The 51147-nt window shown below is 59.6% G+C and carries 41 protein-coding genes; 18 read left to right on the forward strand and 23 right to left on the reverse strand.

The window, feature by feature from the left end; translation table 11 throughout:
* Positions 1–98: 98 nt before the first annotated feature.
* The 3 genes from OC71_RS11870 to OC71_RS11880 form a co-directional block, all read right to left on the reverse strand.
* A complete protein-coding gene (locus tag OC71_RS11870; protein ID WP_041068958.1) occupies positions 99–1343 on the reverse strand; it encodes a lipoprotein-releasing ABC transporter permease subunit in 1245 nt (414 codons plus the stop codon).
* Positions 1344–1512: 169 nt separating this feature from the next.
* Complete coding sequence (lolD, locus tag OC71_RS11875) at positions 1513–2199, reverse strand: lipoprotein-releasing ABC transporter ATP-binding protein LolD (RefSeq protein ID WP_174376664.1); 687 nt, start codon at positions 2197–2199, stop codon at positions 1513–1515.
* A gap of 7 nt (positions 2200–2206) precedes the next feature.
* The gene (locus OC71_RS11880) at positions 2207–3457 is read right to left on the reverse strand and encodes a lipoprotein-releasing ABC transporter permease subunit (protein ID WP_041068963.1); all 1251 of its coding nucleotides are present in this window, start codon (positions 3455–3457) and stop codon (positions 2207–2209) included.
* 94 nt (positions 3458–3551) lie between these two features.
* Between OC71_RS11880 and OC71_RS11885 the strand changes: the two genes are divergently transcribed.
* Both OC71_RS11885 and OC71_RS11890 read left to right on the forward strand, forming a co-directional pair.
* The gene (locus OC71_RS11885) at positions 3552–4133 is read left to right on the forward strand and encodes a PilZ domain-containing protein (RefSeq protein ID WP_041068966.1); all 582 of its coding nucleotides are present in this window, start codon (positions 3552–3554) and stop codon (positions 4131–4133) included.
* A gap of 13 nt (positions 4134–4146) precedes the next feature.
* Complete coding sequence (locus OC71_RS11890) at positions 4147–4869, forward strand: glycerophosphodiester phosphodiesterase family protein (protein WP_041068969.1); 723 nt, start codon at positions 4147–4149, stop codon at positions 4867–4869.
* 42 nt (positions 4870–4911) lie between these two features.
* Here the strand turns inward: OC71_RS11890 and sthA are convergent, their stop codons facing one another.
* A complete protein-coding gene (gene sthA / locus OC71_RS11895) occupies positions 4912–6306 on the reverse strand; it encodes a Si-specific NAD(P)(+) transhydrogenase (RefSeq protein WP_041068973.1) in 1395 nt (464 codons plus the stop codon).
* Between the two features lie 197 nt (positions 6307–6503).
* Positions 6504–7553 (reverse strand): FAD:protein FMN transferase, encoded by a 1050-nt coding sequence (locus tag OC71_RS11900; protein WP_174376663.1) that lies wholly within the window; start codon positions 7551–7553, stop codon positions 6504–6506.
* 72 nt (positions 7554–7625) lie between these two features.
* Here OC71_RS11900 and OC71_RS11905 point away from each other — a divergent pair, with 72 nt between their 5' ends.
* Positions 7626–8927 carry an MFS transporter gene (locus tag OC71_RS11905; RefSeq protein WP_041068976.1) on the forward strand — a complete coding sequence of 434 codons (1302 nt, stop codon included), beginning with the start codon at positions 7626–7628 and terminating at the stop codon, positions 8925–8927.
* Positions 8928–9109: 182 nt separating this feature from the next.
* Here the strand turns inward: OC71_RS11905 and OC71_RS11910 are convergent, their stop codons facing one another.
* A complete protein-coding gene (locus OC71_RS11910; protein WP_003226583.1) occupies positions 9110–10573 on the reverse strand; it encodes a glyceraldehyde-3-phosphate dehydrogenase in 1464 nt (487 codons plus the stop codon).
* A 354-nt stretch (positions 10574–10927) separates the two neighbouring features.
* Here OC71_RS11910 and mfd point away from each other — a divergent pair, with 354 nt between their 5' ends.
* The 3 genes from mfd to OC71_RS11925 are packed head-to-tail and all read left to right on the forward strand — an operon-like array spanning position 10928 to position 17656.
* Positions 10928–14377, forward strand: coding sequence for a transcription-repair coupling factor (gene mfd, locus OC71_RS11915; RefSeq protein WP_041068978.1), 3450 nt, complete (start codon positions 10928–10930; stop codon positions 14375–14377).
* 10 nt (positions 14378–14387) lie between these two features.
* Positions 14388–14954 (forward strand): CsiV family protein, encoded by a 567-nt coding sequence (locus tag OC71_RS11920; protein WP_041068980.1) that lies wholly within the window; start codon positions 14388–14390, stop codon positions 14952–14954.
* Between the two features lie 11 nt (positions 14955–14965).
* A complete protein-coding gene (locus OC71_RS11925) occupies positions 14966–17656 on the forward strand; it encodes a DEAD/DEAH box helicase (protein WP_041068983.1) in 2691 nt (896 codons plus the stop codon).
* 140 nt (positions 17657–17796) lie between these two features.
* Here the strand turns inward: OC71_RS11925 and OC71_RS11930 are convergent, their stop codons facing one another.
* The 3 genes from OC71_RS11930 to OC71_RS11940 all read right to left on the reverse strand — a co-directional run bounded on the left by OC71_RS11930 (position 17797) and on the right by OC71_RS11940 (position 20422).
* Positions 17797–18534 carry an S-methyl-5'-thioinosine phosphorylase gene (locus tag OC71_RS11930; protein ID WP_041068986.1) on the reverse strand — a complete coding sequence of 246 codons (738 nt, stop codon included), beginning with the start codon at positions 18532–18534 and terminating at the stop codon, positions 17797–17799.
* 11 nt (positions 18535–18545) lie between these two features.
* A complete protein-coding gene (gene nagZ, locus OC71_RS11935) occupies positions 18546–19556 on the reverse strand; it encodes a beta-N-acetylhexosaminidase (protein WP_041068989.1) in 1011 nt (336 codons plus the stop codon).
* 158 nt (positions 19557–19714) lie between these two features.
* Positions 19715–20422: a TetR/AcrR family transcriptional regulator gene (locus OC71_RS11940; protein ID WP_007961819.1), complete on the reverse strand. Its 708-nt coding sequence runs from the start codon at positions 20420–20422 to the stop codon at positions 19715–19717.
* Between the two features lie 229 nt (positions 20423–20651).
* Between OC71_RS11940 and lexA the strand changes: the two genes are divergently transcribed.
* Both lexA and sulA read left to right on the forward strand, forming a co-directional pair.
* Positions 20652–21260 carry a transcriptional repressor LexA gene (gene lexA, locus OC71_RS11945; protein WP_003226590.1) on the forward strand — a complete coding sequence of 203 codons (609 nt, stop codon included), beginning with the start codon at positions 20652–20654 and terminating at the stop codon, positions 21258–21260.
* 10 nt (positions 21261–21270) lie between these two features.
* Positions 21271–21744: an SOS-induced cell division inhibitor SulA gene (gene sulA / locus OC71_RS11950; protein ID WP_041068994.1), complete on the forward strand. Its 474-nt coding sequence runs from the start codon at positions 21271–21273 to the stop codon at positions 21742–21744.
* A gap of 94 nt (positions 21745–21838) precedes the next feature.
* Here the strand turns inward: sulA and OC71_RS11955 are convergent, their stop codons facing one another.
* The 7 genes from OC71_RS11955 to OC71_RS11985 all read right to left on the reverse strand — a co-directional run bounded on the left by OC71_RS11955 (position 21839) and on the right by OC71_RS11985 (position 30257).
* Positions 21839–22072, reverse strand: coding sequence for a hypothetical protein (locus OC71_RS11955; RefSeq protein WP_003226592.1), 234 nt, complete (start codon positions 22070–22072; stop codon positions 21839–21841).
* Between the two features lie 106 nt (positions 22073–22178).
* The gene (locus tag OC71_RS11960; protein ID WP_041068998.1) at positions 22179–22703 is read right to left on the reverse strand and encodes a DUF6586 family protein; all 525 of its coding nucleotides are present in this window, start codon (positions 22701–22703) and stop codon (positions 22179–22181) included.
* 144 nt (positions 22704–22847) lie between these two features.
* Positions 22848–25478, reverse strand: coding sequence for a type I DNA topoisomerase (gene topA / locus OC71_RS11965; RefSeq protein WP_041069001.1), 2631 nt, complete (start codon positions 25476–25478; stop codon positions 22848–22850).
* Positions 25479–25592: 114 nt separating this feature from the next.
* Positions 25593–25829, reverse strand: coding sequence for a DUF1653 domain-containing protein (locus OC71_RS11970; protein ID WP_041069004.1), 237 nt, complete (start codon positions 25827–25829; stop codon positions 25593–25595).
* 99 nt (positions 25830–25928) lie between these two features.
* Positions 25929–27104 carry an acetyl-CoA C-acyltransferase FadA gene (gene fadA, locus OC71_RS11975; RefSeq protein ID WP_007910465.1) on the reverse strand — a complete coding sequence of 392 codons (1176 nt, stop codon included), beginning with the start codon at positions 27102–27104 and terminating at the stop codon, positions 25929–25931.
* A gap of 29 nt (positions 27105–27133) precedes the next feature.
* Positions 27134–29281, reverse strand: a complete 2148-nt coding sequence (fadB, locus tag OC71_RS11980) for a fatty acid oxidation complex subunit alpha FadB (protein ID WP_041069011.1) — start codon at positions 29279–29281, stop codon at positions 27134–27136.
* Between the two features lie 538 nt (positions 29282–29819).
* The gene (locus tag OC71_RS11985; RefSeq protein WP_041069014.1) at positions 29820–30257 is read right to left on the reverse strand and encodes a hypothetical protein; all 438 of its coding nucleotides are present in this window, start codon (positions 30255–30257) and stop codon (positions 29820–29822) included.
* A gap of 103 nt (positions 30258–30360) precedes the next feature.
* Between OC71_RS11985 and OC71_RS11990 the strand changes: the two genes are divergently transcribed.
* Entirely contained in the window at positions 30361–30798 is a 438-nt protein-coding gene (locus tag OC71_RS11990; protein WP_041069017.1) for a universal stress protein, read from the forward strand.
* A gap of 181 nt (positions 30799–30979) precedes the next feature.
* Here the strand turns inward: OC71_RS11990 and OC71_RS11995 are convergent, their stop codons facing one another.
* On the reverse strand, positions 30980–32902 hold the full coding sequence (locus OC71_RS11995; protein WP_041069020.1) for an ATP-binding cassette domain-containing protein: 1923 nt from the start codon (positions 32900–32902) through the stop codon (positions 30980–30982).
* A 214-nt stretch (positions 32903–33116) separates the two neighbouring features.
* Here OC71_RS11995 and OC71_RS12000 point away from each other — a divergent pair, with 214 nt between their 5' ends.
* The gene (locus OC71_RS12000) at positions 33117–35045 is read left to right on the forward strand and encodes a transglycosylase SLT domain-containing protein (RefSeq protein WP_041069022.1); all 1929 of its coding nucleotides are present in this window, start codon (positions 33117–33119) and stop codon (positions 35043–35045) included.
* Positions 35046–35128: 83 nt separating this feature from the next.
* On the opposite strand, the gene OC71_RS12005 is transcribed toward OC71_RS12000, so the two are convergent.
* A complete protein-coding gene (locus OC71_RS12005) occupies positions 35129–36907 on the reverse strand; it encodes an ABC transporter transmembrane domain-containing protein (RefSeq protein ID WP_041069025.1) in 1779 nt (592 codons plus the stop codon).
* 256 nt (positions 36908–37163) lie between these two features.
* Between OC71_RS12005 and OC71_RS12010 the strand changes: the two genes are divergently transcribed.
* On the forward strand, positions 37164–37343 hold the full coding sequence (locus OC71_RS12010; RefSeq protein WP_027611439.1) for a PA1571 family protein: 180 nt from the start codon (positions 37164–37166) through the stop codon (positions 37341–37343).
* A 124-nt stretch (positions 37344–37467) separates the two neighbouring features.
* Here OC71_RS12010 and pdxB read toward each other — a convergent pair whose 3' ends face one another.
* Complete coding sequence (gene pdxB / locus OC71_RS12015) at positions 37468–38613, reverse strand: 4-phosphoerythronate dehydrogenase PdxB (RefSeq protein WP_041069029.1); 1146 nt, start codon at positions 38611–38613, stop codon at positions 37468–37470.
* Positions 38614–38831: 218 nt separating this feature from the next.
* Here pdxB and OC71_RS12020 point away from each other — a divergent pair, with 218 nt between their 5' ends.
* On the forward strand, positions 38832–40241 hold the full coding sequence (locus tag OC71_RS12020; RefSeq protein ID WP_041069032.1) for an MATE family efflux transporter: 1410 nt from the start codon (positions 38832–38834) through the stop codon (positions 40239–40241).
* 50 nt (positions 40242–40291) lie between these two features.
* Here the strand turns inward: OC71_RS12020 and tusA are convergent, their stop codons facing one another.
* Entirely contained in the window at positions 40292–40543 is a 252-nt protein-coding gene (tusA, locus tag OC71_RS12025; protein WP_007961802.1) for a sulfurtransferase TusA, read from the reverse strand.
* A gap of 178 nt (positions 40544–40721) precedes the next feature.
* Positions 40722–41795: a 23S rRNA (cytidine(2498)-2'-O)-methyltransferase RlmM gene (gene rlmM / locus OC71_RS12030; RefSeq protein WP_041069036.1), complete on the reverse strand. Its 1074-nt coding sequence runs from the start codon at positions 41793–41795 to the stop codon at positions 40722–40724.
* Between the two features lie 222 nt (positions 41796–42017).
* On the opposite strand from rlmM, the gene acnA reads away from it, so the two are divergent.
* The gene (gene acnA / locus OC71_RS12035) at positions 42018–44759 is read left to right on the forward strand and encodes an aconitate hydratase AcnA (RefSeq protein ID WP_041069040.1); all 2742 of its coding nucleotides are present in this window, start codon (positions 42018–42020) and stop codon (positions 44757–44759) included.
* Positions 44760–45142: 383 nt separating this feature from the next.
* Here the strand turns inward: acnA and OC71_RS12040 are convergent, their stop codons facing one another.
* Complete coding sequence (locus OC71_RS12040; RefSeq protein WP_041069044.1) at positions 45143–45631, reverse strand: SRPBCC family protein; 489 nt, start codon at positions 45629–45631, stop codon at positions 45143–45145.
* A 186-nt stretch (positions 45632–45817) separates the two neighbouring features.
* On the opposite strand from OC71_RS12040, the gene OC71_RS12045 reads away from it, so the two are divergent.
* From OC71_RS12045 to OC71_RS12065, 5 genes are all read left to right on the forward strand, one after another.
* Positions 45818–46738 (forward strand): ADP-ribosylglycohydrolase family protein, encoded by a 921-nt coding sequence (locus OC71_RS12045; RefSeq protein ID WP_041069046.1) that lies wholly within the window; start codon positions 45818–45820, stop codon positions 46736–46738.
* 57 nt (positions 46739–46795) lie between these two features.
* Positions 46796–47200: a lysozyme inhibitor LprI family protein gene (locus tag OC71_RS12050; RefSeq protein ID WP_041069049.1), complete on the forward strand. Its 405-nt coding sequence runs from the start codon at positions 46796–46798 to the stop codon at positions 47198–47200.
* 218 nt (positions 47201–47418) lie between these two features.
* Positions 47419–48024, forward strand: a complete 606-nt coding sequence (locus tag OC71_RS12055) for a DUF2975 domain-containing protein (protein WP_041069052.1) — start codon at positions 47419–47421, stop codon at positions 48022–48024.
* 9 nt (positions 48025–48033) lie between these two features.
* Positions 48034–48240, forward strand: coding sequence for a helix-turn-helix transcriptional regulator (locus OC71_RS12060; RefSeq protein ID WP_003226632.1), 207 nt, complete (start codon positions 48034–48036; stop codon positions 48238–48240).
* Positions 48241–48324: 84 nt separating this feature from the next.
* The gene (locus OC71_RS12065; protein ID WP_041069055.1) at positions 48325–48996 is read left to right on the forward strand and encodes a hypothetical protein; all 672 of its coding nucleotides are present in this window, start codon (positions 48325–48327) and stop codon (positions 48994–48996) included.
* A gap of 75 nt (positions 48997–49071) precedes the next feature.
* On the opposite strand, the gene mrdA is transcribed toward OC71_RS12065, so the two are convergent.
* Positions 49072–50964: a penicillin-binding protein 2 gene (mrdA, locus tag OC71_RS12070; protein ID WP_041069057.1), complete on the reverse strand. Its 1893-nt coding sequence runs from the start codon at positions 50962–50964 to the stop codon at positions 49072–49074.
* Positions 50965–51147 lie beyond the last annotated feature (183 nt).

A 51147-nucleotide genomic window follows, 5' to 3' on the forward strand; every position in this document is an offset into this window, starting at 1 on the left:
AAGACAGTTGCTCCCACAGTGTTTTGTGTCGTTCACATAATGGTGACTCAACTCAATACCTGTGGGAGCGGGCTTGCCCGCGATGGCGATTTCAGCGCTTACGAATATCTCAGCGCGTGAGCCGGCTCAATCTTCGCTGCCCGCAACGCCGGGTACACCGTCGCCAGGAAGCTCAGAATAAAGCCCGCCGAGCAGATCAACAGCACATCCCCGCCCTGCAATTCCGAAGGCAGGTTGCTGACGAAGTACACGTCGGAACTGAAGATGTGCTGCCCGGTAACGCGCTCGACCCAGCCGACCATCTCGCTGACGTTCAGCGCGGCAATTACGCCAAGCACGCCGCCGATGAGGGTACCGACAATGCCAATCACCGTGCCCTGCACCATAAAAATCGCCATGATCTGCCGTGGCGTGGCGCCGATGGTGCGCAGAATCGCGATGTCCGCGCCCTTGTCGTTCACCACCATGATCAGCGTGGCGATGATGTTGAACGCCGCCACCGCAACGATCATCAGCAACAGCAGGCCGATCATGGTTTTTTCCATTTTCATCGCGCTGAACAGACTGCCCTGGGTGTGGGTCCAGTCGTCAGCCTTGAACTCGGCACCGAGCCCGGCGGCGATGTCCGATGAGACTTTCGGCGCAGCGTACAGATCCTTCACCGCCAGGCGCACGCTCTGCACCTGATTCGGCTGCCAGTGCTGCATGGTCGCGGCATCGGCCACGTGGATCAGGCCCATCGAGCCGTCCAGTTCAGCGCCGACCTTGAACACACCGACCACGTTCAGGCGCTGCATGCGCGGGGTAATGCCACCCGGTGCGGTGCTGACTTCCGGCACGATCAGAGTGATCTTGTCGCCGACGTTGAGGCGGAAGCGGCGCGCGGTGATTTCACCGATCACCACGCCGAACTCACCCGGTTTCAGGTCATCGAGACGTCCCTGCACAATGTGCTGGGCAACGATCGACACCTTGCCTTCCTGGGCCGGATCGACGCCGCTGATCTGGATCGGCTGCATCAAACCCTTGTAGGACAGCATGCCTTCCATCTCGGTGAACGGCACGGCGGCGGTCACTTCGGGATTTTTCAGCGCGGCGGCGGCCACCGGCTGCCAGTCATCGATCGGCTTGACGCCAACGATGGTCGCGTGCGGCACCATGCCGAGGATGCGCGAGCTCATCTCGCGCTGGAAGCCGTTCATTACCGACAGCACCACGATCATCGCCAGCACGCCGAGGGCGAGCCCGATCATCGAAGTCATCGAGATGAACGAAACAAAGCGATTGCGGCGCTTGGCGCGGGTATAGCGCGTGCCGATAAAGATCGATAACGGTCTGAACATTCGCTGGGGCACCGTATAAAAAATCAAGCTTAAAAAAGCGGCCAATCGTTTGAGAGCGTAGCGAGCGAAGGAAAGACAAGGCAAAAACAGGCGAGGAAGCGGAGTCTACTGGCTGTAAATGAGCATTCCGAGCCTGTTTTTAACGCAGTATTTCCGAGCGCAGTAGCTCTCAAGCGATTGGATTCAGGCAGCCTTCCTGCAGTTGTAGGACGCGGTCCATCTGGCGGGCCAGGTTCATGTCGTGAGTCACCACCAGGAACGCCGTGCGCATCGAAGTGCTGAGTTCCAGCATCAGATCCTGGATGCCTTCGGCGGTGTGCGAATCAAGGTTGCCGGTTGGCTCGTCGAGCATCACCAGGCCTGGATTGTTCACCAGCGCACGGGCGATGGCCACACGCTGGCGCTCGCCACCGGACAGCTCGGCCGGTTTGTGCTCCAGACGATGGCCCAGTCCCACGCGCTCCAACAACGCCGTAGCGCGTTGACGTGCTTGCGGGATCGCGGTCTTGCCGATCAGCAGCGGCATGCAGACGTTTTCCAGCGCGGTGAATTCCGGCAGCAAGTGGTGGAACTGGTACACGAACCCGAGGGCACGGTTACGCAGCAGGCCACGCTTCTTTTCGCTCAGCGCTGACAGTTCTTCGCCGTCAAGCCAGACGCTGCCCTCGGTTGGGGTGTCGAGACCGCCCAGCAGGTTGAGCAAGGTACTTTTGCCCGAACCGGATTTGCCGACGATCGCCACACGCTCGCCCGGGTGCAACTCCAGTTGCAGACCGGCCAGCACTTGCACCGACTCCGGGCCTTCCTCGTAGGATTTGCCCAGGTTGCGGCAACTCAAGATTGCTTTATCACTCATGCCCGACTCACTCATAACGTAGCGCCTCCGCCGGCTGGGTGCGCGCGGCACGCCAGGCGGGATACAGGGTGGCGAGGAAACTCAGGACCAACGCAGCGGCGCAGACCATGACCACGTCCTGGCTCTGCACCTGCGAGGGCAGGTAATCGATGAAATACACGTCGGCGTTGAGAAACTTGTGGCCGATCAGCCCTTCGAGGGCGGAAATTGCAGCGCTGACGTTGAGCGCGGCGAGAATACCGAGCACCGCGCCAATCGCCGTACCGACCACGCCGATCACGGTGCCCTGCACCATGAACGTACGCATGATCGTCCCCGGCGTAGCGCCGAGGGTACGCAGAATGGCGATGTCGCTCTTCTTGTCATTCACCACCATCACCAGCGTGGAAATGATATTGAACGCAGCCACCGCGACGATCAGCAGCAACAGCAGACCGATCATGGCTTTTTCCATGCGGATCGCCTGATACAGGTTGCCGTGGGTACGGGTCCAGTCGCGGGCGTAGTAATGGTCTTCGCCCAACTGCTGGGCGATGGTCCAGGCCACGCGCGGCGCCTGGAACAGATCATCGAACTTCAACCGGATGCCCTGCACCTGATCAGGCTTCCAGCGGTGCATCTTCGCCAGATCCTGCAGGTTGGTGACGCCCAGATAGCCGTCCAGCTCACCGGCGCCAACATGAAAGATGCCGACCACGGTAAAGCGCTTCATGCGCGGGAACATCCCGGCCGGGGTCACGCTGACCTCCGGCGCGACGAAGGTGACCTTGTCACCCAGGCCTACGCCGAGCTTGGTCGCGGCCTTGTCGCCGATGACGATGCCGAAGCTGCCCGGCGTCAAATCGTCGAGTTTGCCCTGCTTCATGAAGTTGTCGATGATCGACACATTGCGCTCGAGCGCGGGGTCGATGGCGTTGAGCAACACCTTGGACACCTGGCCGTTGTTGGTCAGCAAACCCTGCATCTGGGTGAACGGCGCAACCGCCGTCACCTCAGGGTTGCGTTTGACCTTGGCGGCCAGGCTCTGCCAATCGTTGATCGGCTCGCCGGTTTCAAGAGTCGCGTGGGGCACCATGCCCAGCACGCGGGTGCGCATCTCATGATCGAAGCCGTTCATCACCGATAGCACCACGATCATCACGATCACGCCGAGGGCGAGCCCGATCATCGAAGTCAGGGAAATGAATGACACAAAATGATTGCGACGCTTTGCACGGGTATAACGCGTGCCGATAAATACGAAGAGAGGTCTGAACATGTCGGGGCTTGTTCGGAGGGAAAAGGAACGTCCTTGTGGCGGGGGTCGATAACCAGCTTTACACTCAGACCACCGCCGCTACCATGGGTTCGCCATGTCGACATTAGATGAAGAAGATCGCCGCGAATACTACCGTATCGAGGACATGATCGCACTGGAAATTCGGCCCCTGTCCGCTCCCGAAGCCGCAGGCCAGGAAGTGTTGCAGGATGCTTCCCCGCTGTTCAACCTGCTCAGCGAACTGCACCTGAGCGAATTCGAGTCGCAGCACCTGTTGCGCCAGATCAGCGAGCGCGACCGGGCGATTGCCGCGTTCCTCAAATCCCAGAACAAACGCATCGACCTGCTCAGCCAGGTGGTCGCCCTGACCGTGCTCGGCCACATTGGCGAGCCGCAACCGGTGATCCTCTCCGAAGGCGGAATCGACTTTCAGCACCCGACGCCAATCGCCACGGGCGCGCACCTGTCGGTGAAACTGGTGCTGATGCCGCAGGCGCTGGGCCTGCTGCTGCGTGCCCGCGTGACCCATTGCGACCGCAAGGGCGATGGCTACGACGTCGGCACCGAGTTCGAACACTTGACCGACGCCCAGCGCCAGTTGCTCGCCCGTTATATCTTGCAGAAACAGGCCCAGGAACGACGCCTGGCCCGTGAACAGAACGAATTAGGCATTTAATTAAGGAAGCACCGTGACCCTCATCTACGGCCACCGCGGCGCCAAGGGCGAAGCACCGGAAAACACCCTGACCAGCTTTCAGGAATGTCTCAAGCACGGCGTACGCCGTTGCGAACTGGATCTGCACCTGTCCAAGGACGGCGAGCTGATGGTGATCCACGACCCGACCCTCAAGCGCACCACCGACCGGCGCGGCAAGGTGGTCGAGCACACCGCCGCCGAACTGGTGACCTACGACGCGCGCAAGGGCGGCCCGGGCTGGATCAAGCCGTGCCCGATTCCGACTCTGGAAGAACTGTTCGAACAGTGCGATTTCGAGCACTGGCAACTGGAAGTCAAAAGCGCTTCACGCACCCGCGCCGCCACCACCGTGTTGGCGATTCGCGAAATGGCCCAGCGTCATGGCTTGCTGGACAAGGTCACCATTACTTCGAGTTCGCGGGAAGTGCTGAAGGCGGCGCTGGAGCTGGTGCCGGACGTATCGCGTGGATTGGTCGCCGAATACGCCTGGCTCGACCCGTTGAAGGTCGCCGCCAGCTATGGCTGTGAGATCTTGGCGCTGAACTGGACACTGTGTACGCCGGAACGCCTGCAGAAGGCGCAGCGTCAGGGGCTGCATGTCTCGGTGTGGACCGTCAACGAGCCTGCGCTGATGCGCAGACTCGCCGACTTCGGCGTTGACAGCCTGATTACAGACTTTCCCGGTTTGGCCACTGCCACCCTCGAGAATTGCTGAAATCGGTCTCCCCGGCCGGCTCAGGCCACCGGCCGGAGCCCGTCAAAAAAGCCGGTTGAGGCCGTCGTACGCCGCTACCCGATAGGCTTCGGCCATGGTCGGGTAGTTGAACGTGGTGTTGACGAAGTACTTCAGCGTATTCAACTCACCCGGCTGGTTCATGATCGCCTGACCGATGTGCACGATCTCCGACGCCTGATAACCGAAGCAGTGAACACCCAGCACTTCCAGGGTTTCACGGTGGAACAGGATTTTCAGCATGCCTTGCGGCTCGCCGGCGATCTGCGCACGCGCCATGCTCTTGAAGAACGCCTTGCCGACTTCGTACGGCACTTTGGCCTGGGTCAGTTCCTGCTCGTTCTTGCCGATCGAGCTGATCTCCGGAATGGTATAGATACCGGTCGGCACGTCATTCACAAAGCGCCAGCTACCGTTATCGACGATGCTGCCGGCCGCCGAGCGACCCTGGTCGTGGGCGGCACTGGCCAGGCTTGGCCAGCCGATCACGTCGCCGGCGCCGTAGATGTTCGGCACGCAGGTGCGGTAAGCCTCGTCGACTTCGATCTGGCCGCGGCTGTTGACCTTGACCCCGATGTTTTCCAGACCGAGCTGGTCGGTGTTACCGGTACGGCCGTTGCACCAGAGCAAGGCATCGGCCTTGATCTTCTTGCCGGACTTCAGGTGCAGGATAACCCCGTTATCGACGCCCTCAACGCGATCGTAATCTTCGTTGTGGCGCACGGTGATGTTGTTGTTGCTGAAGTGGTAGCTCAACGCCTGGGAGATTTCCGAGTCGAGGAAGCTCAGCAACTGACCACGGTTGTCCACCAGTTCAACCAATACGCCCAGACCGCTGAAGATCGAAGCGTATTCGCAACCGATCACGCCGGCGCCGTACACGATCAGTTTGCGCGGGGTGTGGCCGAGGCTGAGGATGGTGTCGCTATCGTAGATACGCGGGTGATTGAAATCGATGTCCGCCGGGCGATACGGACGCGAACCGGTAGCGATGATGATGTGCTTGGCCACCAGTTTCTCGACCACGCCGTTGGCGCAGACCACTTCGATGGTTTGCTCGTCGGCAAAGCTGCCGGTACCGATGAACACGTCGACGCGGTTACGGGCGTAGTAGCCGGTGCGCGAAGCGACTTGTTTGGAGATAACCTTTTCAGCGCTTTTCAACACGTCCGGGAAGGAGAACCAGCGTGGCTCGCCGATCGCCCGGAACATCGGGTTGGTGTTGAACTGCATGATCTGCCGCACCGAGTGACGCAGGGCCTTGGACGGGATGGTTCCCAGGTGGGTGCAGTTGCCGCCGACCTGGCGACGACTGTCGACCATCGCCACCTTGCGCCCTGCTTTGGCGGCGTTCATTGCCGCGCCTTCTCCCGCCGGGCCGGAACCCAACACCACCACGTCGTAGTTGTAGACAGCCATGCGTACTCCTCAGAACAGGCCGCGGTGCCAGCAGCACCGGCGGCTAAATCACGCCGAATCGTGGCGCGAAGGAACAATTGGGGGTCAGTAAAGAACCCGGACACAGTCTATAGAAGCGTCAACGCCGCGCACATTAACCCTTGGTCGCGTCGTAGGCTACTTTTGCCTGCACTACAACGCCAGCTTTCGTACTGTTTTCAGTCAACTTTTGCGCGACTCAGGCGCTCGAAAGCCGCACTGGTGCGAATAACAAAGCCTGTATCGGCACGAATCACGAAGAATGCACCAATGTCGTGTTTTTCGGCATAGTCCCAAGCCCGATCAGGCCCGAGAATCAGCAACAGCGTCGATAGTCCATCGGCCATCAACGCTGAAGGATGAATCACCGTAACTGACGCCAGGCTGTGTAGGACCGGCGCCCCGCTCCGCGCATCGAAGGTGTGGGAATAGCGCCGGCCACCTTGCAGGAAATAGTTACGGTAATCCCCGGAGGTGGAAACCCCGTAGCCGTCGACCTGAATGATCCGTTCGGCCACCTGTTGATCATCACGCGGCGCCTCCAGCGCAATACGCCAGGATGAGCCATCAAGCTTCTTGCCCTTGGCCTTTAGCTCACCGGTGGCTTCGGCGAGATAGTCATGGATGCCCATCGACTCGAGCCTGGCGGCGATGGTGTCGACGGCGTATCCGGCGGCGATGCTGTTGAAGTCGACTTCGACAGCGGCGTCCTTGCACAAGCGGTCGCCGTCGATACGCAAATGGCGGTAGCCGACTCGCTGCAGGGTTTCGGCCAGCACGGCGGGGTCGGGGACTTTCTCTTCACGCCCTTGCGGGCCGAACCCCCACAGATTCATCAGCGGCTCGACGGTCAAGTCGTAGGCACCTTCGCTTTGCTCTGACAGTTGTTCGCCAACGCGGACCAATTCAAGCACAGCGGCAGGCAGGGTCTGACAGCTGTTCGCCGGCAAAGCATTGAAGCGCTCGATGTCGGAATCACTGCGGTAGGTCGACATCTGTCGATCCACGTCAGCGAGGATACCTTCCACTTCCCGGCGAACTTGCGCCGGCTCGGCAATACCCGCGTGTCGCACGTACTTGATCGAATACGTGCTGCCCATGGTCGGGCCACCAAAACTTTCCAGGGAATCACCGTTGCCACAGGCCACGAGGACAACCACCACACTCACAAGCCCAACCCATCGTCCAGTGAACAATTCTTCATCTCCCCATAAAAGCGCGCCGGCCATTATGGATCAAAGGCCCGCACGCTCCCCATCGGATGCAACGCGTTACAAGAAACCAATAATGAGTAACTGAAAATGTCCTCGACCACGGGCAAAGGCAAAGCGATTTTTCGCGTTGTCAGCGGCAACTTTCTCGAGATGTTCGACTTTATGGTCTATGGCTTCTACGCCACGGCCATTGCCAAAACCTTCTTCCCGGCCGACAGCGCCTTCGCTTCCCTGATGCTTTCCCTGGCGACTTTCGGTGCAGGCTTCCTGATGCGTCCGCTGGGGGCGATCTTCCTTGGCGCTTACATTGACCGTCACGGTCGTCGCCAGGGCCTGATCATTACCCTTGCGCTGATGGCCGCCGGTACGATCCTGATCGCCTGCGTGCCGGGTTACGCCACTCTGGGTGTCGCAGCGCCGTTGATCGTGCTGTTCGGTCGCTTGCTGCAAGGCTTCTCGGCTGGCGTCGAACTGGGCGGTGTTTCGGTATATCTGGCGGAAATCGCCACGCCGGGCCGCAAGGGCTTTTTTGTCAGTTGGCAGTCTGCCAGCCAACAAGCGGCGGTGGTGTTCGCCGGTCTGCTCGGCGTTGGCCTCAACCACTGGCTAAGCCCGGATCAAATGGGTGACTGGGGCTGGCGCGTGCCGTTCCTGATCGGCTGCATGATCGTTCCGGTGATCTTCGTCATTCGTCGTTCGCTGGAGGAAACCCCGGAATTCCAGGCGCGTAAACATCGCCCTACCCTGCGGGAAATCGTCCGCTCGATCGGTCAGAACTTTGGCATCGTCATCGCCGGCATGGCGCTGGTGGTGATGACCACGGTTTCGTTCTACCTGATCACCGCCTACACCCCAACCTTCGGCAAGGCTGAACTGCATCTGTCGGATTTCGACGCGCTGCTGGTAACGGTGTGCATCGGTCTGTCGAACTTCTTCTGGCTGCCAGTGATGGGCGCGGTGTCCGACAAGATCGGGCGCAAACCCCTACTGCTGGCGGCGACCCTTCTGGCGATCCTGACCGCTTACCCGGCGCTGTCGTGGCTGGTGGCGAACCCGAGCTTCAGTCATCTGCTGATCGTCGAGCTGTGGCTGTCGTTCCTGTACGGCTCGTACAACGGCGCGATGGTCGTGGCGCTGACCGAAATCATGCCGGTGGAAGTGCGTACGACCGGGTTCTCGCTGGCCTATAGCCTGGCGACAGCGACCTTTGGCGGCTTTACGCCTGCGGCCTGTACTTACCTGATTCACGTGCTGGACAACAAGGCTGCGCCGGGAATCTGGCTCAGCGGTGCGGCGGTGCTGGGGTTGATTGCGACGCTGGTGCTGTTCCGCGGGAACAAACATGAATTGCGCACTGCGCAAGCCGCTGTGACAGGTGGGGCCCGATAGGACGCCATCGCTGGCAAGCCAGCTCCCACAAGGTCTTGAGGCGTACATGCCATTGCGCAGCCTGCCAGGAAACCTGTGGGAGCTGGCTTGCCAGCGATGAGGCCGGATCAGGCAATAGAGATCTGCCAGGCATAAAAAAACGCCCCGACCTAAGCCGGGGCGTTTTCATTTGCAGCTATAGCTTAGCGCGGGAACGCTGGCGGGTTTACACCGGCCATGTCTTCCATCACGCGAACCACTTGGCAGCTGTAACCGAACTCGTTGTCGTACCAGACGTACAGCACAACGCGGTTGTCCTGAACGATGGTCGCTTCAGCGTCGACCACACCGGCATGACGCGAACCCACGAAGTCAGTGGACACCACTTCCTGCGAGTTGACGAAGTCGATTTGCTTGTGCAGATCGGAGTGCAGCGCCATGTAGCGCAGGTACTCGTTCATCTCCTCACGGCTGGCAGCTTTCTCAAGGTTCAGGTTGAGAATGGCCATCGACACGTTTGGCGTCGGAACGCGGATCGCGTTACCGGTCAGCTTGCCGGCCAGCTCAGGCAGAGCCTTGGCAGCAGCGGTGGCAGCACCGGTCTCGGTGATCACCATGTTCAGTGCGGCGGAACGGCCACGGCGATCGCCCTTGTGGAAGTTGTCGATCAGGTTCTGGTCGTTGGTGTACGAGTGAACGGTTTCGACGTGACCGTTGATGATGCCGAACTTGTCATTCACAGCCTTCAGCACCGGCACGATGGCGTTGGTGGTGCAGGAAGCGGCGGACACGATCTTGTCGTCAGCGGTGATTTCGTTGTGGTTGATACCGTGAACGATGTTCTTCAGCTTGCCTTTGCCAGGCGCGGTCAGAACAACGCGAGCCACACCCGGGCATTGCAGGTGCTGACCCAGGCCATCGGCGTCACGCCACACACCGGTGTTGTCCACCAGCAGCGCGTCTTTGATGCCGTACTGGGTGTAATCCACCTCGGTCGGGTTCTTCGCGTAGATCACCTGGATCAGGTTACCGTTGGCGGTGATGGTGTTGTTTTCTTCGTCGATGACGATGGTGCCGTTGAACGGGCCGTGTACCGAATCGCGACGCAGCAGGCTGGCGCGTTTGGTCAGGTCGTTTTCGGCGCCCTTGCGCACGACGATGGCACGCAGACGCAGACCGTCGCCACCACCGGTTTTCTCGATCAGGATGCGCGCCAGCAGACGGCCGATACGACCGAAGCCGTACAGCACAACGTCAGTGCCTTTGCGGGCCGAAGCGTTTTGCTGGCCAACCACGTCAGCCAGTTCTTCACGCACGAACTGCTCGGCGCTGCGGCCATTGCCTTCGCTGCGGAATTTGAACGCCAACTTGCCCAGATCTACCGAAGCTGCGCCGAGCTTGAGCTCGCTCATGGCTTTCAGCAGAGGGAATGTTTCGTGGACGGAGAGTTCGCTATCGTCGGAGGAACGGTGGCGAGCAAAGCGGTGAGCTTTGAGAATCGCGATGACAGACTGGTTGATCAGGCTGCGGCCATAGATCGAGCTCACCACGTTGTTATTGCGGTAGAGCTGACCGATAAGCGGAATCATCGCTTCTGCGAGTGCTTCACGGTCGATCCATTCACCAAGACACTGGTCGGGCTTCTGAGTCACGGGAACCTTCCACATGTAGGGGCAGAAAAAAGGGGCTACATTATGCCGCCGAGAACCTCTTGTAGCAATGCGCGCTTGTCGCGCAATCGGTAACAAAATTCCGTTCAAAAAAATTACGCCTCGCGCCAGCCCAGTAAAACCGGGGCTTTCAGCACAGTCAATTTTTCGACGACTGTTAGACGATGTCTGTAACCCTCCGTAACACCAGTCGATTTCGGCACTACATAACCGTAAAAAAAGTGCTCGTTTTTATGGTTACCACTACATTTCGTGCAAACCACGAAGATAGACGCAGTCTGCAACTGACAGCCGGCACCGGACGCCGCTACAATTACCGACTTTGTCGCAAAGCCTGGAGCTCAACCTTCCGTGCCCGTTCTGCGTCTACCGCTTCTCCCTGCCGCGGCAGGTAAACAGCATTGGGGCAACCTGCCCGGTGCTGCCCTCAGCCTCGCGATTGCCGAGGCTGCCAGCGCTGCCAAGCGCTTCACCCTGCTACTGACCGCCGACAGCCAGAGTGCCGAACGGCTGGAACAGGAGCTGAGTTTCTTCGCCCCGGATTTGCCCGTGCTGCATTTCCCCGACTGGGAAACCCTGCCGTACGATCTGTTCTCGCCGCACCAGGACATCATTTCCCAGCGTATCGCCAGCCTTTATAGACTGCCGGAACTGGCGCACGGCGTGCTGGTGGTGCCAATCACCACCGCCCTGCACCGCCTGGCGCCGACCAAGTTTCTGCTCGGCAGCAGCCTGGTGCTGGATGTAGGGCAGAAGCTCGATGTCGAACAGATGCGCGCGCGGCTCGAAGCCAGCGGCTATCGCTACGTCGATACGGTTTACGAGCACGGCGAGTTCACCGTACGCGGTGCGCTGATCGACCTGTTCCCGATGGGCAGCAAACTGCCCTATCGCATCGACCTGTTCGACGACGAAATCGAAACCCTGCGCACCTTCGACCCGGAAAACCAGCGTTCCATCGACAAGGTCGAATCGGTCAAGCTGCTGCCGGCGCGAGAATTTCCGCTACAGAAAGATGCGGTCACCCGCTTCAAGGCGCGGTTCCGCGAGCGTTTCGATGTCGACTTCCGACGCTGCCCGATCTTCCAGGACCTGAGCAGCGGCATCACGCCCGCCGGTATCGAGTACTACCTGCCGCTGTTCTTCGACGAAACCTCGACACTGTTCGATTACCTGCCGCAGGACACGCAAGTGTTCTCGCTGCCGGGTATCGAACAAGCAGCGGAAAACTTCTGGAACGACGTGCGCAATCGCTACGAAGAGCGCCGCGTCGATCCATCGCGTCCTTTATTGCCTCCTGCGGAATTGTTCCTGCCGGTGGAAGACTGCTTCGCCCGCCTCAAGAGCTGGCCACGGGTAGTCGCCAGCCAGCAGGACGTCGAATCCGGTGCCGGTCGCGAGCGCTTCCCGGCGCAGGCACTGCCAAACCTGGCGATCGAAGCCAAGGCGACGCAACCGCTGGCGGCGCTCTCGGCATTTCTCGACGAATTCCCCGGACGCGTGCTGTTCACCGCCGAATCCGCGGGCCGGCGTGAAGTCCTGCTGGAGTTGCTGGAACGTCTGAAGCTGAGGCCGAAAACCGTCGACAGCTGGCCGGACTTCGTTGCGAGCAAGGATCGTCTGGCGATCACCATTGCCCCGCTCGACGAGGGCTTGATGCTCGATGACCCGGCGCTGGCGCTGGTGGCCGAGAGTCCGCTGTTCGGTCAGCGGGTGATGCAGCGTCGTCGCCGGGAAAAACGTGCCGACGCCAACAACGATGCCGTGATCAAGAACCTCACCGAGCTGCGCGAAGGCGCGCCGGTGGTGCACATCGATCACGGGGTCGGGCGTTATCTGGGCCTGACGATTCTGGAAATCGACAATCAGGCGGCGGAATTCCTTACCCTGGAATACGCCGAGAACGCCAAGCTCTATGTGCCGGTGGCCAACCTGCATCTGATTGCGCGTTACACCGGCAGCGATGACTCACTGGCGCCGCTGCACCGCCTCGGCTCCGAAACCTGGCAGAAAGCCAAGCGCAAAGCCGCCGAACAGGTGCGCGATGTCGCTGCTGAATTGCTCGACATCTATGCCCGTCGCGCCGCGCGCGAAGGCTATGCATTTGCCGATCCGAAAGCCGATTACGCGACGTTCAGCGCCGGCTTCCCGTTCGAAGAAACCCCGGATCAGCAAGCGACCATCGAAGCCGTGCGCGAAGACATGCTCGCGCCGAAGCCGATGGATCGCCTGGTCTGCGGCGACGTCGGTTTCGGCAAGACCGAAGTGGCGATGCGCGCAGCGTTCATCGCCGTGCACGGTGGGCGTCAGGTCGCGATTCTGGTGCCGACCACCCTGCTCGCCCAGCAACACTACAACAGCTTCCGCGACCGCTTCGCCGACTGGCCGGTGACCGTGGAAGTGATGAGTCGCTTCAAATCGGCCAAGGAAGTCAACGCGGCGATTGCCGATCTGGCGGAAGGCAAGATCGACATCGTCATCGGTACGCACAAGCTGTTGTCCGACGATGTGAAGATCAAAAACCTCGGACTGGTGATCATCGACGAAGAACACCGTTTCGGTGTCCGGCAGAAAGAACAGCTCAAGGCCCTGCGCAGCGAAGTCGACATTCTCACCCTGACCGCAACGCCGATCCCGCGCACGCTGAACATGGCGGTGTCGGGTATGCGCGACCTGTCGATCATCGCCACGCCGCCAGCGCGCCGCCTGTCGGTGCGCACCTTCGTCATGGAGCAGAACAAGAGCACGGTCAAAGAGGCCCTGCTGCGTGAACTGCTGCGCGGTGGGCAGGTTTACTACTTGCACAACGACGTGAAGACCATCGAGAAGTGCGCTGCCGATCTCGCCGAACTGGTGCCGGAAGCGCGGATCGGCATCGGCCATGGGCAGATGCGCGAACGCGAACTCGAACAGGTGATGAGCGACTTCTATCACAAGCGCTTCAACGTGCTGATCGCCTCGACCATCATCGAGACCGGCATCGACGTGCCGAGCGCCAACACCATCATCATCGAGCGCGCCGACAAGTTCGGCCTGGCGCAATTGCACCAGTTGCGCGGACGTGTGGGTCGCAGTCACCACCAGGCTTACGCCTACCTGCTGACGCCGCCGCGCCAGCAAATCACTTCGGACGCGGAAAAGCGTCTGGAAGCGATTGCCAACACTCAGGATCTGGGCGCCGGCTTCGTGCTGGCGACCAACGACCTGGAAATCCGTGGCGCCGGCGAATTGCTCGGCGACGGCCAGAGCGGGCAGATTCAGGCCGTGGGCTTTACGCTCTACATGGAAATGCTCGAGCGCGCAGTGAAGTCGATCCGCAAGGGCGAGCAACCGAACCTTGATCAACCGCTCGGCGGTGGCCCGGAGGTCAACCTGCGGGTGCCGGCGCTGATTCCGGAAGACTATCTGCCGGATGTGCATGCCCGCCTGATTCTGTACAAGCGCATCGCTTCGGCCACCGACGAGGAAGGCTTGAAGGATCTGCAAGTGGAGATGATCGACCGCTTCGGTCTGCTGCCGGAGCCGACCAAGAATCTGGTGCGCATCACCGCGCTGAAGTTGCAGGCCGAACAACTGGGCATCAAGAAAGTCGACGGTGGCCCGCAGGGTGGCCGCATCGAGTTCGCCGCGCAGACGCCGGTCGACCCGATGACCTTGATCAAACTGATCCAGACTCAGCCAAAACGCTACAAATTCGAAGGCGCCACAATGTTCAAGTTCCAGGTGCCGATGGAACGCCCGGAAGAGCGCTTTAATACTGTAGAGGCGCTGTTCGAGCGCCTCCTCCCGAAAACTGTTTGAAGGACGCCGCATGCGCCTGTTTCGCTCACTGACTTTGCTACTCAGCTTCGTAGCACCGATGGCGTTTGCCGATGACACCTACATGGTCGAAATGATTCTTGTGCGGCAGAACGCCGTACCGGCGATTGTCAGCCGCGCGGCCCCGGAAGACTGGGCGGCCGGCGCTCAACGCCTCGACGATGCCAGCCAGCGCACACCTGCGTTGAATGAGGTGGCCAACAAACTCAGCGCCAGCGGCGAGTACAGCGTGCTGCTGCACAAGGCCTGGCAGCAAACCCTCGGCGAAGCGCCGACCAAGGTGGCCGTCAGCGACGGTAAGGAACAGTTCGGCCAGTTCCCGATCGAAGGCACCCTGGAAATGAAACTCGGGCGCTTCACCGACGTGAACGCCGACTTCTGGGTCAACCAGATCGACGCCAACGGCATGGTCACTGCCAGCGAACGTCTGAAGCAGGACAGCCACACTAAAAACGGCCAGCTCAACTATCTCGACAACGGCCACCTGGCGCTGCTGATCAAGATCACTTCCCTGACGGCGCCCGCCCCTCGGCAAGCTCCTGAAGCGATTCCGGACTGATCGAAGTCCTTATGTCCCCGCCCCTGAGCAAACCGTTGGCACCCTCCTGGGTCAGCCGATTCAAGGAACAGAGCCTGGAGCGTGGCCGCCGCTACGCCCTGGAGAATCGGGTACGCATCGCGCAGGTTGGCGATGCGACCATCACCGCCAGTTGCGAAGGCTCTGGCGGTAACGTCTACCGTCAGACCCTTCACCTGCGTGAGTCAGCCAAAGGCACCCTGTTGCTGGTTGACGCCACTTGCACCTGCCCGGTGCGCAGCAACTGCAAGCATTGCGCAGCAGTGCTGCTGCAAGTGCAGGAAACCCTCGAATACCCGGCCGCCGCGAAAGACGCCGAACTGCTGGAAAAACTCCAGGCCGTATTGGAGAACCGCAGCCCCAAGGCGCCGCCGCAAGTGCTGGTGGATAACGTGCAACCGCTGCCGCGCCTGTGGCTGGCGAGCGTCGAGTTCAGCGCATTCGAGCCACGCAACGGCAAGATGCAGCGCTACATCCAGCATCGCGCGGCGCTGTCGTTCAGCTATCTGGACGAATACGTCAGCGGGCAGAAAAACAGCGACATTCTGATTCGTCAGGAAACGCAGACCCTGCGGATAAAACGCCATCCGGAAGTGGAACAGTCCTACCGCGAGCAGTTAAGAATCCTCGGATTTCGCATCGCCACCCGCCAGAGCAAGGCCCTGCCGGAAAGCGCCGGCGAGCTGTACGAGATGGTCAACGACAGCGCCTGGCTGACCTTCACCCTCAATGAATTGCCGAAGCTGCGCACCCAAGGTTGGGAATTGCAGATCGACGAGGAATTCGGCTTCGACCTGACCGCCGTCGACGACTGGTACGCCACCGTCGAACAGGCGCCGGAGCGCGACTGGTTCGATCTGGAGCTGGGGATCATCGTCAATGGTGAACGCCTGAGCCTGCTGCCGATCCTGCTCAACCTGATGCGCTCGCACACCGAAATCCTCAACCCGGAACGCCTGGCGCGGCGACGCGATGACGAACTGATTCTGGTCAATATTCCGCAACGCAACAGTGAGCACGGGCCACTGCAGGTGGCCCTGCCCCTTGGCCGACTGAAACCGGTGCTGGCGACACTGGGCGAGTTTTACTTGCAGGAGCCGGGCGAAACCACCCTGCGCCTGAGCAAGGCCGACGCCACGCGGCTCAACTCACTGGAAGGCCTTCCCCTGCTGTGGGAAGGCGGCGAACAGATCCGCAGCTTTGCCCAACGCCTGCGCGACATCCGTGATTACACGGCCAAGGCACCGAAGGGTTTGAACGCGACGTTGCGCCCTTATCAGCTCGAAGGCCTGAGCTGGATGCAGTCCCTGCGTCAGCTTGAGGTCGGCGGGATTCTGGCGGACGACATGGGCCTGGGTAAAACCCTACAGACCCTGGCACATATTCTCAGTGAGAAAAACGCCGGACGCCTGGATCGGCCATGCATGGTGGTGATGCCCACCAGCCTGATCCCGAACTGGCTCGACGAAGCCGCGCACTTCACGCCGCAACTGAAAGTGGTGGCGCTGTATGGTGCCAGTCGCAAAAAGCATTTCGAACATCTGGCCGACTTCGACCTGATCCTGACGACCTACGCGCTACTGCCCAAGGACGTCGAACGCCTCGCCCAACAACCCCTGCATGTGTTGGTGCTGGACGAAGCCCAGTACATCAAAAACCCCAACAGCAAAGCCGCGCAGGCCGCTCGCGAACTCAACGCTCGCCAACGGCTGTGCCTGAGCGGTACACCACTGGAAAATCACCTCGGCGAGTTGTGGTCGCTGTTTCATTTCCTGCTGCCGGGCTGGCTGGGCGACGTCAAAAGTTTCAATGCCGACTACCGCGTACCGATCGAAAAACGCGCCAGCGAAGTCAGATTGCAGCACCTCAATGGGCGGATAAAACCGTTTCTGCTGCGCCGGACCAAAGAACAAGTGGCCACCGAACTGCCGCCGAAGACCGAGATCATCCACTGGGTCGAGCTCAATGAAGCGCAGCGCGACGTGTACGAAACCATGCGCCTGGCGATGGACAAGAAAGTCCGCGACGAGATCACTCGCAAGGGCGTGGCGCGCAGCCAGATCATCATTCTTGAAGCCCTGCTCAAGCTGCGTCAGGTCTGCTGCGACCTGCGCCTGGTCAACGACGCCACCCTGCCCGCTCGCGGCAGCAGTTCCGGCAAGCTCGACAGTCTGATGGAAATGCTCGAGGAGTTGTTCGAGGAAGGTCGGCGAATTCTGCTGTTCTCGCAGTTCACGTCGATGTTGTCACTGATTGAAGACGAACTGAAAAAACGCAACGTGGCCTACGCCCTGTTAACTGGCCAGACCCGCGATCGGCGCACGCCGGTGAAGGAATTCCAGAGCGGCAAGCGTCAGATTTTTCTGATTAGTCTGAAGGCCGGCGGTGTCGGCTTGAACCTGACCGAAGCAGATACAGTGATTCATTACGACCCGTGGTGGAACCCGGCCACTGAGAATCAGGCGACTGACCGCGCGTATCGAATCGGCCAGGAGAAACCGGTGTTCGTCTACAAGATGATTGCCCGAGGCACGGTTGAAGAGAAAATTCAGCACCTGCAGAAGGAAAAGTCCGACTTGGCAGCAGGCGTGCTGGATGGGCGCAAGGCCGGGGACTGGAAACTGCAGAGCGATGATATCGAGGCGCTGTTTGCGCCGTTGCCGGATAAGTTCGACAAGCGTTGAGCCCCTCCTTGCCAGTTAGAGAGCTATTGCTGCCAAGCCAGCTCCCACAAGGTTATAAGTCGAACACAACACTGTGATTCAACTCGCTACCTGTGGGAGCTGGCTTGCCAGCGATGGGGCCAAATCGGTCTCGGTCAGACTCAGCCCTTGAGCACTCGCGCCAGCGTCGATTTCACCTTGCCCATCCCGTCATGCAGCGCCTGCTCGATCTCGGCCATGGTGATCACCGCCGTGGTCTTGCCCGCCGCCGGATTCACCACCAGCGACAGGCAGGCGTAATCCAGATCCAGCTCACGGGCCAGTGCCGCTTCCGGCATGCCGGTCATGCCGACGATGTCGCAGCCATCGCGCTCCAGACGCACGATCTCGGCCACGGTTTCCAGACGCGGGCCCTGGGTGCAGGCATACACGCCCTGATCGCTGTATTCGCAGCCTTCGGCAGCCAGCGCGGCGATCAATTGCTGACGCAGCGGCTCACTGTAAGGGAAGCTGAAATCGATATGGGTGACGTGCTCCAGATCATCGGCGAAAAACGTGTGTTCGCGGCCACTGGTGTAATCGACGATCTGGTGTGGCACGCAGAAATGTCCGGTGCCCATGGCCGGGTGAATCCCGCCCACCGCGTTGACCGCGATGATCGCCTCGGCGCCGGCCTGCTTCAGTGCCCACAGGTTGGCGCGGTAGTTGACCTTGTGCGGCGGGAAACGGTGCGGATGGCCGTGACGGGCGAGGAACAGCACTTCCTTGCCGGCATATTCCCCGATCTGCACTTCAGCCGACGGCGAACCGTAAGGCGTATCCACCGCCAACGACTGACGAATGCTCAGGCCTTCGAGCTGGGTCAGGCCGGTGCCACCGATGATTGCGTAAACCGTCATAGCAAAAATCCTTAATCGATCAGTTGAGCGTCTTTGAGCGCGCCGATGGCGGTGAGCCAGCGCGGATCCTGACGGTAGTCGGTGCTGGCGAACGCCTGCCCGCGCATCCGCGCAATGCGTGCGGACGGCTTGACCTTCATCCGTTGCGCAGCACTCAGGGCCAGTTCGGCCGCAGCGCGGTCATTGCACACCAGGCCCATGTCGCAACCGGCAGTCAACGCGGCTTCGATCCGGCTGGCAGCGTCGCCGACCACGTGGGCGCCGGCCATCGAAAGGTCGTCGCTGAAGATCACCCCGTCAAACTGCAACTCGCCGCGCAGGATGTCCTGCAACCAGCGACGGGAGAACCCGGCCGGCTGCGAATCGACTTGCGGATAAATGACGTGCGCCGGCATGACCGCAGCGAGTTGCTTGCTGAGTCTGGCGAACGGTACGAGGTCGTTGGCGCGGATCTCGTCGAGACTGCGCTCGTCATTCGGGATCGCGACGTGGGAGTCGGCTTCGGCCCAACCGTGACCGGGGAAATGCTTGCCGGTAGCGGCCATGCCCGCGCTGTTCATGCCGCGGATGAAGGCGCCGGCGAGCAACGCTGCGCGCTCGGGATCCCCTTCGAACGAACGAGTGCCGACCACGGCGCTGCGCTGGTAATCCAGATCCAGCACCGGGGCGAAACTCAGGTCGAGGCCGACCGCCAACACTTCGGTGGCCATGACCCAGCCGCATTGTTCGGCGAGGTATTCGGCGTTCGGGTTGTCGGCGATGGCACGCATCGCGGGCAGGCGCACGAAGCCCTGACGCAGACGCTGCACCCGGCCGCCCTCCTGGTCGACCGCCAGCAGCAGATCCGGGCGAATGGCGCGGATCGCAGCACTCAGCTCGCGCACTTGGCGCGGGTGCTCGATGTTGCGCGCGAAAATGATCAGGCCGCCCACTTCGGGCTGGCGCAACAATTGGCGATCTTCGGCCGTCAGCCAGGTACCGGCGACGTCCACCATCAACGAGCCTTGCAGGCCAGCAGTCATAGAAATTCCTTGAAAACGAAAAAACCGATCCGCAGGAAATCGCTACCGTGAGCAGGGCTCGGTAGGTCAGTAATTTCTATGGAGATCGGGTTCAGAACGAAAGTCGGCATGGGCGGCTAGCTTAGCGGATACAAGCAGCCGCGCCCACCCGTGTGCGGTTAAACCTTGGCGGCCACCGGAGTCGATTTGCTGCGCGGGCGAAGCTGCGCAGTCGCCATCGCCGGGTCGGTGACACCGGTTTCGGCACGCATGCCGGCGGCAAGGAACGGCACCATCAGGCGCATCACCTGTTCGATCGACGTGTTGACGCCGAAATCGGTCTCGGCAATCGCGCGCAAGGCCTTGATCCCGGACATGCTGAACGCCGCAGCGCCGAGCATGAAGTGCACGCGCCAGAACAGCTCGATTGGCGGGATGCGCGGAGCCGCTTCGTTGACCAGCAGCATGTAGCGGCGGAACACCTTGCCGTACATGTCTTCCAGATAACGACGCAGGTGACCCTGGCTCTGGCTGAACGCCAAACCGAGCAAACGCATGAAAATCGACAGGTCGTTACCGCTGCGTGGCTGCACCACGAGCGCTTGTTCGACGAGGATCTCCAGCAGCTCTTCAAGCGTCGGCTTGTTTTCCGGCTTGGCCTGACGCCGTTCCAACTCTTTATCGAGGCTGATGCAGAAGGGGCCGAGGAAGCGTGAGAAAACCGCCTGGATCAGGGCTTTCTTGGAGCCGAAATGATAATTCACCGCCGCCAGGTTTACCCCGGCCTTGCTGGTGATCAAACGCAATGAGGTTTCAGCGAAACCTTTCTCCGCGAACAACTGCTCGGCAGCATCAAGAATGCGTTCAACGGTTTCCGACTGGGCCATGGCTACTCCGCCTGACAAACACTTGTTTGAAACATACGTTTCAGCCTGTGCCTTGTCAAGCCTGCCAGTTCGTTTTGGGAATGGTCGGTCAGCTATTTAACCACACTCATCCGCTCCTTTAATAAGCACGGCCGCCGACCGTCCGGCGGGCTGCAAAAAAACGGGCATTGCCAAGACCGCTTCACTGTATATAATCCCAGTCACTGTATAAAAAGACAGAGCGATCAATATGCTAAAGCTGACGCCACGCCAAGCCGAGATTCTGGCCTTTATCAAACGTTGCCTCGAAGACAACGGCTACCCGCCAACCCGCGCGGAAATCGCTCAGGAGCTGGGTTTCAAGTCGCCAAACGCGGCTGAAGAGCACCTCAAGGCCCTGGCCCGCAAAGGCGCCATCGAGATGACGCCTGGTGCTTCTCGGGGCATCCGCATCCCGGGCTTCGAAGCCAAGGCCGATGACTCCACCCTGCCAATCATTGGCCGGGTCGCCGCCGGTGCTCCGATCCTCGCCCAGCAGCACATCGAAGAGTCCTGCAACATCAACCCGGCCTTCTTCCATCCCCGAGCCGACTACCTGTTGCGCGTACACGGCATGAGCATGAAGGACATCGGCATTTTCGACGGTGACCTGCTGGCGGTTCACACTACTCGCGAAGCACGCAATGGCCAGGTCGTGGTTGCACGGATCGGCGATGAAGTGACCGTCAAGCGCTTCAAACGCGAAGGCAGCAAAGTCTGGCTGATTGCCGAAAACCCTGAGTTCGCCCCTATCGAAGTCGACCTGAAAGATCAGGAACTGGTGATCGAAGGCTTGAGTGTCGGCGTCATCCGCCGCTAAAGGAGGCTTTATGCAGTTCCCACACACACCTCAGCAAACACAACTGCCTTTATTCGAAGCGTTTCTGGCACAACCGATGGCGCCGATCCTGAAAGATGTCGTCGAGCGCCCATGGATTGCCGAACCGGAAGTGTTCAGTGAGCTGTCACTGCGCGGTGCGGCCGGGAACTGCCTGAACCTGCTAGCCCCGATCCTTCGCGAACTGAGCGAGGATCAGGACGCGCGCTGGCTGACGCTGATCGCCCCACCCGCCAGCCTGACGCAAACCTGGCTGCGAGAGGCTGGCCTGAACCGTGAACGCATTCTGCTGCTGCAACCACGTGGCGCGCAAAGCGCTCAGCAACTGGCGTGTGAAGCGCTGCGTCTGGGCCGCAGCCACACAGTGGTGACATGGCTCAACCCACTGAACACAAGTTCCCGGCAACAGCTGATCGGCGCTGCCCGCACGGGCGACGCTCAGAGCCTGAACATTCGACTGGGTTGATTCACTGGTAACGCGCGCTGTGTGAAGCGCATGGCTTCTCCAGGGACAGAGAAGCCGATCCGATGCGATAGCGGCAATCGCCGACAGGCGGGGCTCAGTGAAGAACCCGCGGCCCTTCTTCCTTATCAAACTCGCCTTCGACCATACGACCGGCCATCTGTACGCCGACGCTTAACATCGCCTTGGCGATTTCCACATGCTGGCCTTGCAGGAACGCCTTGGCATCCTCGGAGAAATCCAGCGTCACCAGAGAACCCTCGTCCTCAGCCCTGCGCAGTTCGATTCGGCCGTCTGGTAACTCGACAATTTCTAGAAAGGACGTTGGCATATAGGTCTGTTCTCCACGAAAGGCAGGGATTATATAGACATCATTCGGGCTTCGCTCGGGATCTTGACCAGCAGCATGTTTCAGATTGCCACCGTACCAACCCCCATCAGCATTCGTTCAGACCTTCGCGAAAGCGGATCGCCAGACCTTTGAGATTCTGCCGCCAGCTCTCCAGCTCTTCGCGACTCAACTCCTGCGGCGCCTCTTCCTCATCGAGATTAATGGCCTGAATCAATGGCTGCGTCACATCGCCCTTGGGCTTCTGTGGCACCCGTGGCGGCTGGAACAACGCCGAATGCGCCGCCAGCAGTTTCGCCAGCCAGGTTTCAGGGTTACCGGCCAGTTCCACCATCTCGGCCAGCTCAGGGATTGCAATCGATTCCAGGACGTCACGAGTCAACAACACTTCTGCTCGCGACGCATTGGCCTGAGGCAGACGATAGAAACCGGCGATCTCATGGCAGAGCCCCAAAAGCGCGCCGTAGAGGTGAAATAACGCTGATTCACGCCCAGCCTGGATCAGCGCCAGCGAATTCATCGCTCGTCCCTCTTCGGCACGAGCCAGAGCCTCCAGCGACAGGCCGGCGAAATAGATTTTCTGATTGGTGCGGGTATAGAGTTCGTGCGCCATGCCGGCAGTCTCCACAGCGAAATAATTGCGTCACACAGACCCGACAGTGTCATGGATCAACGGATCCGACCGCAAGCACAAAACAAAAAGGCCGCATGAAAACCCGAGGGTTATCATGCGGCCTTTTTTGTATCAGTCTAACGCTTACTCAGCCTTGGCTTTCGTGCGCTTGTCTTCAACAGTCCATTTACCACCATCGTAGTACGCCTTCCAGCCGGTAGGCTTGCCGTCTACTTCGGTCTGCACGTATTGCTCCTTGGTCTTGCGGCTGTAGCGGATGACCGCTGGCAGACCATCAGGATCCTTCTGCGGCGCTTCACACAGGAAGTGGTACTTCGGATCGATTTCGTCCTTGTGCGGCAGAATCTCGATCACCAGTGGAGCACGGGTCTCGCGGTTTTTCGGGAACTGACTGGCTGCCAGGAACAGACCGGAAGCACCGTCGCGCAGGATGTAGGTGTCGTTGACCTTTTCGCATTTCAGCTCAGGCATCTTCACCGGATCCATCTTCGGCGGCGCCGCATCACCGCTCTTCAGCAGTTTGCGGGTGTTCTTGCAAGTCGGGTTGGTGCAACCAAAGAACTTGCCGAAACGACCGGTCTTGAGCTGCATCTCGCTGCCGCACTTGTCGCACTCCAGGCTCGGACCTTCATAGCCCTTGATGCGGTAGTTGCCCTCTTCGATTTCGTAGCCCGCGCAATCCGGATTGTTACCGCAGATGTGCAGTTTGCGCTTCTCATCAAGCAGGTAGGCGTCCATCGCCGTACTGCAGATCGGGCAGCGATGCTTGCCACGCAGAACCAACGACTCCGACTCGCCCTCGTCGTCCGCGGCAATCTCGTCGCCTGGCACCAGGTTGACGGTGGCCTTGCAGCGCTCCTTCGGCGGCAGGCTGTAACCCGAGCAGCCAAGGAACACACCGGTCGATGCGGTACGGATCTGCATCGGACGACCGCATGTGGTGCACGGAATGTCGGTCATCACGGGCTGGTTGGCACGCATGCCATTGTCCGGGTTCTCCGCCACTTCCAGCTTCTTCTTGAAGTCGCCGTAGAACTCGTCCAGCACGTTTTTCCAGTCACGCTCACCCTGAGCTACATCATCGAGGTTCTCTTCCATGCCGGCGGTGAAGCCGTAGTCCATGAGGTTCGAGAAGCTCTCCGACAGACGCTCGGTGACGATATCGCCCATCTTTTCCGAGTAGAAACGACGGTTGTGCAGGGTCACGTAGCCGCGATCCTGAATGGTCGAAATGATGGCTGCATAGGTCGAAGGACGACCGATACCGCGTTTTTCCATTTCTTTCACCAGGCTCGCTTCGGAGTAACGCGCTGGCGGCTTGGTGAAGTGCTGCGACGGATCAAGCTTGATCAGCTTCATCACATCGCCCTGCGCCATGTCGGGCAGAACGTCGTCATCGCCAGGCTTGGCGATCTGCGGCAGAACGCGGGTGTAACCGTCGAACTTGAGGATGCGGCCCTTGGCGCGCAGCTCAAAGTCGCCAGCAGCGACGCTGACAGTGGTCGACAGGTACTGCGCCGGCAGCATCTGGCAAGCAAGGAACTGGCGCCAGATCAGCTCGTAAAGGCGCTCAGCATCACGCTCCATACCTGCAAGCTTGCTTGGCGTAGTGTTGGCATCGGAAGGACGAATCGCTTCGTGAGCCTCTTGTGCGCCTTCTTTGCTGCTGTAGACATTCGGCGTTTCCGGCAGGTACTTCTTGCCGAACTCGTCTTCGATGTAGGTGCGCGCCATCGCCACGGCATCGGCCGAAAGATTGGTCGAGTCGGTACGCATATAAGTGATGTAGCCGGCTTCATACAGACGCTGGGCCATCATCATGGTTTTCTTCACGCCGAAGCCCAGACGATTGCTCGCGGCTTGCTGCAGGGTGGACGTGATGAATGGCGCCGACGGCTTGCTGCTGGTCGGCTTGTCTTCGCGCTTGACGATGCTGTAGCTGGAGGACTTGAGTTTCTCCAGCGCGGCCGTGGCCTGGGCTTCGTTCAGCGGCTTGAAGGCCTCGCCCTTCTCGCGCGCCACTTCGAAACGTACAGTCGAGCCCTTGGCGGTGCCAAGATCAGCGTGCACTTCCCAGTACTCTTCCGGGTTGAACGCACGGATTTCACGCTCACGCTCGACCACCAGCTTCACGGCAACCGATTGCACGCGACCGGCCGACAGGCCACGGGCGATCTTGGCCCACAGCAGTGGCGAGACCATGTAACCCACAACGCGGTCGAGGAAACGACGCGCCTGCTGGGCATTCACACGATCGATGTCCAGCTCGCCCGGCTCGGAGAACGCTTCCTGAATCGCTTTCTTGGTGATTTCGTTGAACACCACGCGCTTGTAGCGGCTGTCGTCACCACCGATGGCTTCGCGCAGGTGCCAGGCAATGGCTTCCCCCTCGCGATCCAAGTCGGTTGCGAGATAGATGGTGTCAGCATCCTTGGCGAGCCGGCGCAGCTCTTCGATGACCTTCTCTTTACCCGGAAGGATCTCGTACTGGGCTTTCCAGCCATGTTCCGGATCGACACCCATGCGCGAAACCAGTTGCTTGCGCGCCTTCTCTTTCGGCGTGAGCACCGGCCCTTCGCCCGCGGCGGCCTTGCCGCGCTTGGCGGCCGGCTCTTTGCTGGCGCTAGCCGAACCGCTGGTGGGCAGGTCTCGGATATGGCCGATACTCGACTTCACCACGTATTGGTTGCCCAGATACTTGTTGATGGTCTTGGCCTTAGCCGGGGATTCCACAATGACCAGCGATTTGCCCATGGATCAGAAAATTCCTGAATTCTAGAAGTGAAAGGCGGTTGGCGCCTGACGCGGCACCGCTATATATAGTGGCTACAAGGTGAGGTCAAGCACAGGGTTCTGTGCGCACTCGCCTCATGGCTTGGAAAAAAGGCTCGGTTCGGCTTGCACCAAAGCAAAGCGTGGCACCTGCTCGCCGTCAACCTCGACCGACTCGACGAACATGCTCAAAGGGCGTACCCAGAAGCCGTAATCGCCATACAGGGCTTGGTAAAAGACCACTTCTTCCTCGGTCTCGGAATGCCGCGCCACACTGAATACGCGGTACTGCGGACCCTTGTAATGTTGGTAGAGCCCAGGTTGTATCGGCATGCTTCGGCCCTCACTCAAATTTTTTCAAAATAAATACAAAAATAAATCCACAAAAACAAAAACCGGGGCACTGGGCCCCGGCTTCCATCGACGAGACGCTTAAACGCGTTCGAAGACGGTGGAGATGCCTTGGCCGAGACCAATGCACATAGTGGCCACCCCGAAGGTGCCGCTATTCTGCTTCATCACGTTCAGCAAAGTGCCGGAAATACGGGCACCGGAGCAACCGAACGGGTGACCCAGGGCGATCGCGCCGCCGTGCAGGTTAACCTTCTCGTTCATCTTGTCGAGCACTTTCAGATCTTTCAGCACTGGCAGGGCCTGTGCAGCGAAAGCTTCGTTGAGCTCGAAGAAGTCGATATCGTTGATGCCGAGGCCCGCACGCTTCAGGGCTTTTTGTGTAGCCGGCACTGGACCATAGCCCATGATCGCCGGATCCACACCCGCCACCGCCATCGAACGGATCACGGCCATCGGCTGGATCCCCAGGTCCTGTGCACGTTGCGCCGACATCACGATCATGCACGAAGCACCATCGGTGATCTGCGACGAAGTACCGGCAGTCACGGTGCCACCCTTCGGATTGAAGGCAGGCTTGAGGGCCGCCAGACTTTCCAGAGTGGTTTCCGGACGAATGGTTTCGTCGTAGTCGAACAGCTTCAGGAAGCCGTTTTCGTCGTAACCCTGCATCGGGATGATTTCGTCTTTGAACTTGCCTTCCACCGTCGCCTTATGGGCGAGCTGGTGGGAGCGCACGCCAAAGGCGTCCTGCTGCTCACGGGTGATGCCGTGCATCTTGCCAAGCATTTCCGCGGTCAGACCCATCATGCCCGAGGCTTTCGCCGCGTACAGCGACATGTGCGGGTTCGGATCGACACCGTGCATCATGCTCACGTGACCCATATGCTCGACGCCGCCAACCACGAATACGTCACCGTTACCGGTCATGATCGCTTGCGCAGCGGTGTGCAGGGCGCTCATCGACGAGCCGCACAGACGGCTGACGGTCTGGCCGGCCGAAGTGTGCGGGATCTGGGTCATCAGCGACGCCATGCGCGCGATGTTCCAGCCCTGCTCCAGGGTCTGGTTCACACAGCCCCAGATCACGTCCTCGACTTCAGCAGGATCGACCTTGGCGTTGCGTTCCAGCAGTTTGCTGATCAGGTGCGCCGACATGTCTTCGGCGCGGGTGTTGCGGTGCATGCCGCCCTTGGAGCGGCCCATCGGAGTACGACCGAAGTCGACAATCACGACGTCTCTAGGATTCAAGCTCATAAGTTCACTCTCACTCTAGTTGGGGGCGCTTAACCGAAGAAGCTCTGGCCGTTCTTGGCCATTTCGCGCAGCTTCGCGGTCGGGTGGTACAGCGCGCCCAAATCAGCGTACTGGTCAGCCAGGGCAACGAACTCGGCAACACCGATCGAATCGATGTAGCGCAGCGCACCGCCACGGAATGGAGGGAAACCGATACCGTAAACCAGACCCATGTCGGCTTCGGCGGCAGTTTCAACGATGCCGTCTTCCAGGCAACGCACGGTTTCCAGGCACAGCGGGATCATCATCCAGTTGATGATGTCTTCGTCAGTGACTTCGCGCTGCTCGTAAACGATCGGCTTGAGCACTTCCAGCACCGACGGATCGGCCACCTTCTTCTGCTTGCCTTTCTTGTCGGTCTCGTAGGCGTAGAAGCCCTTGCCATTCTTCTGGCCCAGACGTTTGGCTTCGTAAAGCACGTCGACTGCCGAACGACGGTCATCCTTCATGCGATCCGGGAAGCCGTCGGCCATCACGTCACGACCGTGGTGACCGGTGTCGATGCCGACCACGTCCATCAGGTATGCCGGGCCCATTGGCCAGCCGAATTTTTCCATGACCTTGTCGATGCGGACGAAATCCACACCGGCGCTGACCAGCTTGGCGAAACCGCCGAAATACGGGAACAGAACGCGGTTGACCAGGAAGCCCGGGCAGTCGTTGACGACGATCGGGTTCTTGCCCATTTTCTTGGCGTAGGCAACGGTGGTGGCAATTGCCAGCTCGCTGGACTTCTCGCCACGGATCACTTCAACCAGCGGCATCATGTGCACCGGGTTGAAGAAGTGCATGCCGACGAAGTTTTCCGGACGCTTGAGGGCCTTGGCCAGCAGGCTGATGGAAATGGTCGAGGTGTTGGACGCGAGGATGGTGTCCTCTTTGACCTTGTCTTCGACTTCAGCCAGCACGGCTTGCTTGACCTTCGGGTTCTCGACCACGGCTTCAACAACCAGGTCGACGTGACCGAAGTCGCCGTAGGACAGGGTCGGACGAATGCCGTTGAGCACTTCAGCCATTTTCGCAGCGGTCATGCGGCCTTTGTCAACGCGGCCCACCAGCAGCTTGGCGGCTTCGGCCAGACCCTGCTCGATACCGTGCTCGTTGATGTCTTTCATCAGGATCGGCGTGCCTTTGGAGGCCGACTGATAGGCAATACCGCCGCCCATGATGCCAGCACCCAGTACCGCAGCCTGCTTCACGTCCTTGGCAATTTCGTCGTAGGCCTTGGCCTTCTTCTTCAGTTCCTGATCGTTCAGGAAGAGGCCAATCAGACTCTGCGCGGCAGAGGTCTTGGCCAGCTTGACGAAACCTGCCGCTTCGACTTCCAGCGCCTTGTCACGACCGAAGTTCGCGGCTTTCTGGATGGTCTTGATCGCTTCAACCGGCGCCGGGTAATTCGGGCCAGCTTGTCCTGCCACGAAACCTTTGGCGGTTTCGAAAGCCATCATTTGTTCAATGGCGTTCAACTTGAGTTTTTCAAGTTTTGGCTGACGCTTGGCCTTGTAATCGAACTCGCCGGAGATTGCGCGCTTGATCAGTTCAAGGGCAGCTTCCTGCAGCTTCTCTGGAGCCACCACAGCATCGACGGCGCTGACTTTCAGCGCGTCTTCAGGACGGTTTTCCTTGCCGGCGGCAATCCACTCGATGGCGTTATCGACGCCAATCAGGCGCGGCAGACGCACGGTACCGCCGAAGCCTGGGTAGATGCCCAGTTTGACTTCCGGCAGACCGATCTTGGCCTTGGTCGACATGACGCGGTAATCCGCCGCCAGGCACATTTCCAGGCCGCCACCCAGGGCGATGCCGTTGATCGCGGCCACGGTCGGAACGTTGAGGTCTTCGAAATCGCTGAAGATCTTGTTGGCTTCGAGATTGCCAGCAACCAGCTCGGCATCCGGCAGCTTGAAGTTGTCGACAAATTCGGTGATGTCGGCGCCGACGATGAACACGTCCTTGCCACTGCTGACGATCACGCCCTTGATCGAAGCATCTGCCTTGATGGTGTCCACGGCCTGACGCAGTTCGTTCAGGGTAAGACGGTTGAACTTGTTGACGGACTCACCCTTGAGGTCGAATTTCAATTCGACGATGCCACTTTCAAGAGCTTTAACCGTGATGGCTTTACCTTCGTAAATCATCAACTGATCTCCACGATATGGAAGCTGAACAGTACACGTCGGACGCAGGTAAATGGCTCGGCAGGACGCTTTTTCGTCGATGCTGACGCCAATCCACCCGGCACACCCGCCAACGCGATAGTCGGGATTCTGTAGGAGCAGTCTGTAAGACAAACGCTCAATTCATACGCCCGTTTGATTTGGGTACGCCACCTTCACGGAATTTCCGACAATTGTCAATCGCCCTAAATACGGGTTGAAATGCGACTTTGCGGTCATTTCTGTAAGACGCAGCCGCCGACACATGCTTGCATGTGAGGGTATTCATAAGATTAATAGTTAGAAATGTCGCCCTAATTCGCTGCGAGCCTTGTTTAACAGGCTACGCTCGCTGGACGACGAAGGAAAACACACGCACGTTTGTTGACCGGAGCACTCCGAATCAACACCAAAAAGAATTCCGGCCTGCCTGGCCACCCCCGCCCGATGAATCATGTCGGGCTTTTTATTGTCCGTCTGCCGGACGCTCCCCACCGTTGCAGTGGGAAAAATCCGGGGTTCAGGCCAGCGCTTTCAGAGTCGCGTCGATATCCTGCAAAACCTTGGCCTCGCCCTTCTCGCCCCAGTACAAGGCGATCATCTGCTTGTCGGCCTCAACCTTGAACACATTGCCCGGCAACTTTTCGAAATAATCGAGCAGCAACCGATCCTCGCAGGCTTCCTGCCATTGATTGACCCATACTCCCGGCGATTTCTGCCAGTAACTCCAGCACGCTGGCTGGCTGCCACGCCGTGGCCGATGATATTGCGCACACGGGCTGGGCGGCTCCTGCGACAGCCAATGCGGCCACTCCTGAGGCGCCAGCTGCATGGCCAGCCCGATGCGCCGCGCCTCCATGCGCAGGGCCATCCGGCCGCTCTGTACGCGCGACGGGCGCAACCATGCCAGTGGGCTCAGAACCACCAGCAGGATTGACACCACCAACCAGACCGTCATATCTCTACTCCCGACTTAAGGTGAGCGCATTGTGTCACTCTGGAACCAATGCGCTTGAAACCAGCCATACTTAGCACTATTGAACCGTCACAAGGAGCACCTCATGCCCTACTCCCATATCCTGGTCGCCGTAGATCTGACCGAAGAGTGCGACCCTGTGATTCACCGCGCCCGAGAGCTGTCGACGAGCAATGGCGCCAAGCTGTCGCTGGTGCATATCGTCGAACCGATGGCGATGGCGTTCGGCGGCGATGTGCCGATGGATCTGTCACAACTGCAACAGCAGCAGTTCGATCAGGCCAAGGAACGTCTAGAGCGCCTGAAAGCCAAATATGCCGAACTCGAGGGTGCCAATTGCCACCTGACCTATGGCCAGCCACGTCAGGAAATCCATCATTTCGCCAAGGAAAATCTCTGCGATCTGATCGTGGTCGGCAGCCATGGCCGTCATGGTCTGGCGCTATTGCTGGGCTCCACAGCCAACGACGTGTTGCATGGCGCCCCTTGCGATGTGCTCGCGGTGCACCTGATCAAACGCTGAAACACAAAACCCTGTGGGAGCGAGCTTGCTCGCGAAGGCGTCGGCACATTCAACATTGATGCTACCTGACATACCGCTTTCGCGAGCAAGCTCGCTCCCACATTGGAATCTTCACCTATATCCGCATATGAAAAGCCCGGCGCTCATCACTGAGCGTCGGGCTTTTTTGTTGCCGGATCAATCAGGCATCCAGCTCGGCCCAACGCTCCACCAGCGCATCCAGCTCAGCCTGCAACTGCTCCAGCGAAGCAATCACCTTGGCCGTTTCTGCTGGCGGACGCTGGTAGAAACCGGCTTCGGCCATTTCCGCCTCGACCGCAGCGATCTGCTGTTCCTTGGCATCAATGTCGCCCGGCAGCGCTTCCAGCTCACGCTGCAGCTTGTAGCTCAGCTTCTTCTTGGCGGCCGGCGCTGCAGCAGCAGGCGCAGCAACGGGTGCAGGCTCAGCAGTGACCACCGCCGAATTCAGGTCAGCCTTGCCCGACTTGCTCTCGGTCACACCCAACAGGCGCGGCGAGCCGCCCTGTCGGATCCAGTCCTGATAACCGCCGACATATTCACGGACCTTGCCTTCACCTTCGAAGACCAGCGTGCTGGTGACCACGTTGTCGAGGAATGCCCGGTCGTGACTGACCATCAGCACCGTGCCGTTGAACGTCAGCAGTACTTCTTCGAGCAGTTCGAGAGTCTCGACGTCGAGGTCGTTGGTCGGTTCATCGAGTACCAGCAGGTTCGCCGGTTTGCTGAACAGTTTGGCCAGCAACAGACGTGCACGCTCGCCACCGGACAGCGCCTTGACCGGCGTGCGCGCACGCTGCGGGCTGAACAGGAAGTCGCCGAGGTAGCTGAGGACGTGGCGGCTCTGGCCGTCGATATCGATGAAGTCGCGACCTTCGGCGACGTTGTCGATCACGGTCTTTTCCAGATCGAGCTGATGACGCAACTGATCGAAGTAGGCGACATCGATCCGGGTGCCCTCTTCCACTTTGCCGCTGGTCGGTTGCAGACCGTTGAGCATCAGCTTGAGCAGAGTGGTCTTGCCGGTACCGTTGGCGCCGAGCAGACCGATACGGTCGCCACGCTGCAGGACCATCGAGAAGTCCTTGATCAGGTACGGACCGTCCGGGTGATGGAAGCTGACGTTGTCCAAAACCATCACTTGCTTGCCGGACTTCTCGGCCGTTTCCAGCTGGATATTCGCCTTGCCGGTACGTTCACGACGTTCGCTGCGCTCAACGCGCAAGGCTTTCAGGGCACGCACACGGCCTTCGTTACGGGTGCGACGGGCCTTTATGCCCTGACGAATCCACACTTCTTCCTGAGCCAGACGCTTGTCGAACAGCGCGTTGGCGGTTTCTTCAGCGGCCAGCGCGGCTTCTTTATGCACTAGGAAGCTGGCGTAGTCGCCGTTCCAGTCGATCAGGCCGCCACGATCCAGCTCGAGAATGCGCGTGGCGAGGTTCTGCAGGAAGGAACGGTCGTGCGTGATGAACAGCACGGCGCCCTGGAAATCCTTCAGCGCTTCTTCGAGCCAGGCAATCGCACCGATGTCCAGGTGGTTGGTCGGTTCGTCGAGCAGCAGCAGGTCCGGCTCGGACACCAGTGCCTGCGCCAGCAGCACGCGGCGACGCCAGCCGCCGGACAACTCGGCAAGAGTCTTGTCGGCCGGCAGTTGCAGGCGACTCAGGGTACTGTCGACCAGCGTCTGCAAACGCCAGCCGTCACGGGCTTCGAGGTCGTGCTGTACGTGCATCAGCTTGTCCAGATCGGCGTCGGTGACGATGTTCTGGCTCAGGTGATGGTATTCAGCGAGCAAGGCGCCAACACCGTCCAGCCCCTCGGCAACCACGTCGAATACCGTCCGCCCGTCGGCCACCGGCAATTCTTGCGGCAATTCACCGATTTTCAGACCGGGGGCACGCCACACCGAGCCGTCATCGGGTTTCTGGTCGCCCTTGACCAGTTTCATCATGCTGGATTTGCCAGTGCCGTTGCGGCCGATGATGCACACCCGCTCACCACGGGCGATCTGCCAGGACACCTTGTCCAACAACGGCATCGCGCCGAATGCAAGGGACACATCGCTGAATTTGAGCAGGGTCATGAGCTTCTCCAAAAACCGGGCGCGCATTCTACCTGAATCAGGTCCTCAGCAGGCCGGCAATTTGTCTGCTGAAGCACTCTGCACAACATTTGTTGCGAACTTGTGCTGCAAGACCCGCAAAGCTTTCGCCCGTTGCTGGCAAAAGGCTAAGCTACAGACAATTCAGTGCTGGCCGCGGCCGGTGCTTGTCATGATTTCTCTGCCCGGATGTCTCATGCGCAGTCGCCTTTTCAGTGTCTTGTCCTGTTTGCTACTTACCGCCGCTGCCGCTCAATCCGCCCAGGCGGTGGACCTGTCGACCCAACGCCAGTATTACGATGAAGCCAAGCGCGCACTGGCCAAGGGCGATACCGGCCCGTACTTTCGTTACAGCCAGGCCTTGGCCGATTACCCGCTGGAACCGTACCTGGCTTACGACGAACTGACCGCGCGTCTGAAGACTGCCAGTAATGAGGAAATCGAGAAATTCCTCGCCGAGCACGGCGACCTGCCCCAGGCCAACTGGATGAAGCTGCGCTGGTTGCGCTGGCTCGCCGACCGTGGCGATTGGGCGACCTTCACCAAGTATTACGACCCGAAACTCAACTTCACCGAACTGGACTGCCTCAATGCGCAGTTCCAGATCAGCAGCGGCCACAAGGCCGAGGGCTATGCCAATGCCGACAAACTGTGGCTGACCGGCAAATCGCAACCGGCCGCCTGTGACGGACTGTTCGGGATCTGGGCCGCCGACGGCCAGTTGACCGAACAGAAACGCTGGGAACGCACCAAACTTGCCGCCCAGGCGCGCAACTATCCATTGGCCAACAGTCTGGTCAACGGCCTGACCACCCTCGCCCCGCGCGGTCGGCTGCTGGTGGATGTGGCGCAGAAACCCGAACTGCTCAATCAGCCGTCGCGCTTCACCCCGGCCGACGAGCCGATGTCCGACGTGGTCAGCCTCGGCCTGCGCCGCCTCGCCCGCCAGGATCCGGACAAGGCCATGGCCCTGCTCGACGGATACGCCAGCAGCATGCATTTTTCCCGTGACGAAAAAGTCGCGATTGCCCGGGAAATCGGCCTGACCCTGGCCCGGCGTTTCGACAGCCGCGCGCTGGACGTGATGACCAAATACGATCCGGAGCTGCGTGACAACACCGTGTCCGAATGGCGCCTGCGCCTGCTGTTGCGTCTGGCACGCTGGGACGATGCGTATCAGTTGACCCGTCGGCTGCCGCAGGATCTGGCGACCACCAACCGCTGGCGTTACTGGCAGGCCCGCAGCCTGGAACTGGCGCAACCACAGAACCCGGAAGCGCAGACCCTGTACAAGAATCTGGCGAAAGAACGCGACTTCTACGGCTTCCTCGCCGCCGACCGCTCGCAACTGCCTTACTCGCTGATGAACAAGCCGCTGGTACTCAGCCAGGCCACCATCAACAAAGTGCGTAATACCCCCGGTGTGCGTCGCGCTCTGGAATTCCATGCGCGCGGGCAGATCGTCGACGGGCGCCGCGAGTGGTATCACGTCAGCCGCCATTTCAATCGTGACGAAATGGTCGCCCAGGCCAGGCTGGCTTACGACCTGAAATGGTACTTCCCCGCCATTCGCACCATCAGTCAGGCGCAATACTGGGACGACCTGGATATCCGCTTCCCGATGGCCCACCGCGACACCTTGGTGCGTGAAGCCAAGACGCGCGGCCTGCATTCGAGCTGGGTGTTCGCCATCACCCGCCAGGAAAGCGCGTTCATGGATGACGCCCGCTCCGGCGTCGGCGCCAGCGGCCTGATGCAGTTGATGCCCGGCACCGCCAAGGAAACCGCGCGCAAGTTCAGCATTCCGCTGGCCTCGCCGCAGCAAGTGCTCGATCCGGACAAGAACATCCAGCTCGGCGCCGCTTACCTGAGCCAGGTGCACAGCCAGTTCAACGGCAACCGCGTCCTGGCCTCCGCCGCCTACAACGCCGGCCCTGGCCGCGTGCGCCAGTGGCTGCGCGGCGCCGATCACCTGAGCTTCGATGTGTGGGTGGAAAGCATCCCGTTCGACGAAACCCGCCAGTACGTGCAGAACGTGCTGTCGTACTCGGTGATCTACGGGCAGAAACTCAATTCGCCGCAGCCGCTGGTGGATTGGCACGAGCGGTATTTCGACGATCAGTGACAGGTGCTGAATACCTGAAATGAAAAATGCCCGCATCCATCGATGCGGGCATTTTTTTGCTGCCAGAAAAGCCTTCGGCGGTTCTACACCGCCATCGCATGCCCGTCGTTGAACTGCAACGCCGCCAGCCGCGCATACAGTGGATTGCTCACGATCAGCTCCTGATGCGTACCGATTGCGACCAATCGGCCCTGATCCATCACGGCGATCCGGTCGGCGTTCTTCACCGTGGCCAGGCGATGCGCAATCACCAGCGTGGTGCGGTTGTGCATCAGACTTGGCAACGCTTCCTGAATCAGATGTTCGCTCTGGGCATCGAGAGCGCTGGTGGCTTCGTCCAGCAGCAGAATCGGCGCATCCACCAGCAACGCGCGGGCGATCGCCAGGCGTTGACGCTGGCCGCCGGAAAGGCCGAGGCCAGCGTCCCCCAGATGAGTCTGATAACCGTTGGGCATCTTCTCGATGAAGTCATGGGCGTGAGCAATTCTTGCCGCTTCCTTGACCTGCTCCAGTGTCGCGTCGGCATTGCCGTAACGAATATTCTCTTCGACGCTGCCGAAAAACAGCGCTGGCGATTGCGAGACCAGGGCGAAATTGCGCCGCAGATCCAGCGGATCGAGGCTGGTCAGCGGCACCCCGTCAATCAGGATCCGGCCTTCAAGTGGGTCGTAGAAGCGCAACAACAAGTCATACACCGTGGATTTACCGGCGCCGGAAGGCCCGACAAGGGCCAGGGTTTCACCAGCCCTGATGGTCAGGCTCAAGCCGCTGATGGCATAGCTGTCCGGACGCGACGGGTAGGAAAAGTGCACATTCTGCAATTGCAGCTCGCCCTTGATCCGTTCTGGCAACGTCACCAGCCCGAGGGTCGGTGGCTGGATGATGTTCTGCGAATTGAGCAGTTCCGCGATGCGCTCGGCGGCACCCGCCGCACGCTGCAACTCGCCGATGACCTCGCTCAACGTACCAATGGCACTGCCGACGATCAGACTGTAGAAAACGAACGCCGCCAGTTCGCCCCCGGTAATGCGCCCGGCTATCACGTCCATGCCACCGACCCACAACATCACCGCCACCGCGCCGAGCACCAGCACGATCACCACGGTAATCATCCAGGAGCGCTGAAAGATCCGTTTGCGCGCAGTATCAAACGCGTCCTCGACCGTCGTGGCGAAACGGCGTTCATCCTGCACCTGATGGTTATAGGCCTGAACGGTTTTGATCTGCCCGAGCGTCTCGGAAACGTAGCTGCCGATGTCCGCAACCCGATCCTGACTCAACCGCGACAGATTGCGCACGCGCCGACCGAAAATCAGAATCGGCGCGACCACGAAGGGCAAGGCGATCACCACGATGCTGGTGAGTTTCGGATTGGTCACGAACAGCAGCACTACTCCGCCGATCACCATCAACAGGTTGCGCAGAAACATGGAGAGCGACGAGCCGATCACCGATTGCAGCAACGTCGTGTCGGCAGTCAGCCGTGATTGAATCTCCGAACTGCGGTTATTCTCGTAAAAGCCGGGATGCAGGTAGACCAGATGGTTGAACACCTCGCGCCGGATATCCGCTACAACTCGCTCGCCGATCCACGACACCCAGTAAAACCGCGCAAAGGTGCCAATCGCCAGGCCCAACACCATCAGCATGAAGATACCGATGCTCTGGTTCAGTTGGTGCGGCGACTGCGTCATGAAGCCCCGATCGACCAGCAATTTGATCCCCTGCCCCATCGACAAAGTAACGGCCGCCGTGACGATCAACGCCAACAGCGCAGCGCAGACTTGCCAACGATAAGGCGCCAGAAACCGGCTGGTCAGACTCAGCGCTCGACGGTGCCGGGAAGAAAGCTTCGAGATCATTCAGGTACACATCCGTGTTGATGAAAGGGCTAGCCTAAACCTTCTATGGGGCGGAACTCTGTAAATCACAATGAGTCAGGTTAAATATGCCCCCAAAGACTAGGCCATAGTTGCTATTGGTCTAATGTCCCGGTTGAGACGAGCGGTCATTTCTGTTGGAGTGGAGATGCCGCTTTTGACAGACCCAAGGGTGTTGTCACAGCCTGGTCACGTGGCGGTTTTAATCTACGTGCACAACCTGATGAGGAGACAGGCCATGTCCTTGCAACACAGCAGCGATGACAAGATTCAAGTGATCCGCACCAAGCCCGGCCAACCTCTGGGTTGCTCGATTATCGACAAGGATGGGCGTGAAGTACCGATCACTGAAGACATGATCCAGGACGCGTGCCGCGAGCTGGAGAAGCGATTGGTCAAGCCTGCCGAACAAAAGTGATATAGCCACCGTCTTCCTGACCCGGCCCCTGTTTGGCCGGGTTTTTTCTGCCCACCGTTCTGCTCTCCTACAGGGTCAGGGCAAACACTGTGGGAGCGAGCCTGCTCGCGAAAGGGCCGACCTGTTATTGAACCGCAACCGCCCCCAGCGCCGCCACAATCTGTTGCAACTGCGGCGAATCACCGTCGATCCGCACCTTCAGCCCCTCGATCTCGCGCCGCACCGGATACCGCTTGCGCAACACGTCGAACGCTGCACGCTGTTCAGCGACACTGCCTACAAGACTGCGGCGAAAATCCGCGTCATCGCGGCGCGGGTCGTACACCCCGCGGCACAACATCGCCAGCGCCCAGGCCGGATCACTGTCGGCGTGCAGGGTCACTTCTGACAGCCAGGGAGCCGGCAACAAGTCACTAAGCTGGATGCTCGGCAGTTGACCGATAAATTCGCAATAGGCCTGATAAATCTGCGCCGTCCCGCGCTGTTTGCCATCGAGGCTGTAACCGGCAATGTGCGGCGTGGCCAGCACGCAGAGTTCGGCGAGGTCGACATCGACTTCAGGCTCGGCTTCCCACACGTCGAGCACCGCTTGCAGGTCTTCACGCGCCAGCAGCACGGTGCGCAACGCAGCGTTATCCACCACGGGGCCACGAGCGGCGTTGATCAGCCAGGTACCCGGTTTGAGCTGTTGCAGACGCGGCTCATCGAACAGATGCCAGGTCGCGCCTGCGCCGATACGGGTCAGCGGCGTGTGCAGGCTGATCACGTCGCACTGCTCGATGATCTGCTCAAGACTGACGTAATCTCCCCCCTCGACTGCCTGACGCGGCGGGTCGCAGATTTTGACATTCCAGCCCAGGCCCTTGAGGACCTTGATCAACCGGCCGCCGACTTCACCGGCACCGATTACCCCATAAGTACGTTGCGGCAATTCAACGCCTTCGATTTCCGCCAGGGTCATCAGACTGCCGAGCACATAATCGACCACACCTCGCGCATTGCAACCGGGCGCGCTGGACCAGGTAATGCCGGCCTCGGCGAAATAATCGAGATCCAGATGATCGGTGCCGATAGTGCAAGTGCCGACGAAGCGCACTTTGCTGCCTTCGAGCAAAGCACGATTGACGTTAGTCACCGAGCGCACCAGCAACACATCGGCCTGCTCGACCGTCGCACGGTCGATGGCACGGCCCGGCACCCGGCGGATCTCGCCGTAACCGGCAAAAAAGGCATCGAGCAGGGGGATATTTTCGTCGGCAACAATCAGCATGGCGGGCTCCTTGGGCGGATCGGCAGTTTAACTGTAGGAGCTGCCGCAGGCTGCGATCTTTTGATTTTGTTTTTCAAGATCGAGATCGAGATCAAAAGATCGCAGCCTGCGGCAGCTCCTACAGATTACAAATCCGCAACAGAGGATTTTTCCTGACCAAAGCGTCAGCGGCGTAGAATGCGGCGCCTTGCGCATCAATCCCTGTGGACGCTTTGCCTGTGAATTCTGTTACTGATCAACCGCTCGCTGCCTCACTCACCCGCCCCGCGCGAATTCGCCTGGAATTCAGGAATCTGCTCGCCCTCGCACTGCCGATCATCATCGCGCAACTGGCGACCACCGCCATGGGCTTCGTCGATGCGGTGATGGCCGGCCGTGTCGGGCCGCGTGACCTGGCAGCGGTAGCACTGGGCAACTCGATCTGGGTTCCGGTGTTTCTGCTGATGACTGGCACCCTGCTGGCCACCACGCCGAAAGTCGCCCAGCGTTTCGGCGCCGGCACCCACAGCGAAATCGGCCCGATTGTCCGTCAAGCGCTGTGGCTGGCACTGGTGGTCGGCCTGATCGCCACGTGCATGCTGGTCGCCGCCGAACCGGTGCTGCACCTGATGAAAGTCGATCCCGAGCTGATCGGCCCGTGCATGCAATACCTGCACGGCATTGCCAGCGGTCTGCCGGCGGTGGCGTTCTATCACGTGCTGCGCTGCACCAGTGACGGCATCGGCCGTACCCGCCCGGCGATGGTGCTGGGCCTGTGCGGTCTGGCGCTGAACATTCCGCTGAACTACATCTTCATTTATGGCCACTTCGGCGTACCGGCCATGGGTGGCGTGGGCTGTGGCTGGGCCACGGCCATCGTGATGTGGGTCATGGCGCTGGGTCTGGCCGGATGGGAGCGCTGGGCGCCGGCGTATCGTTCGAGTGAGATCTTCAGCCGCTTCGACTGGCCACAATGGGCGGTGATCAAACGTCTGCTGGCGATCGGCTTGCCGATTGGCATCGCCGTGTTTGCCGAGTCGAGTATCTTCGCCGTGATCGCCCTGCTGATCGGCAGCCTCGGCGCCACCGTGGTGGCCGGGCATCAGATCGCGCTGAACGTCAGCTCGCTGGTGTTCATGATTCCGTATTCGCTGGGCATGGCCGTCACGGTGCGTGTCGGCCAGGCGCTGGGGCGTGAAGAGCCGCGGGAAGCACGCTTTGCCGCCGGCGTCGGCATGGGCACCGCGCTGGCGTATGCCTGCCTGTCGGCGAGCATGATGCTGTTGCTGCGCGAGCCGATTGCGTCGATCTATACGGCGGATCCGACGGTGATTCACATCGCGGCAATGCTGATTGTGTACTCGGCGCTGTTCCAGTTCTCCGACGCGATCCAGGTGACGGCTGCCGGCGCTCTGCGCGGTTATCAGGACACCCGGGTAACGATGATTCTGACCCTGTTCGCCTACTGGGGCATCGGCCTGCCAGTGGGTTACGCCCTAGGTCTGACCGACTGGCTCGGCGAACCGCGTGGCCCAAGCGGTCTGTGGCAAGGTCTGATTGTCGGCCTGAGCTGCGCGGCGCTGATGTTGTCGATTCGACTGACGCGCAGTGCACGCAAGCGTATTCGGATCAGTCGTTCGGTGGGCTGATCAGCCATAAAAAAAGACCTGCACATGCAGGTCTTTTTTTATGCCCGAATTCAATTGGACTTCTTGCGGATCCAGTACAGATAAGTACCGGCCTCTTCGTGCTGCCCCACCAGTTCGTGGTCGAGAAACACACAGAACTTGGGAATGTCGCGACGGGTCGAGGGATCGGTGGCGATCACCTTGAGCAGGCCGCCCGGCACCAGGTCACGTATGTGCTGATGCAGCATCATTACCGGCTCCGGGCAATTGAGACCGGTAGCATCGAGGGTGCCGTCGACCGGGGTATCGATCATTTCACTCATGATTCACTCCTGAAACTGGCCGGCATTGTCGCGCATTGCCGGGTGCTCAGTCATCTGTAGCGAGGGGATTTATCCCCGATGGGTTGCGAAGCGGCCCCAAAGAGTGGGGATGCGCTGCATCCATTCGGGGATAAATCCCCTCACCACAGAGATCATTCCCACAGGGTTTAGTGGTGACTCAGCGAGATTTGGCTTTCTTGATGTCATGCCGACGCAAATGACAGGTCACTTCCTCGCGGTCGTGATACAGCTGCTTGCAACCAATGTCGACCTTGATCCCGCGCGCCTTGAAGCCATCGGCGATGCGCTCGAGCAAGCGTTTCACTTCGGCATAGCGCTGTTTCATCGGCAGCTTGAGGTTGACCACCGCTTCGCGGCAATGACCCTCGCCGATCCATTCTTCCAGCATCGCCGCGTTACGCGCCGGCTTCTCGACGATGTCGCAGACCATCCAGTCCACTGGTTGCTTGGGCTTGAAGGTGAAACCGTCGGCCATCAAGTGTTGCACCAGACCGGTGTCCATCAGGCTTTCAGCCATCGGGCCGTTGTCGATGGCGGTCACCAGCATGCCGCGGTTGACCAGTTGCCAGGTCCAGCCGCCGGGTGCCGCGCCGAGGTCGACGCCGGTCATGTCGCTGTGCAGGCGCTCGTCCCACTGATCACGCGGGATAAAGTGGTGCCAGGCCTCTTCCAGTTTCAAGGTCGAACGGCTGGGCGCCTCGCGCGGAAACTTCAGGCGCGGAATGCCCATCGGCCACATCGCCGAGTTGCCGGCGTCGGCCATGCCGAGAAACACTTCGCGACCACTTTTGAAGGTCAGCAGCAGGCGCGGTTTGCTCGCGTCGTCCACCAGTTTGCCGGCGCCGGTCAGCGCCTTGCGCAGCGGGCCTTCGAACTTCTTGCAGAAATTCGACAGCTCTTTGCCGTCGTTGGTATCGACCACTTCCAGCCACAGGCTGCCGCAGACCGGGAAGTCCGCCATCCGCTCGATGATCACGCTGATGCGGTCGGTTTCCGGCAAATCGATGAAGACACCGCGCGCCCACTGGCGCGGAAAAATCAGCTCGGCGAAACGCTGGCCGCGCATCAGGCGTTCGGCGCCGTCTGCTTCGCTGCAGACAAACTCCGCGTACGCGGTGGCCGGTTTGGCCTTGGCGTAACCGGCCACATTCAACTGGGCGGCGAGGTCGGAAATCTCCGAACAGACTTCGCCTTCGAAGCCTGGCCGGCAATGCATGAATAGGGTGTTCATTCTTACTCCTGGGCAGAGGGCGGACATTCGGCCCCTGCACGCTGCTCAAGCCTTGCGGTGAAGCAAAGCCTGTCACGAAAACCGGCGCATGATAGCCGAGTTCGGAACCTTGGACTTATCGATAGAGTCCAGTTATTAGCCAGCTACTGAAAACAGGGCTACGTTGATAGCTCTGCCCGTCCCCTCAGTCCGTAGCCGTGCGGACTTAAAGGAGTGATCGTAATGCCGTCCCTCGATAGTCTGAAGACCCTTAAAACTCTACAAATCGACGATAAGACCTACCACTATTTCAGCCTGCCCGATGCCGCCAAGAGCCTTGGCAATATCGACCAGCTACCGATGTCGCTGAAAGTCCTGCTGGAAAACCTGCTGCGCTGGGAAGATGAAAAAACTGTCACCGGCGCCGACCTCAAGGCCATTGCTGCCTGGCTCAAGGAGCGCCGCTCCGACCGGGAAATCCAGTACCGCCCTGCCCGAGTATTGATGCAAGACTTTACCGGGGTACCCGCCGTGGTCGACCTCGCCGCGATGCGCGCCGCCATGGCCAAGGCCGGTGGTGATCCGCAACGAATCAACCCGCTGTCGCCGGTGGATCTGGTGATCGACCACTCGGTGATGGTCGACAAATTCGCCACCCCGAGCGCCTTCGAACAGAACGTCGACATAGAGATGCAGCGCAACGGCGAGCGTTATGCATTCCTGCGCTGGGGCCAGAGCGCCTTCGATAACTTCAGCGTGGTGCCACCAGGCACCGGGATCTGCCACCAGGTCAACCTCGAATACCTCGGGCGCACGGTGTGGACCAAGGATGAGGACGGCCGCACCTACGCCTTCCCCGACACGTTGGTCGGCACCGACTCCCACACCACCATGATCAACGGCCTCGGCGTGCTCGGCTGGGGCGTCGGCGGGATCGAGGCGGAAGCCGCGATGCTCGGCCAACCGGTGTCGATGCTGATTCCGGAAGTGATCGGTTTCAAACTCACCGGCAAACTCAAGGAAGGCATCACCGCCACCGACTTGGTGCTGACCGTCACGCAGATGCTGCGCAAAAAAGGGGTGGTCGGCAAATTCGTCGAATTCTACGGTGACGGCCTCGCCGATCTGCCACTGGCCGACCGCGCGACCATCGCCAACATGGCCCCGGAATATGGCGCGACCTGTGGCTTCTTCCCGGTCGATGACGTAACCCTCGAATACCTGCGCCTGTCCGGCCGCCCGGCTGAAGTGGTGAAACTGGTCGAGGCCTACACCAAGGCCCAAGGCCTATGGCGCCTGCCCGGTCAGGAACCGGTGTTCACCGACAGCCTGGCGCTGGACATGGGCAGCGTCGAAGCCAGCCTTGCCGGGCCAAAGCGCCCGCAGGACCGGGTCTCGCTGCCAAAAGTGGCGCAGGCCTTCAGTGATTTCATGGATTTGCAATTCAAGCCCACCAGCAAGGAAGAAGGCCGCCTGGAAAGCGAGGGCGGCGGTGGGGTGGCCGTGGGCAACGCCGATATGGTCGGCGAAACCGAATACGAGTATGAAGGCCACACCTATCGCCTGAAAAACGGCGCGGTGGTGATCGCCGCGATCACCTCCTGCACCAACACCTCCAACCCGAGCGTGATGATGGCGGCCGGGCTGCTGGCGAAAAAAGCCGTGGAGAAAGGCCTGACGCGCAAGCCTTGGGTCAAGAGTTCGCTGGCCCCCGGCTCGAAAGTGGTCACCGACTACTACAAGGCGGCCGGGCTGACGCAATACCTGGATCAGCTCGGTTTTTCGCTGGTCGGTTATGGCTGCACCACTTGCATCGGCAACTCCGGGCCATTGCCGGAGCCAATCGAGAAGGCCATTCAGAAAGCTGACCTCACCGTGGCGTCGGTGCTGTCCGGCAACCGTAACTTCGAAGGCCGGGTGCATCCGCTGGTCAAGACCAACTGGCTGGCCTCGCCACCGCTGGTGGTCGCTTATGCTCTGGCTGGCAGCGTGCGCACTGACATCAGCAGCGAGCCTCTGGGTAACGACCAGCAAGGCAATCCGGTGTACCTGCGCGATATCTGGCCGAGCAGTCAGGAAATCGCCGATGCGGTGAATCAGGTCAACACCGCGATGTTCCACAAGGAATACGCCGAGGTGTTTGCCGGCGATGAACAGTGGCAAGCGATCCAGGTGCCGCAAGCCGCCACCTATGTGTGGCAGGACGATTCGACCTACATCCAGCATCCGCCGTTCTTCGACGACATTTCTGGCCCATTGCCGGTGATCACTGACGTCAAGGGTGCGCGGGTTTTGGCGTTGCTCGGTGATTCGGTGACCACCGACCACATCTCCCCGGCCGGCAACATCAAGACTGACAGCCCGGCCGGGCGCTATCTGCGCGAAAAAGGCGTGGAACCGCGAGACTTCAACTCCTACGGCTCACGACGTGGCAACCATGAGGTGATGATGCGCGGCACGTTCGCCAACATCCGCATTCGTAACGAGATGCTCGGCGGCGAAGAAGGTGGCAACACGATCTACATCCCGAGCGGCGAGAAAATGCCGATTTATGATGCCGCCATGCGTTATCAGGCCGCGGGCACGCCGCTGGTGGTAATCGCCGGTCAGGAATACGGTACCGGCTCCAGCCGCGATTGGGCGGCCAAGGGCACCAACCTGTTGGGTGTCAAAGCGGTGATCGCTGAAAGCTTCGAGCGCATCCACCGTTCCAACCTGGTGGGCATGGGCGTGTTGCCGTTGCAGTTCAAGCTCGATCAGAACCGCAAGAGCCTGAACCTCACTGGCAAGGAAACCCTCGATATCCAGGGGCTGACTGGCGTCGAGCTGACGCCGCGCATGAACCTGACCCTGGTCATCACTCGTGAGGACGGCCGCCAGGAGAAACTCGACGTGCTGTGCCGCATCGATACGTTGAATGAGGTGGAGTACTTCAAGTCGGGCGGGATTCTGCACTACGTGTTGCGGCAACTGATCGCCTCGTGATTGCTTGATTCCCGTGGTGAGGGGATTCATCTACGATGGACTGCGCAGCAGGCCCTTTTTTGGGGTCGCTTCGCAACCCATCGGGGATAAATCCCCTCGCTACCGGTGCTCGACACAAATACTTTTCTGCAGGCGAAAAAAAACCCGCCGAAGCGGGTTTTTCCCAAGACCATTATCGACTCCCTGTCGGCAGCGATCCTTGCTAATGGTCGATCATCCGTGATCCTGAAACACTCCCTGTGTCTCAGTTGATGGGTGTAGATTACGCCGTGGATCCAATCGGCAATAGTCGCAAAAGCTACCACCGCGTGTAAGACATTCGCTATACAAGCCCTTCCGAAAACCCCTACGTCAGTCAGGCACTCAGCCTGCAAGCCACCATGTCAGTCACCATCACGCTCGCGCGTCTTCGCACTTTCGGCGAGAAACTGTTCAAGTCGACTTAATTGCTCCTCCCAGCCGCGGCTATCCATGTAGTACGCCTCCTTCTGCCGCACATCGGGGATATGCGCAAAGCCGGACTCGGACACCTTGAGCAATGTGCCGCTCTCGTAATCCTGCAGCTCGAACTTGACCAGCGTAGTCGGCTCCTGGGAATAGTCGATGTTCGGATTGACCGCGTACGGGTGCCAGCGAAACGAAAACAGCTGCTGCGGCTCCACCCGCTCCACCAGCACGTTCCACAGCACGTGTTCATAACCGGGATACGTGACCTGCCCTTGCGTCCATTCCCCGGCAATGAACCGCCTGCCCTCCAGTGCCACACCAAACCACTGACCAAACGCCTCGGCATCGACCAATGCACGCCAGACATATGAACGTGGCGCCTTGAGCGCGATTTTGCGTTCGAAACTATTGGGTACCGGTTTCATAAGTCACCTCCTGTTTTGAACAGTAGGCTTGTATGACCACATGTCCAACCTGAAGTTGTATCAAAGGGCTGCACCTGTCCAATCCAGAGGAAACATTCGGCGGCATTTCCGTTCATTGAAACGAGCGCCCCCCTCCGATGAACCTGTTACCGTTTCCTGCGAAATGGACACAGACAAGGACGAAGCATGCAGCCATCTCTCTCCGAACGTTATCGCGGCGCCCTGCTCGGCCTCGCTTGCGGCGACGCCGTCGGCACCACGTTGGAGTTCAAGCCAAGAGGCTCATTCCAGCCGCTGAGGGACATGGTCGGTGGCGGCCCCTTTCACTTGAAACCCGGGCAATGGACGGATGACACCTCGATGGCGCTGTGCCTGGCGGAGAGCCTGCTGAGGAAAAACACATTCGATGCGGCGGACCAGATGGGACGCTATCTGAATTGGTGGCAATGGGGGTATCTCAGTTCCACCGGTGATTGTTTCGATATCGGCATGACGGTCAGCCAGGCGCTGTCGCGGTATCAGCAAACCGGTCAGCCGTTCGCGGGATCTACCGACCCGTTTACCGCCGGCAACGGGTCGCTGATGCGCCTGGTGCCGGTGGTGCTGTTTTATTTCCCTGATGCCCGGCAGATTCGCCAGTTCGCCAGTGACAGTTCGCGAACCACCCATGCTGCACCTGAAGCCATCGAATGCTGTCAGTTATTTGCCGAAGTGCTCAGCAAAGCACTGCTAGGCGCCTCCAAGTCAGAATTGCGCAAATTGCCAGACGCAACCTTCGTTCAACCTAAAGTCGCAGCCATCGCCCGAGGTGATTACCTCGCAAAGTCGGCGAGCGAAATCCGTGGCAGCGGCTACAGCGTCGAGTCGCTGGAGGCGGCTCTGTGGTGTTTTCATCACACTGACGGTTTCGCTGCGGCGATTCTGCAAGCCGCCAACCTGGGCGATGATGCCGACACCACTGCCGCGATCGTCGGCCAATTGGCTGGGGTCTACTATGGCGTTCGGGCGATTCCTGCCCACTGGCTGGAAATGCTCCATGACGGCGAGGAGATTGCAGCCACCGCAGATCGCCTGCTCGAAGCCTCCCGGCTACGCGTCCCTGATTAGAAGCTCCACAGCCGCTAAACTGCACTGCACTTTCATCCGACTCAGTGAGATTACCCAATGTCCCCACGCCTGCTTCTGGCCCTGACACCCTTTCTGTTCAACCCCCTCGCCCACGCTGCCGTCGACTGCGCCAATGCCAGCGGTCAGGCCACCATGAACCAGTGTGCCGGGCAGGAATTCAAGTCGACTGACAAGGAGTTGAACGTGGTGTATCAGCAGATCACCGGCCGCTTGAAGGACAACCCTGACCGCAAGAAGCTGCTGGTGGGTGCGCAGCGAGCGTGGATCGGGTTTCGCGATATCGAGTGCAAATTTTCGGCATCCGGGGTCGAGGGCGGGAGTGTTTATCCGCTGATCTACAGCAATTGCCTGACCGTTGTGACCAAGGCACGGATTGAGGCGCTGAAGCAGTATTTGAAGTGTCAGGAAGGTGACATGAGTTGCCCAGTGCCAGGGGCCTGATTTTGTAGTGGCTTCGGTCTTGCCGTCAGGTTTGTTGATTCCACACCTGGCGCAGCTTCGGCTCGCTGGCCAGTGAATCGATTTCCGCACCATTACCAACGACTGCGCGGAGCCGGAACAGAGGAAAGTGGCGCAGCAATAAAAACCAAACTAATTATTGTAATCAGATAATTTATCATCGAGAATTCGCTACCAAATTGTAACAACCAGGAATTTTCATGAGTACTCACATCAACGGATTGGCGCCGCAGCGCATGCATTGGATCGGTCTGCTGGCTGCGATTCTTGTCTGGGTTCTGGGGGTGACGGAGGTCGGTGGCAACGTGACGATCTGGTTCTTCAAGAAGGATGAAATGCTGGCAAGCCTGCTTTATGCCTTTGCAGAAGGCTCGCCGCAATTGCTTGACCCATTTGTCGAAGGTGCATTGCTTGATCCTGACACTTGGCTGTCATCAACGGTCACTGCGCTGATCGTCTTTCTGGATTTCCTGCCCGTTGTCCTGTCGGCTTACGCGTTATGGCTGACCGGGTTGTTTTTTCTGCGATTGTCGCGCGGCGAAACATGGACCGACCGCAACATCAGGGTTCTCTGGCGAGTGGGCGTACTCTGCATCGTTTCTCCGGCAACCTACCCGCTAATAGAGACCTTGCAAGGCCTGGCGTTGTCGATAGATCTGCCGCCGGGGGATCGGATTTTCCAGTTCTCGATCGGCCTGTCTTCCGCTTCTGCCTACGAGATAATCAAAGGCGTATTACTCTGTATTTTTTCAATTATCATGCGTGACGCAAAAGTACTCAGCGATGAGCAAAGCCAATACATATAGAACAATATAATGACCATTATCGTCCGCCTTGACGTCGTCATGGCCACGCAAAAAATTCGCTCGAAAGAGTTAGCCGCCTTGCTCGGAATAACCGAGGCCAACCTGTCATTGCTCAAAAACGGCAAAGTCAAAGGCGTGAAGATGGCAACTCTGGACAAGCTCTGCGCTGCGCTCGATTGCCAGCCGGGCGATCTGCTGGAATACCAGAAAGACTGAGACTTTCCCCGGACGGCGAGTTATTTATCGCGGGTCCCAATCGTTTAACTCTTATTCAATCCTTAGTTTCAAGGCGGCTTTGTCATGTCCCGTTATTTGTTATGCACGCTGTTATTGCTGACAGCGTCACTCAGCGGCTGCGCCACACAATTTGACGTAGCACTCAATGCAATCCCTGATCCGGACTATCAGTTCGACCGAAAGGCAACCGTACTGGTGACCTCGACGAATGGCGCGGATGAGAACGCACTGAATGCGCGCTACCATCTTCGCGACATGGTCAACGCATTGAAAGACAGGGGTTTCCAAGAGGTCTATACCGACGCCAGCCTGCCCAGAAATCACGCACCGATCAAAATGACCATCAGCCTCGATATCGGCAGCCGGCAAGTGTCTTACCGTTATACCGCTACCGACTATGGGCAAGTGCCAACCAGCACTACCACCGTTTGCAAGAACACCAAGAAGAAAGATGACCGACTGACCTGCACCAGTAAGCCCAATACGACCTATGGTCCGGTGGGAACTTCGGAGCGAATCGGCTATACCACCCTAAGTACCTTTATTGCTACCGCCCGGGATGAGGAGAGTAAACGCACGGTGTATCTGCTGCGGGCGTCGTCTTATAACGAGGACTGTCAGGCCGCCAAGGTCGAAGCGTTTCTGGTCGAGCAGGGCCTGCAGAACCTGAACTTCCAGGATCGCGTGCAACGCAACTACAGCGTCACGATGCCCGAGGGTTACAGCTGCAAATAGTCAGTTACCCAAACCCCTGCCTCGACAGCTTCACAGCGCAGCCAACGTGAGCCGGTGTAGTGAAGCGCATCCCGGCTACACGTGCGGATCACCCGGCGGCTTGGCCGGCGCCGCGTATTGCGGCTTGAGGTGGCCGTCTTGGTCCAGTAGCCAGGCGTCCATGATCTGCCGCACCACGGGACCGGCAACCCGACCACCGGCCTCACCGTTTTCGATCATCACCGAGATGGCGATCTTCGGGTGTTCTGCCGGAGCGAAGCCGACAAACAAGGCGTTGTCGCGATGCCGTTCAAGGGTTTTCTCACGGTTGTAACGCTCACCCTGCTTGATCGCCACCACCTGCGCCGTGCCACTCTTGCCGGCGATGCGGTACTGCGCACCGGCCGCTGCGGCGCGCGCGATACCTCGAGCATCGTGCATCACCATCTGCATGCCATGGTTGACCTGATCCCAGTCACGCGGGTTCTTCAGCAGGATATTCGGCATCGGATGCTCGTCGACCGGCGCCACGCCATCGACCGTCTTCGCCAGATGCGGACGATTCCATACGCCCTTGTTGGCAATCAGTGCGGTGGCCTGAGCCAGTTGTAGCGGCGTGACCTGCATGTAGCCCTGGCCGATGCCCAGGATTACTGTTTCCCCCGGGAACCAGGCTTGACGGCGCGTGGCGCGTTTCCAAGCCTGAGATGGCATTAAACCGGGCGACTCTTCGAACATGTCCAGCGAGACTTTTTCGCCGAGGCCGAACATCGCCATGTAGTCGTGCAGGCGATCGATGCCGAGCTTGTGCGCCAGATCGTAGAAGTAGGTGTCATTGGAACGCATGATCGCCGCGTCCATGTCCACCCAGCCATCGCCGCTGTGATTCCAGTTGCGGTACTTGTGATCGAAATCCGGGAGTTGGTAATAGCCCGGGTCGAAGACTCGTGTCTGCGGGGTCACAACACCGGCATCAAGGCCGGCAATCGCCACTTCGGGTTTGATGGTCGAACCCGGTGCATACAGGCCGCGTAGCACACGGTTGAACAGCGGCCGATCGATGGAATCGCGTAGCGCCGAGTATTCCTTGGAGCTGATACCGGTGACGAACAGGTTCGGGTCGAAGCTCGGATTGCTGACCATGGCCAGCACTTCACCAGTGGATGGATCGAGAGCCACCACCGAACCACGGCGGTCGCCCAGTGCGGCTTCAGCAGCTTCCTGCAGTTTGACGTCGAGACTTAGAACGATGTTTTTGCCAGGGACCGGATCGGTGTGTTTGAGCACTCGCAACACTCGGCCTTGGGCGTTGGTCTCAACTTCTTCGTAGCCAACGTGACCGTGCAGCTGCGCTTCGTAGAAGCGTTCAATGCCGGTTTTACCGATGGATTGCGTGCCGCGGTATTCCACCGAGTCGAGGGTTTTGGATTCTTTTTCGTTAATCCGGCCAACGTAACCGATTGAATGCGCAAAGTGCGGACCCAACGGGTAATGCCGAACAAACTGCGGCTCGACATCGAGGCCCGGCAAACGGAACTCGTTAACCGCCAACACGGCGATTTGCTCTTCCGTCAGTTCGTAGAACAGCGTCACCGGGGTGAATGGGTGACGGGACTGCTTCATGGCCTTATCGAAAACCGTACGATCTTCAGCGGGCAAATGCAGCAGATTGATCACCTCGTCCAGTTCCTGATTTACATCAGTGGCGCGTTCGCGGGTGATGATCAGGTTGTAACTGGGACGGTTATCAGCGAGCAGCACACCATTGCGATCGTAGATCAGGCCTCTCGTCGGCGGAATCGGCAATACGTGCACGCGGTTGTTTTCAGAGATGGTCGAGTGGTAGTCATATTCAACCACTTGCAGGATGTACAAGCGCACCACCAGCGCGCAGCTGATAGCAAAGACAAACAGAGCGCAGGCGATCAACCGTTTGTTGACCAAGCGCTTCTCTTTTTCATGATCTTTGATCGGGATGGGTTCAGGCATTTCTACAGCAACTCTTTGACATAATTTGAGCGCCGATCCGTGGGCATGACATCAATCCGTTAAAAAACGAGCTGCACCATACCAAAAACCGAGTAATCACTTCAGAAGGATTTTCTCCAATGGCAGTCCTGGCGACGGTTGGAACACTCGTATCGTCTGATCTTGGCGAGCCAAGCACTTTCC

The sequence above is a fragment of the Pseudomonas sp. W15Feb9B genome (assembly GCF_000828175.1).
GTDB classification, from domain to species: domain Bacteria; phylum Pseudomonadota; class Gammaproteobacteria; order Pseudomonadales; family Pseudomonadaceae; genus Aquipseudomonas; species Aquipseudomonas parakoreensis.

Coding starts and splice junctions, on each gene's coding strand:
- OC71_RS11870 (WP_041068958.1), bottom strand. CDS start 1,343: ATGTTCAGACCGTTATCGATCTTTATCGGCACGCGCTATACCCGCGCC.
- lolD (WP_174376664.1), bottom strand. CDS start 2,199: ATGAGTGATAAAGCAATCTTGAGTTGCCGCAACCTGGGCAAATCCTAC.
- OC71_RS11880 (WP_041068963.1), bottom strand. CDS start 3,457: ATGTTCAGACCTCTCTTCGTATTTATCGGCACGCGTTATACCCGTGCA.
- OC71_RS11885 (WP_041068966.1), top strand. CDS start 3,552: ATGTCGACATTAGATGAAGAAGATCGCCGCGAATACTACCGTATCGAG.
- sthA (WP_041068973.1), bottom strand. CDS start 6,306: ATGGCTGTCTACAACTACGACGTGGTGGTGTTGGGTTCCGGCCCGGCG.
- OC71_RS11900 (WP_174376663.1), bottom strand. CDS start 7,553: ATGGCCGGCGCGCTTTTATGGGGAGATGAAGAATTGTTCACTGGACGA.
- OC71_RS11905 (WP_041068976.1), top strand. CDS start 7,626: ATGTCCTCGACCACGGGCAAAGGCAAAGCGATTTTTCGCGTTGTCAGC.
- OC71_RS11910 (WP_003226583.1), bottom strand. CDS start 10,573: ATGTGGAAGGTTCCCGTGACTCAGAAGCCCGACCAGTGTCTTGGTGAA.
- OC71_RS11920 (WP_041068980.1), top strand. CDS start 14,388: ATGCGCCTGTTTCGCTCACTGACTTTGCTACTCAGCTTCGTAGCACCG.
- OC71_RS11925 (WP_041068983.1), top strand. CDS start 14,966: ATGTCCCCGCCCCTGAGCAAACCGTTGGCACCCTCCTGGGTCAGCCGA.
- OC71_RS11930 (WP_041068986.1), bottom strand. CDS start 18,534: ATGACGGTTTACGCAATCATCGGTGGCACCGGCCTGACCCAGCTCGAA.
- nagZ (WP_041068989.1), bottom strand. CDS start 19,556: ATGACTGCTGGCCTGCAAGGCTCGTTGATGGTGGACGTCGCCGGTACC.
- OC71_RS11940 (WP_007961819.1), bottom strand. CDS start 20,422: ATGGCCCAGTCGGAAACCGTTGAACGCATTCTTGATGCTGCCGAGCAG.
- lexA (WP_003226590.1), top strand. CDS start 20,652: ATGCTAAAGCTGACGCCACGCCAAGCCGAGATTCTGGCCTTTATCAAA.
- sulA (WP_041068994.1), top strand. CDS start 21,271: ATGCAGTTCCCACACACACCTCAGCAAACACAACTGCCTTTATTCGAA.
- OC71_RS11955 (WP_003226592.1), bottom strand. CDS start 22,072: ATGCCAACGTCCTTTCTAGAAATTGTCGAGTTACCAGACGGCCGAATC.
- OC71_RS11960 (WP_041068998.1), bottom strand. CDS start 22,703: ATGGCGCACGAACTCTATACCCGCACCAATCAGAAAATCTATTTCGCC.
- topA (WP_041069001.1), bottom strand. CDS start 25,478: ATGGGCAAATCGCTGGTCATTGTGGAATCCCCGGCTAAGGCCAAGACC.
- OC71_RS11970 (WP_041069004.1), bottom strand. CDS start 25,829: ATGCCGATACAACCTGGGCTCTACCAACATTACAAGGGTCCGCAGTAC.
- fadA (WP_007910465.1), bottom strand. CDS start 27,104: ATGAGCTTGAATCCTAGAGACGTCGTGATTGTCGACTTCGGTCGTACT.
- fadB (WP_041069011.1), bottom strand. CDS start 29,281: ATGATTTACGAAGGTAAAGCCATCACGGTTAAAGCTCTTGAAAGTGGC.
- OC71_RS11985 (WP_041069014.1), bottom strand. CDS start 30,257: ATGACGGTCTGGTTGGTGGTGTCAATCCTGCTGGTGGTTCTGAGCCCA.
- OC71_RS11990 (WP_041069017.1), top strand. CDS start 30,361: ATGCCCTACTCCCATATCCTGGTCGCCGTAGATCTGACCGAAGAGTGC.
- OC71_RS11995 (WP_041069020.1), bottom strand. CDS start 32,902: ATGACCCTGCTCAAATTCAGCGATGTGTCCCTTGCATTCGGCGCGATG.
- OC71_RS12000 (WP_041069022.1), top strand. CDS start 33,117: ATGCGCAGTCGCCTTTTCAGTGTCTTGTCCTGTTTGCTACTTACCGCC.
- OC71_RS12005 (WP_041069025.1), bottom strand. CDS start 36,907: ATGATCTCGAAGCTTTCTTCCCGGCACCGTCGAGCGCTGAGTCTGACC.
- OC71_RS12010 (WP_027611439.1), top strand. CDS start 37,164: ATGTCCTTGCAACACAGCAGCGATGACAAGATTCAAGTGATCCGCACC.
- pdxB (WP_041069029.1), bottom strand. CDS start 38,613: ATGCTGATTGTTGCCGACGAAAATATCCCCCTGCTCGATGCCTTTTTT.
- tusA (WP_007961802.1), bottom strand. CDS start 40,543: ATGAGTGAAATGATCGATACCCCGGTCGACGGCACCCTCGATGCTACC.
- rlmM (WP_041069036.1), bottom strand. CDS start 41,795: ATGAACACCCTATTCATGCATTGCCGGCCAGGCTTCGAAGGCGAAGTC.
- acnA (WP_041069040.1), top strand. CDS start 42,018: ATGCCGTCCCTCGATAGTCTGAAGACCCTTAAAACTCTACAAATCGAC.
- OC71_RS12040 (WP_041069044.1), bottom strand. CDS start 45,631: ATGAAACCGGTACCCAATAGTTTCGAACGCAAAATCGCGCTCAAGGCG.
- OC71_RS12045 (WP_041069046.1), top strand. CDS start 45,818: ATGCAGCCATCTCTCTCCGAACGTTATCGCGGCGCCCTGCTCGGCCTC.
- OC71_RS12050 (WP_041069049.1), top strand. CDS start 46,796: ATGTCCCCACGCCTGCTTCTGGCCCTGACACCCTTTCTGTTCAACCCC.
- OC71_RS12055 (WP_041069052.1), top strand. CDS start 47,419: ATGAGTACTCACATCAACGGATTGGCGCCGCAGCGCATGCATTGGATC.
- OC71_RS12060 (WP_003226632.1), top strand. CDS start 48,034: ATGACCATTATCGTCCGCCTTGACGTCGTCATGGCCACGCAAAAAATT.
- OC71_RS12065 (WP_041069055.1), top strand. CDS start 48,325: ATGTCCCGTTATTTGTTATGCACGCTGTTATTGCTGACAGCGTCACTC.
- mrdA (WP_041069057.1), bottom strand. CDS start 50,964: ATGCCTGAACCCATCCCGATCAAAGATCATGAAAAAGAGAAGCGCTTG.